We start from the raw sequence: 53,896 nt of genomic DNA, 5'->3' as shown, positions 1-53,896 counted from the left end.
TGTCTGCGGCCTTCGCCGTGGTTAAACTGCCCAACGGCCGCGCGGCATCGGTGAGCCTATACGGAGTTCCGAGGGACGAGATATCCGTCTTAGTGCCTCAAGCCGCGATATATGAGGGTAACAACGAAGTGGGCGGCGGCCTCGCCGTCGTGGGCTATTACGTCGCGTTCGACCAGAACACAGGAGCGCAACTGCTCGGCGTGGGCTACCCGTTGTCCTTGATATACGCGGGCCGCTCGTATACGTTGGTCGTCTCCGGCATAACGCTGCCGGAGCATCCCAGCGTTATAAGCACCTTGAACTCGGTGATAGTAGACGAGGCCCAGTTCAGGTACATCACCGACATCTCGGGCTACTCGTTAGTCGTGATAGCGTTAAAGGACACGGCGTATATCGACAAGGTCCAGCCGTTGATAAAGGCCGTATTCCCCGACGCACAAGTCGTCAGCTTGGCCTCTCTAGTGCAGACCGTAAACCAATTCTTCACCGGGCTTGAGCTCTTCCTGGGCCTAGTCTCGGGCGTGTCCACGGCCATCACGGCGCTTTGGCTCTACGACACCATGACCATATCGGTGATACAGAGGACCAAGGAGTTCGGCATATTGAGGGCGGTGGGCTTCAAGAGGAGGCAGATAACGGCCTTGGTCATAACTGAGGCAGCGATAATCTCGGCGTTGGGTATCGCCGTAGGAAGCGCCTTGATGATCCCCTTGAGCTTCGTGGAGATCAACTTCTTCCCCGGTATGTCTGTGCCCATACGTCCGCAACTCGGCATAGCCTTGGGCACAGCCGCGTTGGCGGCGGCCATCAACGTCCTGGGCGCCTTGGCCCCAGCTCTGAGGGCCGGCAAGATGAACTTAGTCGATGCCCTCCGCTACGAGTAAACGTTAAAACAACAGCCGACTCTAGGCCGTGTACGACGTCGTCATAGTGGGCGCGGGGCCCGCGGGAGGGGCCGCTGCCATCGTCGCGAGGAGGCTCGGCCTTAAAGTCCTAGTCGTCGATCGGTTCAAGCCGCCGAGGGAGAAGCCGTGCGGCGGCGGCCTAACGCCGAGAACTTGGAAGATGCTCGAGAGGATGGGCGTGGAGTACAACTGGTATGGGGAGTGTAGAGAGATCAAGGTGAAGGTCGCCGATATTAGATACACGCATAGGGGCGAGCCCATCAAGATCACGCGAAGGCCCGAGTTCGATAAGATGCTCTTGGAACAATCGGGCGCGGAATTCGTGGTGGACAAGGTGTTGAGGGTCGAAGGCAATAAAGCCGTGGGAGAGCGAGGGGTCTACGAGGGCCTCGTCATAATAGGGGCCGACGGCGCCAACAGCGCCGTGGCGAGGTCGCTCGGGGAGCCGCCGCCGAGCCCGAAAACGCACGCGATAGCCTTTATGTCTATCGCCGAGGGGTACCTAGACGACGTGTGCTTGATAGACTTCGACTTCGCGCACGAGGAGACAGGCGGCGTGGGCTACGCTTGGGCCTTCACGCTAGGCGATAGGGGAGTCGACGTCGGGATAGGAGTGGGCTGGGGGCCTTGGAGGGATCTTAGAGAGGCGTTGACCAAATGGGCCGAATCGCTGGGGCTTAAGGCTAAGGGCGTGATGGGCCATCCGCTCAGTTTGGGGAGCCTCAGGAGGTTGGGGCGCGGGAACGTCTTGTTGGCGGGGGAGGCCGCGGGCTTCGTGGACGCCTCGACGGGCGAGGGGATATACTACGCCATAGCCACAGGCGCCTTGGCCGCGCAAGCGGCCTACATAGCCCTGAAGATCAGGAACAGCCCCCGAGAGGCGGAGGCCGTGTACAGACACCTCGTGAGGCCGTACGTCGAGGAGATCAAGAGGAGTCGCTTGATCAGCAAGCTCTTAGGAACTCTCGGCTACAACAAACGCTTCGCGAGGATGGCGGGGCCCAGCTTAGTGAGGCTCTACAAGATGTTGGCCTCGGGGGAGGCCACCTACGGCCCCCTCTTGATAAAGCCTAAGGCGTTACGGTAGCGAGGCCTCTCATACGCGACAGCCGAGAAAACACAGCTCACCCGGCCTAACAGCTGGCGAGAGCCCGCAAAGGACTACGCCGCGCGATGTCGGTGCGTATCAAAGCTCCGCCGACTCAAGTTGACTCAAGACGTATTGCCTTATTTCGTCCTCGCTGGGCATCCTCTCAACTATCTTTCCGTTTTCTAGGTACTTCCTCATCAGAGGCCTAGCCTCGCTCCCGTCGGGGCATCTCGGCGGCGGGTCCCGCCACGGCTTTATTAAGCGCTTGCCGCCGCAGTCGTAGACTTGCTTGAAGCCGGGGAGCTTCCCCCTCTTCGTAATGGGAGTCCAGACCCCGTCGACTAGGACCTCGATTATATCCATGGAGATATCAACGCTGGGCGGGAAAGCTATAGACGTGCCGACGCCGAAAACGTCAACGACTTCGGCCAGCCTCGCCACTTCCTCCTCGTCTAGGCCTCCGCTCACTACGATCTTGACGTTCTTATAACCGGCCAAGTCGAGGGCCCATCTGACCTCCCTCGCTATCTTCAACATATTCCCTCTTCTGCTCCCCGGAGTGTCCAGCCTTACTCCCCAGAGCCTTTCGCCTAACAGCCTCGCCGCCATCAACGACTCCTCTCTCTCGTCGAGGAAGGTATCGGCCAATATGACCCTCGGCACCTCGGGCGGCGCCGTCTTGTCGAACCACAGCCACGCGAGGGTGTGGTCGCCCTTTAAGGCCCTAAAGATTATCATAAGGGCGTGCGGCATAGTGCCCGAGGGCTGTTTCCCGAGCATTTCAGCCCCCAGCACTCCGGATACGCCGTCGCACCCTCCGATGTATGCGGCTCTATCGGCCATGGGCTGCACGGCCGGGTGTAAGACGCGCGCTCCGAAGAATAGGCACGTCTTACCTCTCGCAGCCTTCTTAACTCTAGCCGCCTTAGATGCTATGCTCGTGTAATGACGTAGTATACCCAAGAGGGTGGTCTCGAAGACCGCGAAGTCGACGTATCTGCCCTCTATGACCATAAGCGGCTCGTTCTCGCCGAAAAGAGTCCCCTCCGGCAGAGAATACACAGTAACGGGCCTCCCCTCTAAGACGTAAAGCGCCTCCTTAAGGCCAGCGAAGACGGCCCACTTGTACCCTCGGGGCAACGACGCAACGTGGAACTCGGCGCGTACCACGGCGTTATCCAAACCGGCGGCCCTCAACGCCTCGATGGTCCTCACGAAATAGATGTCCGTGGCCTTACCGCTGATTATGTCCTCCAAGGACGCTATATGGAGCTTGGGCATGTTGCTAAGGCTTGATAACGAGTTTAGTGTTTTACCCGCAAGAAATGCGCCGGGTACGGACGGCGAATCGCCGACATCGGCCTATAACCGACACTAGCGCTGTATATAAACTTATATATGTACATTAGGCTGGTCGCCGCCCCCTATAGTGGCACATCTAAAGCCGATGTTTGTGATCCAATCTAACGCGCAATTTTGCGGAGGATGCCGGCATATTTCTGGGGGTCAATTTTATATACTGGCCAGCTACCCCCTCTTATGCGGGGGGACGCCGGGGCGGGGGCCGTGGTAATAGGCCGCCATGTTTACGGGAACTTATACAACTGCGATAGGGAGGTCTTACGAGATGAAACCAGATTAGTACAAATAGTAACCAACGCAGTTAAATTGGCCAACGCCACCCTGGTGTCCATCAACGTTTACAAATTCGGAGCTAACGGGGGGCTCACAGTCTTCGCCATAGTGGCCGAGAGCCACATCTCGGTGCACACTTGGCCCGAACATGGCTTCGCCACGGTTGACGTCTACACGTGCGGCAATACAGATCCCGAAGCTGCCTTCAATTACATCGCCAAAGAGCTAAACGCGCAGAGGGTCGAGATATTCCGTAGCGATAGGTCCCTTAAGAGGTAGTATTTTTAAATTGAAGATTTTTGTTTCATTGTGTCGGAGATATTTAAAGCCGCCTTTCTAGAAATAGCTACTTTCATCTTAAATTCTCTCGATAGGCTCGATCTAGAAAGTATAAAGAAATTCACAGATGTTCTAGTATCTGCTTATAAAGAGGAGAGGGCAGTGTTGGTTGTCGGCATGGGACGTAGCGGGCTCGTCGCTAGGGGCTTCGCCATGAGGTTGCGCCATCTCGGCATACACTCCTACGTGTTGGGTGAGACGATCACCCCGCCTGTTAGGAAAGACGACATAGTAGTCGCCATATCCGGCAGCGGGACCACCCAGATCGCCGTCGCCGCAGCCGAGGCGGCTAAGAAGATGGGGGCTCTGGTAGTGGCAGTCACCACCTATCCCGACTCGCCGCTGGGAAGGCTGGCCGATATAGTCGTCTTTGTGCCCGGCCGGACTAAAGTCGCCGCTATGACGGACTACTTCGCAAGGCAGATCCTAGGACTACACGAGCCTTTATCGCCTCTCGGCACTCTTTTCGAGGACACTGCCATGGTGGTGCTAGACGCTATAGTGGCAGACTTGATGAAAAGGCTCGGCAAGAACGAACAAGATCTCGCAAAGCGCCACGCTAATATTGAAGTGCCCTAAGCAGCCTAGTGATGAGAGCGGTGTGTGGCGAGGATGAGCGGTGGTGACAAAGCTGATTTATCTACCCCTCAGCGCGTCTATGTCCTCGTCCTCGATCCTCACGTCGTATTTGCGGAGCAATTCTTCGAGAGCGGCCTCGACTATTTCGGACCTGTTGTCGAATATGCCCATATCGACTAACGCGTCTAGGTACTCTATATATTCAGGGGGGAGGTATACGGAGACTATCGCATAATAATCGAGGGACTTCTTTCTGTGACCTCTCTCCCTCTTCTTACGCATAGAGGAATTTACTCAGTTTTTATAAAGCCATCTACGACTCGACTCTATGAGGGTTTTCGTGGGCATTACGGGAGCTTCGGGCGTCATATACGGCGTGAGGCTGCTCCAGCTCCTCAGAAGGCTGGGCGACGTCGAGGTGCACTTGTCGGTGTCCAAGACGGCGTGGCGCATTATCCGGCATGAGGTTGGGGGCGACAAAGAGGACGTCGTGAAGTTAGCCGACTATTATTGGGAGGAGGACGACATGGAGGCCCCGCCCGCTTCAGGTAGTTTTAAGATAGATGCGGTGGCGATAGTCCCCTGTTCCACCAAGACGCTGGCCGCAGTGGCTAACGGGATAACGACTAATCTAATAACTAGAGCGGCCGAGGTAGCGCTCAAGGAGAGAAGAAAGCTCGTTTTAGTGGTAAGGGAATCGCCCCTGAGCTTGGTGCATATAAGGAACATGGAGCTCGCTGCGTTGGCCGGCGCGATCGTCATGCCGGCGGCCCCTCCGTTTTACCATAGACCTAAGACTTTGGAGGAGCTCGTGGACTTCTTCGTGGGGAGGATATTGGACGCATTAGGCGTTGAGCACGACTTCATAAAGCGTTGGGGGAGCGATAGGCTAAGGAAATAGCTACTACAAAAGGCGCGGAGTCGTCGAGAGCGCCCAGTTCACCGCGGCCGGCGCGCCGTTCGCTCCCATACGCCGATCTGCAAAGAGGTATGTCGTCAACGCGTCGAGAGGGAAGACGCCTCGTGAGGCCGCGCGGCCTCATCCCCATCGTGGCCGTCGGGCTTAGCTCAAGCCAGAAGTACGTGAGGATATCCGCCGAGGAACTCAACGCAAGGGAGTTGGAAGAGCGGCCGTCTGCTAGGGCTTAAAGCCTCAGTCCCTTAAACCTCCGATATTTGTCTCGCCAACGATTCGCCGTGATCCGTTTCGGCCGACGTGACGAAGACTATATTAATGAGGGCCGCCGGAGGCCGGCCGACGCGACACTGTGATGTACTCGCTACATATGCCGCAACGAGCCCCGCACGTCAGTTGTTTTTATATCTTCCATTTTGGCATGAAGAGGGAGGGTAGATCGAAACTAATCTTCTTCCTATCGGCGGCGGGCGAAGTGGTGACGAACGCCGATAGGGCCGAAGTGGAAATTTTCGTGAAACTAAAAAAACCTAAGTGCAAATCATGCGGCGCCCTTATAGGGCCCGAAAACGTGGGATATCTCGGCATTTATAAGGGCAAGACCACTGCTTATTGCGCCAAATGCGTCGAGGAGATGTACGCAGAGATAGCTACGACGTTAGCATTATTAACGAAGGAGATATGCACTACGATGATGCGCAGGGCTGCCGCTACTGATCGATGACGATTAAGAACCCCAAATGACGTCACGCCAAGGCCTCCAGCACTTCTTTGAACACCTCCAGGAACCTCCCGCGTAGATCCGCCGAGCCCTCCCTCCCTACCACGTTGCTTATAACCAAGACGCACGCGGCCTCGAAGCCCCTAAGCCACCCGAGCATCATCGCGGTAGCGCACTCCATCTCGACGGCTAAGGCGCCCCAAGACCTCCAGAGGTCCGCTACGCCAGATTCGGCGTAGAACGCATCGCTGGACACGACGGGGCCCATGACCGCGCCCAACCTCCTCAACCTCTCGTAGAGCTTAACTGTGAGCCAGGGCGATGGGGCGAGAGGAGGACAAGCGTCGCCAAAATAGGAGGCATATATGCCTCCGCGTTTAGCGGCTATGGCAGCCGAAGCTACCACTACATCGCCTATTTTCAAATCGGCGAGAGCGCCCGCCGTCCCTATCCTCACGAACTTCCTCATGCCGAGCATCTTGAGCTCCTCAAGCGCTATGGCTATCGACGGCGCCCCTATCCCGTGGGCCACTATGGTGATGGCAACGTCCCTATAGCGGCCAGTGTAGACCGGATATCTATTAGCGTTGACCAGCTTGGCCCCCACGGCCTCGGCGAAGAGCTGGGCCCTGGCGGGATCCCCGACCCCGACGACGATATCGGCTACCTCAGACTTATCCGCCTTTATGTGATATGGCATAAAAAATCACTCGACCTTTATCTCGAACCCCCTCTTGCCCTTGTCCTTCTTCTCGAGCTCCACCACGAGGACTCCATTGCGGTATGAGGCCTTGGTCTTCTCGGGCACTACCTCGCCCGGCAGAGGTATCTCCTTGTAGTACTTCCTGTCCTTGCCCGACGCGCTTATTATCAACGTCTTGTTGTCCTCGCTCAGCCGCACCTTTATGTCCTCCTTTTCAACTCCGGGAATCTCGGCGACGACTTTTATCTTCCCGTCGTCCTCCACTACGTCCGTCAACGGCTCTATCTCGTCCACTACCTCTATGCCCGAGCCCTCCTTTCTGCTCCTCACGTTGCCGAACTCCCTCACCACGGGCCTCCCGTCAGGCCCTATTGTTATTTCAAATCCGTAGTAGTAGAACCTGGGCTTGCCTCTGCCTTGGTACTTATATTGGGAGAGCCTCTGGAACTCCTCGTCTATTTGGCTCTCTAACTCCTCGAAGAACTTCTGCCATCGCTTTATTATTCTATCGAACTCGTCGAAAATCGACATATTTGGCATTAGCCTTTTGGGGATTAAAAGCTTTTATAGATGGGCCCCGTGCGCAGATGATGGCCGACGAGGTCATTCTACGCGTCTTCGAGGCTAAGTCCCGAGACGTCGGGCGCTCTATCGTCAGGATACCGATAAGGGTGATGAAAAGGCTCGGAGTAGAGCCCGGCGATTACGTAGAGATCGTGGGGAGGAAATCGGCCTACGCGCAAGTGTGGCCGGCCTATCCTGAGGACGAAGACAAGGACGTGATTAGGATGGACGGGATGATAAGACAGAACGCCGGAGTGGGGATAGGCGATACCGTCAAGGTTAGGAAGATCTCGCTCAAGCCGGCGCAGAGGGTGGTGTTGGCGCCCACGGAGCCCGTGAGGGTCGATCCGGAGTACCTCAAGAAGCAGATCCTCCTCGGGAAGCCCGTTACTAGAGGACAAGCGATAGACGTGCCGTTTTACGGCGGCTCTATTAGGTTTATCGTAGTGCAAGTCCAGCCGGGCCCGGCCGCGTACGTCTCAGTCGATACCGAGGTCTTAGTTAGAGAGGAGCCCGTTAAGGAGACCGAGTTGGCCATACCGCGGGTCACTTGGGAGGACATAGGCGATTTGGAGGAGGCCAAGCAGAAGATAAGGGAGTTGGTCGAGCTGCCCCTCAGACACCCCGAGCTGTTCAAGCACTTGGGCATAGAGCCTCCCAAGGGGATCCTCCTATATGGCCCTCCGGGCACCGGCAAGACCTTGTTGGCCAAGGCCGTGGCCAACGAGGCCAACGCCTACTTCATAGCCATAAACGGGCCCGAGATAATGTCGAAGTACTACGGCGAGTCGGAGGCCAAGTTGAGGGAGATATTCGAGGAGGCCAAGAAGAACGCCCCCGCCATAATCTTCATAGACGAGATAGACGCCATAGCTCCCAAGAGGGAGGAGGTCACGGGCGAGGTGGAGAAGAGGGTGGTGGCCCAGCTCTTGACCCTAATGGACGGGCTACAGGAGAGGGGGCAGATAGTGGTCATAGGCGCCACCAATAGGCCAGACGCCGTGGATCCCGCCTTGAGGAGGCCGGGGAGGTTCGACAGGGAGATACAAATCCCGATGCCCGACAAGAGGGCGCGCAGAGAGATACTGCAAGTGCACACCCGCAACATGCCTTTGTGTACCAGCGAGGACGTGAAGACGGGGATCTGTCAGCCCGGCGATGAGGTCGATCTGGATAAAATAGCGGAGATGACCCACGGCTACACCGGCGCGGACATAGCCGCGTTGGCTAAGGAGGCCGCTATGTCCTCGTTGAGGAAGGCCGTAGCCAAGGGGCTGATAAACTTAGACCAAGACAGCATACCGCAAGAGGTCCTCAACAAGCTCAAGGTCGGCATGAGCGATTTCCTCGAAGCCATGAAGTACGTCCAGCCGACTGTGTTACGCGAGGTGATAATAGAAGTACCCGAGGTGCATTGGAGCGATATAGGCGGCTACGACGACATCAAGCAAGAGCTGAGGGAGATAGTAGAATGGCCTATGAAGTACAGAGCCTATTTCGACGAGCTGGGCGTGGAGCCGCCGAGGGGCATATTGCTCTACGGCCCGCCAGGAGTCGGCAAGACCATGTTCGCCAAGGCCGTGGCCACGGAATCCGGCGCCAACTTCATAGCCGTGAGGGGGCCCGAGATCTTGAGCAAATGGGTCGGCGAGTCGGAGAAGGCCGTGAGGGAGATATTTAAGAGGGCCAGAATGGCCGCGCCTTGTGTCGTATTCTTCGACGAGATAGACTCCATAGCGCCGGCAAGGGGGTCCAGACTCGGCGACAGCGGCGTGACCGATAGAATAGTCAACCAGCTCTTGGCGGAGATGGACGGCATAGCCACGTTGAAAAACGTCGTAGTGATGGCCGCGACCAATAGGCCCGATATACTGGACCCCGCATTATTAAGGCCCGGTAGATTCGACCGCATAATATACGTGCCTCCGCCCGACGAGAAGGCTAGGCTCGAGATATTCAAAGTGCACACGAGGCGGGTCAAGCTATGCGACGAGGCGGCCGCGAAAGACGGCAGGTGCAAGAAGGAGGACGTAGTCGACTTGGCCGAGCTTGCCAAGAGGACCGAGGGCTACACAGGCGCCGATATAGCCGCTTTGGTTAGAGAGGCCGCGATGTTGGCCTTAAGGGAGACCATCAGGGAGAGGGCTAGCTCGGCGCGGCCCGTTTCGAGACAACACTTCGAGGAGGCGCTCAAGCGCATACCGCCGTCGTTGACCAAGGAAGAGATGAGGATGTACGAGGAGATGTCGAGAAGGATCAAGAGGGCCGTTGCAGGGTTCTAGGAGGCGAGGACTCGTACGCCCTCCTCTTCTCGAGATATTCCTCGAGCCTCGATATCTCTCTTGCCGGTACTCCGGCCACGACAGCGCCGGGCGGCACGTCCCGCGTCACCACAGCGCCGGCGGCCACGACGGCGCCCTCGCCGATCTCCACACCAGCCACCAAGGTGGCGTTAGCCCCTATGACTGCGCCCCTCTTGATCACGACCGGGTCCAGCCTCTTGCTCGGCGGATACTTATCGTTAGTGATAACGGCGTTGGGCCCTATGAACACCTCGTCCTCTATCACGGTCCCGTTTGGGATATAGACCATGGATTGGATCCAAGCGTTTTTCCCTATCCTTACCCCCCTCTCTATTATGGAGCCCGTCCCTATCCTGACGCCGTCGCCTATAATTGTATCCTCGCGTACTAGCACGTTGTGGCCCAACTCGACGCCGGATCCCATCAAGACCCTCTCATAGATCACCGAACCCCTTCTGAGGACAGCGTTTTGGCCTATCTTGGCCCCCTCGCTTATCTCGTCGAGGTTCTCGAAATCGCCTAGTATCTTGGCCCTAGTCGGGTAGCCCACGACCACGGCGTCGACGAAAGAGCCCTCGCCTATAGTCGAGGGGCCCAATATCACGGCCTCGACGTCGACATATTTAGCCCTTATATTCGCCCTCGCCGATCGGAACCCCACAATATACGACAATTATTTAAGGATATACTACGCGCAAGACGTGGCGGATCTGCCCCCGGAGGAGGTGTTGCAAGACGTGTTGAGGGAGTTGCTCGAGATCAAGAAGGATATATCTATGCTCTCTAGGCAAATCGCAGAGCTCTCCAACAAGTCCCAGGCTGTGCAACAACAGCCGGCGGCCCCCGACGTCGAGGTAGCGGTTTCTAGGATTCAAGAAGCCGCCGATCGTATCGGCTCGATATTGCAGAAGGCGTTAGAGGAGCTTGCGTATCAAAGGGAGATCTTATTGGAGGAGCTCCGGAAGAGGGATTCCCTCTGCGAGTCGCTTCTCGAGAGGATAGCCGCGCTTCAGCTGGAGCTCGAGAAACAACGAGGAGCCGATCTCCGCTACTCCGCGAGTAAATGAATTTAAATTTATGTAATAAGAGCCGGCCGTGTTCAGAGACAAGCGCGTTGAGGAGGCGTTAACTAGGATAGACTCGGCTTTAAGCTCTATCAATTCTAGTTTAAATGAATTGAGAAATTTTATACAACCTGATTTGAGAAATAATATTAATGATATTAAAAAGTCTATTGATAGTTTATCAAGCGTAATATCGCGGAGCATTAAAGACCTAGTGGACAACGTCGCCAAGCTCAACGAGATAGTTCGCGGGATGTCGGAGCTCGCCTCGAGACAGGGGGAGTTGATCGCGGTAATGGACAAGCTCAACGTAGCGGCCGCGCAAGTGGTTAACGCCGCCGACTCTTTGAACAAATCTTTAAGCTCCGTGAACGACCTCTTGGGGAAGCTGGGAGAGGCCTCTTCTGCCCTAGAGGGCTTGAACAACATAGCTGGACAGATAAGGGCTGTGGCGGCCTCCATGTTGGAGATAGTCAAGGAGATGACCGCTAAGATGCAGGACTACGAGAACAAGATAAAGCAATTGGCCTATAGGGAGGCCGAGCTCAGAACACGCGAGGAGGCCCTCAAGAGGAGGGAGGGCGAGCTGGAGGCCATGGCGCAAGACCTCAAGAAATTGGCCGAGCTCTCGACGTCCGCCAAGCCTTTGTTGGACGAGCTGAGGGGCGTGTTGGGGAAATACACGGCGCTTCTCCAAGAGCTGGAGGAAAGGGAGCGGGCCTTGAGGACTCGCGAGGAGGAGCTGTTGAGGCGCGATCTAGACCTCAAGAAGATGCAACAAGAGCTAGAGGCCAAGAAGGTCGAGTTGGACCAACGCGAAGCGCGCGTGAGGGAGCTAGAGGCCAAGGGCAAAGACGCCGAGGCGAAACTGCAAGAGCTCGAGAGGAGGAGGGCCGAGCTGGAGCAACTGGAGAGGGACATAGAGGCCAAGAAGAAGGAGTTGGAGGACCTAGTGGCGAAGTACAAAAGAGTGGAGGAGGCTCTGAAGGCGAAGGAGGCCGAGTACTCGAAGATGGAGGACTACGTCAGGCGCAAGGAGATGGAGCTCATGGACGGCCTAGCGCCTTTCGCGCGGAGGCTCGTGGAGGAGCACACGCGCTTGGCCGAGTGGCAGAAGAAGCTCCTAGAGCAAGAGAGGGAGATCCTCTCGTTCTACAGATCGCTCTTGCTCCGCGAGGCTGCTGTGGCCGAGCTCAAGAACAGGCTGGAGGAGTGCAGGCGCAGGCTAGAGGAGCTGGAGACCAAGAGCAGATCAAACGGCTAGCGCCGACGGGGCCGTGTAGAGTATTATGAGGTAGCCTAATGCGGTTATCGACAAGATAAACAGAGCTATTAACAACCCCATCAACGCCTTGAGCTCGGCCGCCTCCCATTCCGCAGAAGCTATATCCAGAGCGGCGGCCGCGTCCCTTCTGCCTAAGACGAAGAGCACGACGTCCACCACAGTCAAGGAGACGTATAGGGGCAAGGCCAAGCCCGGGGGCAACCCCTTCAAAGCCCAAGCTACCACGAACGCCGCAAGCGAGAAGAGGACCGACGCCGTGGCGAACTTCACGTCGTTCGTCGAGCCTCCCCCTACTTAAATGTTGTCCTTATTTTCTCCCCGGCTCGTCGACTCCGATGTTGATAACCCTATATCTGTTGTTGAACTCGACCCTCGCCGCGGTGCAGATACCCTACGTCCCCTACGTTTACAGCGTATATTTAGGCGGTTGCGTCAACGTCACCGCTTACCTCGACCCACTCTCGGGATATGGGATAAGCGCTGTTTACGTCATAGACGCGTACGGGAACTCGCGCAGGGCGTTGTTGTCGCCCTACAGCACGCCGACGTATATCACGGGAAGGGCGTGCGGAGCCTTCTTGGCGGTAACTGTGGACAAATGGAGGGCCGTCGGGCCGTTAATCCCCTTGTCTTACGGCGATTCAGCTGTGTATAACTTAATAGGCTCGTTGCAGCTCAACATATCCGACGCAGCTCTAATAGCCATCAAGTCGTTGTACAAGCCCAACGTGACGGGATCTTTCTTGTACAAGATCTACGAAGAGAGCGTAGCCGGCGTATACATGGCCGAATACCTCGCCTATGCGCCCCAAGTGTCCATAACTGGCTACGGCCTAGTCAACGTCACGCCCATATCCCTCTCTTCTAAATCGCCCGACTATTACGTCTACGTGCCTGAGCCCGGCGTGGATCTCTCGGGGGGATACCAAGTGTCCGTGCCGGCTTTGCGCTTTGCGCCGAGCCAAGTAGTCCTATTGGGCAAGCCCTCCATCGTCGTCAAACAGATCCAGATACCCGTCTCGGGCGAATGCCAAGGCTATGCCTACATCTCCGACCCATTGACTAGGCCCGTGGTCGTGACGGTGCAACTCAACGACGGCGAGACGTACGTCCTCCAGATGCCATATTTCCCCAAGGCTATAAACACCACCTTGCTACAAGGGATAAACGCCACCGATGCGGCGGGCAATCCGCTCTCGCTCTACAACCTCACGGTGTACCCGACGACAGCCGGCGGCTCGCCCGTAGGGAGGTGTTTAGTATACGGCGTGAACTACTACGTGGCGGTCGTGCTCGGCAATTCTACTTTCTACTACCCAGCCTCTTTGTCGGGAGGCTACTTGACGGCCTACACCGATATAGTTAAGCCGCGGGTCCTCGTGCACGGATGGGGCTATGGCGTCGTCACGCCTGCTGTGACACGCGTGGGCGCCAACGTGACCGTGACGGTATACCTCAACGGCACCGCTATAGCTAGCTACGTCGTCAAGGCGAGTCCTATTATATCAATAAACGACACCAACTTGGCCAAACGCGTGCGCGTCGTGGACGTGTTGGGCCTCCCGTTGAACAACTTCGAGGTGTTGGAGGGAGGCTTGACCTTCAGAGGCTCAAACGGCGTCGTTGCGTTGATCCCCATAACCGATGTGATGGTGGTGAGGTACAGAGGGATTGAATACACGGTTCAGCTAAGCGATACGATAAGGCTTCCTGTCTTAACGGAGGACGGCCTCATTAGGGTGGTCGCCGCCTCGCTCGCCGCAGGGGCCTCGGCCGGCTTGGCTCTGGCGAGGAGGAACAGTAAGGGGAGGGATGTGGAGGTCGAGGGGATCGCTGAAGCGTGATGGGCATGTGCTAGACGAGGAGCAAGCCTGTCCTCGATCGCTAAAATCTTTATAATAACATAACAGCAGTAAGCCGATGATACTCCAAGCAATGACTACGGGGTCTAGCATCTGGTACTGGATCATAACCACTATAGTGTGGTTCATGGCTATCTATATATATCAGGAATTCTATTACATACAAAGGCCGCTCTGGCAGATAGGCGGTTTCTTGTCCTACTTGGGCCAAATGATAAGGACGGCCTCAAACGATATAGGCAATTACTTGGACAAGCTGAAAAGGCAAGGAGTCGGACGTAAGGAGGTGGACGAAGTGATAAGGAGGATGTTGGACTTCACCGTGATAACGCCCACGAGCTTGGACCCCTTCGGCATAGTTCCAAAGTACAAGAACATCCTCAACGCGTACGAGACCGCGTCAGAGTCGGAGGTCGCTAAGTTAATCGGCGATAACAATATAGCCGTCAAGAACGCCTCGACTGCGCTAGAGGCGTTGAGGGAAATAAACTTCTTGTACAAGATCGTGGATCATTATTATAGAATTGCGAAAAAATATAAACTTTATGTATATGCTATGCAATTATCTATGTTGTTACCCTTATTGAAAGAAGTCTCAGATGCCCTTAATGGAGCCGTCTCGGCCTTCATGAAGGGATTACCCGTGGGCGACAGCGCCGGGCCCCTCGTTGCTTATAACGTGTCCCGGCTGTGTTCGCAGCCAGTCTACCACGACGGCGTCAAGGACACGGCTATTGTGGAGTGCGACCTAGAGGGGCGGAAGCTGTACGTGATAAAGGCCAAGGGCCCGGGCAGCACTGTGGGTAGACCCGACGAGGGGGTCGAGTACGTTTTCGGGAAGCTGGGCGTTAGGCCCAAATACGTGATAACTGTGGACGCCGCGTTGAAGCTCGAGGGCGAGAGGACCGGCGATGTGGCCGAGGGGGTCGGCGTGGCCATGGGCGGCATAGGCGCTGAGAAGTTCAACATAGAGACCATAGCGACTAAATACGGCGTTCCGCTCTACGCCTTCCTAATCAAGATGAGGGAGGCAGAGGCCTTAACGGCTATGACCAAGGACGTTTATGACGCGGTGCAGGTCGTCAGCAAACGCGTCGTGGACTTCATAAAGGAGAAGGTGCAGCCGGGCGAATCGGTGATTCTAATCGGGGTCGGGAACACGGTCGGAGTCGCCCAGTGATTACATCTTGTAGACCAAGGCCGCGAAAACCGCAGTAGCTACAGCCATGAGTGCGAAGACCGCGAGCGGGTTATGTGAGAGGGGCAACCAAGATAAGTTCATCCCGTAGATGCTCGATATGAGTATAGCCGGAAGGGCCACTGTCCCCACCAAGGTCATCCTCTTCATGGAGACGTTTATCGAGCTCTGGATCTTGGTCAAATAGAGCAGGCGCAAGTCGAAAAGCGTCCTTCGCAAGAAGAGGGCCCTCCTGAGGGCGGCGCGGGTCATCTCGTACGTCCTCGGCCTCACGAGGCCTAGGCCTTTTAGTCGAGACGATAGGGATCTGAGGGAGGACGCATGAGCATATAGGGCGTGTACGAGATACGACATATCGTATATGTCGAGCGGCTCCACCCTCTCCTCGGCCTCTAAGCGGTATTCCAGTTTGTCCAACAGCGCCTCCACGCTATCCTCGACGTCGAGCAATCGCCTAGCGGCCGCCGTTATGGCTTGATCTAGCGTCATAAAGCGGCCCGCCTCGACCGCTCTGCCGGACTTATCGACCTTAATGACGACATCCTCCTCGACTAACTCGCCTTCTTTTAACGACACAAAGGAGAACTCGACGACGTACAAGCCCTCTTCCTCGATCACTACGTACATGCGATAAGCCGCGCCGGCATTTTAAGTAGTGTGTTTATAATACCCTTGGCGCACGCGCAATAAGGCGTCCAGGACGGAGCAAGGATCCCCGTCGACGCACTTTATCTCCACGGAGGCGTCCGGACTCGGCACCACGACGTCCGCATCGTCGGGCGGGTCAGGGCCTACGTGTATCTTATAGCCGATCTTCAGTTCCTTGAGGCCCTCTACGATTATATAATCGGCCGCCAGTTCTGCGCAGTTCACCGAGCGCGCATATAGGACGAAGACATCTCCGTTGTAGAACAACACCTTATCGGCGCCGGCTTTCCTGAGCCTATATGTGTCCTTCGTGGGAGGGTCGGGCTCGTGGTGGCTAATCTTTATAGCGACGACGGAACGCCCCTGTCCTTTCAACTTCGCTATCAGCTTCTCAGCTACGGCGGTCTTCCCCGCGTCCTTCACGCCGGTTATCTGAATCACGCAAGTCATGGCGCGGAGCCAGCTCCTCCTGCACCCAAGGCACAAGCGCCGTCTAGCCACTCGACGAGACGCTTCATATAGCCACCTCAGTCCCTTCAAAAAAGCCTATCGCGGCGTGTAGACGACATATCGGAGCATAAGATATAAAAGCTTCTCCGCGCAGTGTAGCGGACCCCCGGTTCCCCGCCCGCCGACGCCTCCGGCGTCTCGGAGGTGCGTGAGAGCGGAGCCGGATGCGCCAGTTTGTTCAGCCCATGCGATTTATATCATCCATCGTCCTATCGGGGTCTCATCATTATATGCGGATATCGTGTTGGTTATATGGAATTCGTCGAAAGGGCCGTGGCCAGATTTAAGGAGCTTTTCGGGGCCGAGGCCGAGGTGGAGGTATTGAGGGCAGACCGCGAGTCTGTAAGCGTCAAATTCGGAGGCAATATGTGTTATACTTGTGGGACTTACGACTACTTCGAGGACTTCGCCTTCATGCTCGGCGAGGAGGCGGGGGAGGAATGGGCCGTGGCCGGTTACGAGCAGCTAGAGACCGGTGAGTACCTAGTGGAGCTCAAGCCGAAGCGCCTAGTAGGCAAAGCAGTAAGGCACGTCAAGATAGTGCTCGACGAGAAGTCCTTCGATTTGTTGCTCTGACCGATTTAGCCACCTCCTCCAGAGCGCTCACCAACGCCTTTTCGGAAACCGCAGCCGCCTTGGCGACTTCTCTGGGCTCTATCTTGTACCCGTAGCTCCTCGCCGCCAGTAGCAAGGAGACGGACTGGGCTATCTTCCCCCTGCCTATAATCGGCGTTAATAAGTCCAACGCCTCCAGCGCCTTGGCCACTACCTCGCGCCTCGCCACGCCGAGCCCCTCCGCCAATTTATAGATGAACTGCTTGGGGGGCGGGGGCGGCATAGCGACGTCGGCCCTCCTCTGCACGACCAAGACCGCCCTGGCGAGGCGCTTTACGTCGTAGTTCTTGAAGGCGTCATCGGCGTATATCCTCGCTATTCTGCAAGCGACGAACAACGTAGCCGCAGCCGTGTACTCTACGTCGTGCGTTTTGCCCAACCGCGCCGCTAAGGCCTTCGCCGCGTCTGCGCACACCTTAGGGAGGCTCAAGAGCGCGGCGGCCCTCTCGATCTCCACGTCGAGTTTGCTTTTGGCGCGCCTCGATAGGGATTCGTAAAGTCTGAACTTAGGGGCCACCATGCCCCTCGCGTCCTTCCAGTAGTATTCCGTCCCCGACTCTAAGGTGAAGTAGTCGGCCCGTTTCGTGGCTAAATGGCCCGCGGCGATCGACGGCCCTAAGACCGTTCCGCAAGTCCTACAAACTATCAAGCCCTCCGGGTTGAGGGCTGTGTCGCGGCTCCCGCACGCCGGGCATACGCCCAGCTCGGCCAATAAGCTCACGACATATCCGTCGGATAAAAACAACTGAACGTTTTTAAGAAAGGGGGCCGGGCAGTATATGAAGGCGTTTATAGTCAAGGGGCCTCGCTCGGAGCTGGAGCTCCTAGAGGTGGAGAGGCCGAGGCCGGGGCCCGGCAAGGCCTTGGTGAGGGTGAAGGCCGCTGGAATTTGTTATAGAGACTACCTGGCCTGGACGGGGTGGCAGAGGGTGAAGTTCCCCACGGTGCCCGGGCACGAGTTCGCAGGCGTTGTGGAGGAGGTGGGCGAGGACGCGCACGTCTCGCCGGGGGATCGCGTCGCCGGCATGATGTACGAATACTGCGGCGAGTGCGAGTACTGCAGAGCGGGGCGGGAGAACTTATGCAAGAACAGGAGAGTATTCGGCGAGGATATCTGGGGTGCCTTCGCCGAATACATCGTCGCCGACTCTAAATCCTTGGTGAAGTTGCCCGACAACGTGGACTTCGCCGCGGCGTCTTTCGCAGCCTGCGTACTCTCGACGTTGGTCAGAGCCGCGAAGAGGACGGGCATAGGGCCTGGGCAACTAGTCGTGGTGACGGGCGCCTCGGGAGGGGTCGGCATCCACGCGTTGCAAGTGGCGAGGGCGTATGGCGCCAAGGCTGTGGGGATCACGAGGCCGGAGAAGGCGGAACACGTAGCCAAATACGCCGATTATGTGATAACGAGACCGGATTTCGCCGAGGAGGTCAAAAAGCTGGGCTACGCCGACGTGGTGATAGAAACCGTGGGCGGGCCCACGATCGGTCAATCGGCCAGGGCTCTGAAGCCGGGCGGTAAAATAGCCCTCATAGGAAACGTCGATCCCAACCCCCAGCCCTTGCAATTGGGCCTGTACATACTCAAGGAGATCGACGTACTGCCCATCCTTCAGGGCACTAGGAACGACTTAGTCGAGGCCTTGAGGCTCCTCTCCGAGGGCAAGGTGAGGCCTGTATATAGCCTATATAAATTCTCCGACCTGCCGCGGCTCCTCGCCGATATGCCCAAGGCCGAGCATATAGGGAGGCGGGTCGTGGAGATCTAACAAGCCCTCTTCCTGAACCTCAACACTGTGGCTAGGACCACCGCAACGTATATAGCCAATATCAAGACGGTGTCGAGGCCCATGGTCGGAATCAGATATATAAATTGGTTCTTTACCGGGGGCATGGACATTAGTCCCCCAGACTATCGGGATAATAGGCTTGGGCAAGTTGGGCACAGCGCTGGGGTCTAGGCTCAAGGAAAGGGGATATAAGGTCATAGGCTCTGTCAAAACCCGTAAGTCCTTGGAGAGAGGCCTCAAGATGGGCTTCGACGTATATCTCGATAACGGCCTAGTGGTCGAGAAAAGCGATTTGTTGTTACTATCGGTCAAGCCCTATAACGTGGCCGAGATATCGGTGAAGACGGATAAGCCCCTAGTCTCCTTCGCGGCCGGCGTCCCTCTAGCGAGGTTGGCCGAGATATCGAGTAAGCCCTATAGGGCCATGACCAACGTGGGGCTGACGGCCATAGCCGTCGCGGGGCAATACGACGAGGTCGTGGACAAGCTCTTGAGAGCCATATCGCCTTTGGTGTTCTGGGTCGAGGAGAGACTCATGGACCCGCTCACGGTCGTGTTGGGCAGCGGGCCCGCCATAGTCGCCAAACTCCTCAGAGCTTACGTCGAGGCGGCGGTAAACGTCGGCGTGCCTTGGGATTTGGCCAAGGAGATAGCGGCCGGCCTATTCTCGACGGCTCCTCAGCTCGTGGGCGGCCTCGGCTATGACGGAGTCGTCGAGGCGGTGGCCACGCCGGGAGGCACCACCATAAAGGCGTTGACCAAGATGTCGGGCATCGAGGGGCTCTTGGCCGTCGCCTTTGAGGAGGCCGTGGGGAGGCTAGTATCCAAGCGTTGAGAGAGCCGTGTAGAAGAGCCGGTAGGCCTCCTCGGGATCCACGGGGGGTTGCGGCAAGTCTTTCTCCCTCAGCGCTTTTAAGAATTCCTCCAGCGCCTCCCCGGCCTCATCAGCGTAGAGAGGGGCGCTCCTATCGCCCAATAGAGACGTTGCGTAGACCGAGAGGTAGCGGAAAGACGTGCCGCCGTATTTCTCGAGGAGAGGCCAATACTTGGCGTAGACTCTGGCCAACGCAAGGCCCACGGCGTAGCTCAGCCCAATGGTGTACTTGACGAAGCGCTCGTGCTCCTCCACGGAGCCCCGCACGACCGAGGCCCCTAAGCCCTCGAAGAAGGCCGCGGCCTCGTCGACTCCGCGCCTCCCCGGCACTTCCATCACGACGACTTTTCTGCCCGTTATGGAGCCGGCGCCTGGGCCGAACATGGGGTGAACCGTCGCCGCGAGGACGCATTCGGGCAGCGAGGAGTAGGCGGATATCACGTATTTCTTGAACGTCGCGATGTCCATGACCAGCTTCCCGCACACGTCCAGCCCCGCGAGCGACTTGAGGACTGCCCCCGCTTCCTTGAAGCCTACTGCTATTATCACGACGTCGCTCCAGCCGACTAGCTCCTCCAGGGAGCTCAAATCGCTTTTGGAGCGGTCCACGTCGAATACTGCGACTTCGTGGAGCCTTGCCGCCTCTTTCTTGAGCCAAAGCCCCATCCTACCGCCGCCCACTATGCCGACTTTCATGGCTCTCAATCTGTCAAGAGCGCTAGCGTCGAGTAGAGGGACAGCTCCTCCTGCGCTCTGAGGGCTGCCGAGAGCGTTGCGAGAGACGCTGGGCCTAACTTAAGCGCCTTGGGCAGAGCTGGTCTCCCGAGCCCTACGTACGTCGCGTCCGCCCAGCTACAATCGCCATCGTCGAGCTTAGCGGCGATCAGCGTCAGCCCCGGCTCGGCCTCCCTCGCCCTCTTGGCCACCGCCTCGCCCAAAGCGCCGGTGAAGCAAGGGACGGCTATGGAGTCCACCCCCGGGGCGAGGGCCAAGACCTCGCCCGCTACGGTGTTGTAATACGCCTCGACGATAAGGCCCCTATCGACGACCACTGCGCTCTTGGCGTCCTCGGCCACGCAAGCGGGACAAAGCGCCTCGGCAACCTCCTTGAACCTCGCGTCCTTGAAGTAGGCCCTTCCAAAACGTCCCAGGAGATAAGACGTCGGGAGCGCCTTGACAGAGCCCAATAGGTTCAAGTGGAGCGGTAAGCCCACCACCTTACGCGGCCCCTCCCTCAACACCAGCCTCGAGAGCTCGATCGAGACTTCCATAATGAGCAATTAATTCAAATTTAATTGTGTGTTTAATTGCGTGGAGCGCTTGGAGAAAGTAAGGATCCAACTGGATGGAGTAAGCGTCTTGAGATCCATCAAGAGATTATTGGGGCTTACGTACAAGGAACTTTCGTCGTTGCTAGGGCTGCCCGAGAGCGTGTTGTCCCGGTACTACACCGGAGATATGTTGCCCTCCGTCGAGACCGCCAACGAGATAGTGGAGAAGCTCTTCGCCGAATATCCGTTGGATAAGATACTCTCCAAGATCTTGAGGATCTACGAGACCTATGTGGACCTCACCGCCACTTACGACCCCGACCTCTGGGCTCTATACTCGATATATATATCGAGGAAGTTCGGAGGGTTGGAGATCGACAAGGTGTTGACTGCCGCTGTGGACGGGATACCGTTGGCCGTAGCCGTCGCCCAGAGGTTCGGCGTGCCGTTGGTGATCGCCAAGCAGTACAAGGAACCGGGGACTAGGAGCCTCGAGGTCTCCTATATAAAGGGCAACCGGGTTGTGTCCTTATATGTGCCTTATGGACAATTGGCCAAAGGCAACTCGGTCTTAATAATCGACGACGTGGTCAGGACCGGGAAGACCATAAGGGCGTTGGCGGATTTGGTCGGGATTGCCGGCGGGAAGGTCGCGGCGGCGGCCGCGCTCTTGGCATTCAAGGGGTTCTCGGAAAGGTTTGAGTTCCCTCTGGACATCGCCTTGTTCATATGATGACGGCTTTTCGGGACGGCCGAGCGATGACGAGCACCTGGAGGACTGAATTTATTTGACGAGCAAATCCGTCTTGTGATGTGCCGATGGCTGGCCGAGAGGTGAGGTCCTCGTAGCGGGTGCTGATATATATCTGCGCATATTAGACGTGTTCCGCGTCGAGCTACCCTCGGGCTCCTCCGCGTTGGTGAGAGGCCCGGCGCGCGTGGAATGCGACGAGGGCTGTAGCGTGTTCGGAGGGATGTTCAAGGGCTTCTTCGTGCCTAGACACAAGCAATACCCGGTCGAGGGGCCTGCGCGTTTTAAAATAGACGGCGGCTCCGTCGTGTTCCTCAACGGCTCTCCGATACCCGACGATTGGAAGATGTCGCTCGAGGGGGTCGTGATGTTGGTGGGTTCGACCGATTCGGGTAAAAGCGGCCTTTCGACGTATTTGCTCAACACCCACGTGGATAGGGGAAAGGTCTGCGTCGTGGATGCCGACGTGGGGCAATCCGACGTGGGGCCGCCCGGCTTTGTGTCCTGCGCTTGTGCGTCTGAGTCAGTCCCGCATATATCCGAGCTCGAGCCGCTCAACGGCTATTACGTGGGCTCCGTCAACCTCCAAGGCGTGGAGGAGCTCCTAGTGGCGGGCGTTGCGCGATGTCTGAGGCGCGTCGCAGCGCCCTTGGTGCTAGTGAACACGCCGGGGTGGACCTCCGGCAGGGGCGTTCAACTTCTCGAGGCCGTGGCCGACGCCGCCGAGGCCCGCGTGGTGAACTTGGGGGAGAAGGTGCTCCCCGGCGTAGTCGTCTCGAGGCCGCCGCACGTCTATCCTAGAGGGCCGCAAGAGAGGCGGGAGTTGAGGAACCTATCCTACAAGAGGCATATATCGCTCAAGGCGAGGGTCGTGGCGCCGCTCAGCGCGTTGTCCCCTTGTCGATGGGAGGGCGCGTTGGTCTGCCCTTGGGGGAGATACGCTCCAGGCGACGTGGAGAAGCCCGAGGGGAGGGGGCGGGACTACGTAGTGCCGCGCGGTTATCTACGCCACATCTTAGCGGGCTTGTTCAAGGAGGGCAGACTCGTCGGGTATGGGGTGGTCGAGAGGATCTCGGAGGAGGGCGTAGAGCTACACGCCACAGCGGAGGACTTCGACGAGGTGAGGGTAGGCAAAATACGCCTGCACCCCGAGAAGCTTGAGGAGCTGGACGCTTTACCTTAGCCCTTGACAACTCCTATGGGCCTCTGCCTCACGACCTTCCGAGCAAAGCCGACTTGGTGGGCCGCCTCCACTACTAGGTCCACGTTCTTGTAGGCCTCGGGCGCCTCCTCGCTTATGACCTCGGTCTCGGCAGATCTGACTATTATCCCCCTCTTCTCCAGCTCCGCCCTAACCCTCTGGGGCGGGAAAGACCTAATCGCGGCCTCTCTGCTGAGCATACGGCCGGCGCCGTGAGGCGCTGTGCCGAAGGTTATCTTCATGGCCTCGCGAGTGCCCACCAGTATCCAAGACGCCGAGCCCATGGAGCCCGGTATCAACACAGGCTGGCCTATTTCCCTATACTTGACCGGTATCTCGGGATGGCCCGGCGGGAAAGCGCGCGTGGCGCCCTTGCGGTGCACCCAGACCTTCTTCGTGGTGCCCTTGTCGTCCACCTCGTGAGTCTCGAGCTTGGCTATGTTGTGGGCCACGTCGTAGATTATCTCGAGGCCTATCTTCTCGATGGAGCCGAACACCTTCTTGAACGCCTCTCTGACCCAGTGCATTATGATCTGTCTGTTGGTCCAAGCGAAGTTGGCGGCCGCGGCCATGGCCTTTAGGTAGTCCTCGGCGACTTTATCCCTAAGCGGCGCGGCGGCGAGTTCGCGGTCGGGGAGTTTTAGGCCCCAGTCCTTCATCTTCCTCTCCATTATCATGAGGTAGTCCGTGGCGACTTGGTGGCCGAACCCCCTACTGCCCGTGTGTATCATGACGAGCACTTGGCCCTCCCGCTCTATGCCCATGGCCTTAGCGGCCCTCTCGTCGAATATCTTGTCGACGACTTGTATCTCGAGGAAGTGGTTGCCGGAGCCGAGGGTGCCCAACTGGTCCTTGCCTCTGTTCTTGGCCTTCTCGGACACCTTGCTGGGATCGGCTAGATCCCAAGAGCCCTTCTGTTCGATGAACTCCTTGTCCTCGGGCCAGCCGAAGCCCTTCGAGATCGCCCACTCTACCCCCTCGGCGATTGCCCTATCGAACTCCGATATGGACAACTTGAGGTGGCCGGTCTCGCCGACTCCCGGCGGCACGAGTCGGAAGATAGTGTCCACCAGCTCCTTGAGCTTGGGCCTCACTTCCTGCTCGGTCAAATTCGTCCTAAGCACCCTCACGCCGCAGTTGATGTCGTATCCTATCCCGCCCGGGCTTATGACGCCCTCTTCGGCATCTACCGCGGCGACGCCTCCGATGGGGAAGCCGTAGCCTTGGTGTGCGTCGGGCAGTACTATGGACCATCGGTATATCCCAGGGAGGCAGCCGACGTTTATGCCCTGCTCCAAGGTCATATCGGTCTTCATTTTGTCCAACAAGACCGCGTCGGCGTATATCCTTACGGGCACTTTCTGGCAAGGCTTAACGCCCGGCGGTATTTCCCATATATAGTCCGAGATTTTCGTGATAGGAATATTACGCATGGGCTCTTTTCGTCTACTGGTTTAAATCTTTAAACGCCCAAGGCGTGCGCCAGCCAGATCTTGACGATAGGCGTCTGCCATCTCGATGTGCGTTCTCGAGTGATAGAGGGCATAAACCTCGGGGTCGGGAGAGGATAGGACAAAAGCGACGCGGACTAGCCAGCGCACTCTCGCTTGCGTCGATGAGGCCATCTGTGAGCTCTGGTAGAGAAGCAAAATTGGTGCGGGGGGTGGGATTTGAACCCACGCAGGCCTACGCCACAGGGACCTATGGGCTGGCCACACCATGAACCCTGCCCCTTTGACCTGGCTCGGGCACCCCCGCCAGTACGAGAGAACTTCTCTGCTTAAAGCTTTTTCGCCGTTGAGGCGCGATACTCGTCGTAGTGTGCCTAGTGGGCCCTCGCTTGGTAGCCGAACTCGACCATTCGATCATCACGTCGATCCCTGGGGCGTAGCCCGCTCTTCCGCTTAGCCTAGTCGGCGCCATGGCCCAGTAATCGGCGATCTCCTTTATTTATACGCTCAAATTTCTTCGTGGTTCTCGAGGAGCTCCAGAAGCGGGGGGCAAAATACTACGCCTACAAGGTCGGCGATTTGACTATAGTATACGTGATGGAAGGGGACGTAGACGCAAGTCCTGAAAAAATCGTGAGGGCCGGAGGACACGTGTTTATGTACTTCGGGAAAGTGGTCCTGGTTAAGCCCGAAGCAACTTCTCGAGCTCCATCAAGTCCTTCAGCTCGAGCTTAATCGTCTTCCCGTCGGGCAATTGTCTGATTATTGAGAAGTTCAACTTCCCTTGTCTGAACTCCTCGAGCGCTATGAGGACGGGGTCCTTGTTGTCCAACGCGGATACGTCTATTAGGGGCCGAGCGCCCATGGCTAGCTGCAACGCGCGCGCCGCCACAACCCTCGCAACCTCGTATCTCGTCAGCCTCGGGGGGTAGAACGTCCTGTCCACTAAGGCGTTTTTGAGGAGCTGGATAATCTTCTCGACCCTCTCGACCAGCTCCGGAGGAGAAAGCTTGCTCTCCACGCCCGCCCGGATAGAGGGGTTCTAAAATTTTGTCCCTAAAAAGAAGAAGTTTAATCGCTCTTGCTCTCGCCCTCCTCCTCTTTCTTCTCGCCCTTCTTCTCCTCCTTCTTCGGAGCGCCGGCGGCTATTATGTCGTCTATGCGGAGCACCATTATGGCGGCCTCGGTGGCGGACCTCAGGACGTTCTGCTTCACCAGCAACGGGTCCCAAACGTTGAGAGCGGCCATGTCGGCTATCTTGGCATTCAACACGTCCACGCCGGCCGACACCTCGCCGTTGTCGTGCCTGCGCCTCAGCTCGGCTATTGCGTCCACAGGGTCGAGGCCTGCGGTCAACGCGAGTATCGTGGGTATCCCCTCGAGGGCGTCTGCGAACTTAAGCGCCGCGAGCTGCTCCTTGCCGGGGAGCTTCCTGGCGAACTCCCTGACTCTTCTGGCGAGCTCTATCTCGAAGGCGCCGCCTCCGGGCACTATCTTCGGCATGCGGAAGAGGTCCCTAGCCACGTGGAGCGCGTCTTGCATGGACCTCTCGACCTCGTCGAGCACGCGATCGCTGCCGCCCCTCACCAATATAGTGACGGCCTTCGGGTTCTGCACCTTCTCCACGAAGACCATCTTCTCCTCGCCGACTTTCCTCTCCTCGACCAGCCCGGCCGAGCCGAGGTCCTCGGCTTTGGCGTCCTTTATGCTAGTTATTATGCGGGCGCCGGTCGCCCTAGCCAGCTTCTCTATGTCCGAGCGCTTAACGCGCCTAACCGCCATTATGCCGCGCTTCGCGAGGAAGTGCTGGGCGATCTCGTCGATGCCCTTCTGCGTTATCACCACGTTGGCCCCTATGGACGCCAAGCGGTCCACGTACTGCTTCAGTATATCCGCTTCTTGGTCCAAGAAGGCCTTTATCTGGTCGGGGGAGCTGACGCTTATTTTCGTCGTCCACTCGGGCTTCTCTATCTCGAGCGGCGCGTCCAACACGGCTATCTTGGCGTTCTCCACGCGTTTCGGCATGCCGGGGTGCACCACCTCCTTGTCGAGCACTATGCCTTGGACCAACTGGGTCTCGTAGAGGGATTTGCCCTTCTTCTTCTCTATCTTGATCCAGTCCAAGTCGAGATACGGCGAGCCGTTCCTGTACTCGACGGCTTGGAACGCGGCGTCGACCGCTATACCGGCTAGGTAGTCCTTGGCCTCCGAGACTATCTTGCTGCTGAGCGAGTTTATCACGACCTTGGCCATCTCCTCTTTGGTGAGCTGTATCGGCCTCGCGATCTCCTCGGCGACCTTGGCCGCGTAGTCCGAGGCCTTCTTGAAGCCGTCGATGATTATGGTCGGATGTATGCCCTCCTCGAGGAGCTCCTCAGCCGCGGTGAGTAGCCTGCCCGCTAAAACAACGACCGTCGTAGTGCCGTCGCCGACCTCTGCGTCTTGCGCCTTGGCCACCTCGATCAACAACTTGGCGGCCGGGTGTTGTATCTCCATCTCCTTCAATATAGCGGCTCCATCCCCTGTAATGGTCACATCGCCAAACGCGTCTATTAACATCTTGTCCATGCCCCTCGGGCCGAGGCTTGTGCTGAGTATCTCGGCGATCACCTTGGCGGCTTGTATGTTAGAGCGCCTGGCCTCCACGCCCGTAGTACGTTGCGAGCCCTCTTTCAGGATCATTACGGGAACTCCGGCTCTCGGTGCTTGCGCCATGGCTTGACATAATTAGCGCATATAAAAACTTTTCCTCCACAAACTTAATTAGGGGGGCGCTCTTGTGGCCATGGCCGAGAGGTGGGTCCTCGACGTCTTCTCGTTCGCGGTTATACTCTTCGCCGTGTTCTTCGTTGCCAAGTACGTCCTCCACGTGTCCTGGCCCTTCGCGGTGGTCTCCTCGTGGTCCATGATGCCGGATCTCCGCGTCGGCGATTTCGTCGTCTTGTCCAACTCACAAAGCTGTCCTAGAGTAGGCGCTGTGGTCGTCTACGTCGCCTCCCCGCCGTTTCCGCCTGGGGAGTGGGTGATACATAGAGTTATAGCTGTAGGCCCCGACTGCTCGCTCACCACTAAGGGCGATAACGCGATCACGAACCCGATCTCAGATCAGCAATACGGCGAGTCGCCCGTGACCCCGCGTAATATAATCGGCGAGGCAGTCTTGATAGTGCCCTATGTCGGCGTCTTTCCGCTCATAGTCAGGCCGCAGAGCATCGCGGGCGTCGGCCTTTGGCTTTTTAGATTTTTCGTGTTCATAGCAGTCGTAGCAGCGTATTACGTCGCGTTCAAGAGGATATGAGCTCGACGCTACGCTCTAAACGCGCGGCGGCCCATCCCGCGTCCAGCTTTCTGTCCAAGAGCTCGATGATTAGCTTTCTCAACTCGACGTATTTCACGTAATATACGCGGGAATATAAACTACTGACGCGCGAGCACCTCCTGGAGGAACTCGGAGAACAGCTCGTCCAACACCGCTACGTAGCTCCTCCTGCCGTTCTCCACGTCGTCCATGTACTTCTCTATTAGGCGGGTTCTCTCCTCGCTGACAAGTTTGCCGTAGTTCTCCTTGAGGTATTTATACACCTCTATGCCCCTCTTAGTCGGTATCATGAACTTCGCCTTGCCCTTGACCACCACGTAGCCTCTCCTGGACAAGACCTCCAGTATCCTCGCATAGGTGCTAGGCCTCCCGATTCCCCTCTCCCTCATCAACCTCAACACGTCCGCTTGGGATAACAACGCAACGAGCCTCTTGGCGTAGGCTATCTCGACCTCCACATCCCCTGTCGGCAACCTCGGCTCCGGCTCTACGGATTTGTACACGGCCAAGAACCCTTGGTCTTTGACCTCCACCACGCGCCTCACCTCTGCCGTGTAGCCGTCCACGGAGAGCGAATACCGCTCGACCGCCAAGGTCGCCTCGCGCATTTGGCTAGCCATGAACCTACGGAATATCAAGTCGTAAGCGGCGTAGTGGCTCCTCGTGAGCCTTATAGCGGGCTGCAACACGCCGGCGGCGACGAGGCCCCTCAACTCCTCGGCATCTATTGGCCTAGTGGGCCTTATGGCCTCGTGGGCTCCCTCCTCCCCCGTAGCCCAAGTCCGCGGCCTAAAGGCCTCGGCCCCGTAGCGCCTCGTCACGTACTCCTTAGCGATGCCTATGCCGGTCGTCGAGACCCTTGTGCTGTCGGTGCGGTGGTACGTGATGAACCCGCTCTCGAAGAGGTCTTGCGCCAACCCCATGGCCTCCTCGGCGCTTATGCCCAGCTTGCTGACGGCATCTCTCAAGTACTCGTCGGTGGTGTAGGGCGGAGGCGGCGGCACGACCTCCGTCTTGCTTTCCAACAACTCGACCCTCGCCCTCCGCCGCTCCCTAAGGGCCTTGTAGACCTCCTCCGGAACGGCCAGCCTCACTCTGCCCTCGCCTATCTTCAACACCACGTCGTATTTGCGCTCGGCCTTGGAGCTCTCGTAACGTTCTACTATCCAGCCGAGGACGGGCGTCTGCACCCTTCCCGCCGAGAGGAACGAGAGGCCGTGGACTTCTTGGACCCTTCTGCTGAGGCCGAAGCCGAGCCATCTGTCCTCGATCCTCCTCACTATCTGCGCCGCTACCATGGACAAGTTGACGTCCCTGGGCGACGCGAGGGCGTTTATTATCGCGCGTCTGGTCACCTCGTGGAACTCCACCCTTTTTATCGCCTCGGCGTAAGGCCTCAGCGCGAGGTACACGTCGTACGCTATTTTCTCGCCCTCTGAATCGGGGTCTGTGCCCAAGTAGACCACGTCGGCCTCGAAGGCGAGCTCTCTAAGCGTTGATATTATGTCGAGAGGCTTGCAGCCCTCGGGGACGTCCAGATCGTCTACGTAGGACTCGCCGGGACATTTGTATATCTTGTTGTATATAGGCACGTACCCCTCCTCTGTCTTCACCACGGCGTAGTCTATGGGGTTGTAGGGGCCTGCGGCCATGGGCTTGGCGAACTTCTGGACCCTATCCGCCTCCTCCTTGTCGATGCGCGATAAACTCGTCGGCAGCTCGTAAATATGGCCCATGGTGGCTATCACCGTCAACATGGCGTCGCCGGTGGAGACCTCGTACGCCGGCATGCCCCCTATTATTAACATATTGGGCTTCCCGAAAAACGATGCTATGGTCCTGGCCTTAGTCGGGGACTCCACCACCAGCAGTATGCTCCTCATGAGGTCCTTCGAGGCCAACTCCTCTGGCTTGAGCTTGCCCGACATAATGCGCCTTATAGTCTCTCTGTCCTCGTCGATGCCCTTCAAGATGTCGTCGAGATTGGCCTTGGAGAGCTCCTCGAAGCGCACTTCGTCGAATCTGAGCTCCATCTCCCTCTTGAGGGCGTTGAGCACCTTCTCGTCGTCTACTAGTATTACGCTGAGCCCTCTCGAGAGGCCGCCGGCGTAGAGGCGCGAGGTCCTCCCGCTGCCTTGTATATAAGTAGTGACGTCAGGCAAGAGGACGTACAGTTGTCCATCTATATATGTCAACTTTATCTCGGTGGACGTCTCTATCGATTTCCTCACATCTTCTCTGCCCAACACATCGGCGACGAACTCCACCGCCGACTTCGCCACGTTGGCCATGTACTCCTCGAAGGAGTTGGCCGGCCCCTCCTTCAACACCTTGTCCAGCCTCGCCGCGTAGGGCGCTATACGCCTCAGCTGCGCTATGAGCCTATCCGCTCTGAACCTCAGCTCTTGGGGCAACACGGCGCGCACGCCGTAGAGGAAGCCGAGGTAGGCCGGCACCGAGAACTCGTCCAGCTTAACTCTGAACTTGAACTTGGGTATTCCGACGAAGATCACGTACCTTATCACGTGGGGGAGGTCTATGCCCCTCACCAACGCCGACCTCGACGAGGCCAAGCCCACCAAGACGTCCAATTCGCCTCGCTCAAAGGCCTCGAGCACCTTCTTCCTGGGCCTTAGGAAGTGCTCGGCCCTTATGCCCGACGACTTGAGGTACTCGGCCAACTCCTTGCCGAAGTCCTTGTCCAAGACGTACACTATCCCGCCGCCCCCCAGCCTCTTCACCAAATCGGCGACTTGGCGTTTGGGGTCCTCCGAGAGCTTCTCGTATAAGTCGTAGACGTTCCTGAGCCCCTCGGCCCTCCCCCCTACGTCGAAGCCGAGGATTTCTCTGAATAAGAGAAGCCTGGCCGTGCGCCTGGCCTTGGCGAGGGCGCCCGACGCTATGAATACGCCGAGCTTGAGCGCGTCCTTCATCCTCCTCAACTCCTCCCTGGCCTTCGCCATCTCGGCCTCAGTCCTCTCGGCCTCCTCCTCATCGCCGGCCAACACGGCCTTGCCCCTCCTCTTGCCCAGCTCTACGAGCTCGAGCGCCTTGTTTAAGACCTCGTCGGTGGCTCCTAGAAGCTTGAGGAGTCTGTCTATGTTCTTGCTGGTGGCCCTCAAGACGCTGTCCACGTCATCTGTCGCCACGAAGGCGAACTTGTGCCTCGACAAGACGTCGAAATACTTGGGCAGAAAGGCCGACGTTATGACCAATATATCGAAATCGCCGCTTTCTATTCGCTTCAACGCTTCGCTCTTTTCTTGTTGCCCCAACATGGAGTTGTAGGTCACGATCGACGCGGGGAGGCCTGCGCGCGTCGAGTAGTCCAACAACTTCTTGTACGCTTGATAGGCGAGCGCGGAGGTGGGGAACACCAAGAGCACTTTCCCCTCCCTCGCCATGTATAACGCCGCCACTAAGAGGAAGGTCGTCTTGCCCGAGCCCGTCGGGGCGACCACGGCGAAGCTCTTACGCGCGGCGAGCCTCCTGGCCCAGAGCCTCTGAGCCCCCCACATGCGGAAGCCCACGACTTTCTCGAAGAGAGCAGATATCTCGTCGTAGCGTCTCAACACGTCGTCGACGCGGGCCAAGCCGGCCAAGGCCTTACGCCTCCTCAACGCCTCCACGACGCGCCTTATGTCCGCCCTCTTCGGCTCCTCTGGCAGACATAGAGAACACGGAAGCCCCTTGGCGAGCCTATGGGATTCTATCGCCTTGCCGCAGTTGGGGCACGAGTGGAGATATATCGCCGGCAAGTCCCGGAAGTCCACTGTGATAATCTCGAGTATAAAAAACTCCTATTTGTCGGCGATGTGTTATTTCTTAAGCTCGGCCACTTTCCTTATCAGTATGGGCACTATCTTGTACAAGTCCTCGACGACTCCGTAATCGGCGTATTGGAATATCGGCGCGTTGGGATCGTTGTTTATAGCCGCTATGATGCGGGAGTCCAATATGCCGGCTATGTGCTGAGGTTGTCCCGATATGCCTATGGCCAAGTACAACTTAGGCCTCACCTTGTGGCCCGACAAGCCCACCCAGTGATCCTCCGATAGCCACTTCAAGTCGGCCGCTATCGGCCTAGAACAGCCCACCTGGCCGCCGAGCGCCTTGGCGAGGTCGAAAGCCATGGCCAAGTCCTCCCTCTTCTTGAAGCCTCTGCCCACCGATACGATGATCTCCGCCTCCTCTATCTTGACGCCGCCGGAGGCCTTGGGCTCGAGCCCAGCTATCTTGAAGAGGCCGGCCGGCTGCGGCGACAGCTCGACAACCTTGGACGAGGCCTTGGGCGGCTCGCCGAGGAACTTCCCAGGCGCAATAGTCACAACGGCGGGGGCGCTCGCCCTCAACGACACGACCGCCTTATTGCCGAAGACGAACCTCTCGACCAACAGCTTGTCCCCCTCGACCTTCAGCGAGACGACGTCGGCCAAGAACGACGCGTTCAACTTCTGGGAGATATAGCCTCCTAGAGTTCGGGACTCCTTAAGCGACGGCATCACCACTACGTCGTATTGGCCGGCCAGTTGCAGAACGGCCGAGGCCCTCAGCCCCAGATCTCTGGGATCTCCCTTGACGTTGTATATGAGGGGGGCCCCCTCGGCCGCCTTGAGCTCGGCATCGCCCACGGCCAACGCCGCGTACTCGCCCAAGGCAGACGCTGCGTAGAGCGCCTCCTTGTTCGGGTACACGACGAGGGCCCTCATATCACACCCTCTTGTCTTAGGTATTGGAGCAACTTATCCGCTTTCTCCTCCGGAGTTCCGTCCTTTATGATCACCCTCTTGCGCTGTATCACCACAGGCCTATACTCGACCACCTCGGTCCTCGTATCCGGCTTTACGCCCAAGTCCGTCAAGCTCAGCTTGTTGATCGGCTTCTTCATGGCCGCTCTGATCGCCAACAACGTGGGTATACGCGGCTGGTTTATCTCGCGCGTCACCGAGACTACCGCGGGCAGTTGGGCCTCGACGGTCTCCACGGAGTCCTCCAAGTCGCGCTTGGCGATCACCTTGCCGCCCTCGACTTTAAGCTCTCTGGCGTACGTTATCAAGGGCCAGCCCAGCTCGGCGGCCACGCGCGGCGGCACTTGGCCCGTGTAGTTGTCTATTGAGGCCTCCGCCGCCAGCACCAGATCGGCGCCAACCTTTTTGATGACGGCGGCTATGGCCTTGGCCGTGGCGGACTGATCGGAGTTTATAAGGCCCTCGTCGATTACTAGGTACGCCTCGTCGAGGCCCATGGCCAACGCCTCGCGCAGTAGATTCTCGGCCTCTTGCGCCCTTTTCTGTAAAGGAGGCCATTTCAACACGGAGACCGCGTAGGCCTTGTCGTTCCCCTTGAGCTTGAGGGCCTCCTCTATGGCGTTCCTGTCTATGTCGTTTATCTTGAGCGGCGTCTCCTCTATCACCACGCGGCCCTCTCTGACCCTCAACTGGCTTGTGTCCAAGGCCGGCTTGACCAATACTGCTATTTTCATCGTCTGCTTGTTTTCGGCAATTTTTAATTATAGCTTTCGACTTTAAGGCATAACGATTAAGCCGAACGCCAGTTCAATTTGCCGTTCAAGTAGTCGTCTATGAAGGGCACTGCGCGCATCCCGGAGCCCAGGGCCTTGCCTATGAGCGATGGGCCGTGGACCACGTCGCCAACCGCGAACACGCCCCTCCTCGTGGTCCTGAAAGCCTCGTCCACGTTGATCGTGCCGTCCTGGTTCAGCCTTATCCCGGCGCATCCGTCGGGGAAAGGCGGCGTGGGCTCCTCGCCGAGGGCCAAGAGCGCAGTGTCGAACTCCTCGGCGAACTCGCTGCCAGGTATCGGCTCAGGCCTAGGCCTGCCGGACTTATCCGGCGCCCCTAGCCTCATCTTGATGAAGACGACTCTCTCCAGCCTGCCCGAGCCCTCGAATCGAACGGGGTTGATCAACTCCCTGAACTCTATGCCTCTATCTATTAGCTCCTTCTTTATGTTCGCCTCGCCGGCCGGGGCCTCTTTGATGGTGCGTCTGTAGGAGACGACGACTTTCTTCGCCCCGTGCATCAAGGCCTCCACGGCCGCGTCTATGGCCGTCAGCCCTCCGCCGACCACCAACACCCTCGAGCCCAACGGGTGCACCCTCTCCTTGGGCAGATAGCCCAGCTCGTGCGAGTATAGGCGGAAGAGGAAGTCCAACGCTTGGTATACGCCGGGGAGGTCCTCGCCGGGGACTCCCATACGGCGGCTCCGCCAAGTGCCCGTGGCTATCACGACCGCGTCATAGGCGTTTATTATTTCGTTGAGATCGACGAATTGTCTCGCCAACAACAACGCGTCGTGTTCCTTCGGCTTATCCCCGCCGCAGTACACGAACGTCGACGTGTAGAACTTAACGCCCACTTGCCTCAACTCCTCCACCCCCTCTCTGACGCCCTCCTTGGACACCCTAAAGCCCGGTATGCCGAAGATGAGGAGGCCGCCGGGCTCCGGGAGGGCGTCGTAGACGTGGACCTCGTGCCCGAGACATCTCAACTGGCCGGCTGCGCCGAGGCCGGCGGGCCCCGCCCCGATGATGGCGACTTTTTTGCCCGTGGGCGGCTTTATGGTGTTGGGTCTACAACGCAACAGGAACTTCATATTTAAAACGGAATCGGGCCGTTAATATCTATTGCTCCAACTGCTGTTAATACCTATTACTCCAACTAGCGCACATGTTCTTGGAGAACTTGGCGGATAACGCGGTGCAGACGAAATCGAGAGTTATCCTCACCACATCGGCTTGGGAGAGATAGGTCGTGTCCACGACTAAATCGAAAGGGGCTAAATCCGATATGTCTATGTTATAGATCTGCTTATATCGCCTCTTGTTGAGCTCCTCCCGCTCCAGTATTTCCTTTAACGCATCCTCGTAGCGGCGCCCGTCCCTGAGAGCGACCCTCTTGGCTCTGACCTCAGGTGCTCCCTTGAGGTAGATGCATATATCAGCGTAGGGGCGCACGACCCAGGCGGTGAGGTGCCCCTCGAGCACGGCGTCCCCCCTCTTGGCCTCCTCTATGGCCATCTCGTCCACCTCTCTGTCTATCTCAGGGTGTTGTTCGGCGTATTTATGGAACTCTATGAGGTCCATCCCCAACTTCCTCGCGAGCTCTCTGAAGAGAGCGCCCGAGGACCTAAGCCTCAGACCCAGGACCCTCGCGATCTCCTTGGCGACCGTCGTCTTGCCCGAGCCAGGCTGTCCTGATATCGCTATTACGACCATCAAGATCTAACGGCGAGCCGTAGCGCTCGCTCGAGGACTTTATGGGATACGTAGCCGCCGTATGGCCTCGACGGCGCTCTGAAGCCCCCTCTCTCCCCCTTGATCCGCTTGCCGACGCCTTGTATCGGCTCGCCGGTTATGGCGCTCTTGGGCGGCGACGCGAACCTCTTGTAGTAGTGGACCACGGTGCGGCCGCCCGGCGTCCTCCTCTGGACTCTCCTCAAAGACCGAGAGCGCAGAGCCGGCCTAACCATGGGGAGGCCGAGTTGGGGCGATTAAAAACATTAACCCCTGTGCGTTGGGCGAGCCCCCTCCGAGGTACAGATCGGCTTTAAGGCTTCGCCGCCGACGGCGTCGGGCCTGCCCGGCGAGCGCTCCGTCGACCTCCGCTCGCTTTCCGGCAATAAGGACCTCGGCGATTTGTAGCTCATGCCTCCGGCGCGGCCATTTGCTCGCGGCGGAGCTGAGCGCATATACCGCCGTGTCGGCCTGGCGTAAAGGTTAAAAAAGAATGGGTACATAGCCGACAAGCGGCGGTAGTCTAGCCTGGTTTAGGATGGCGGCCTTCCAAGCCGTTGATCCCGGGTTCGAATCCCGGCCGCCGCATTTGGCCCCGCAAGCCGTATCTTAAGCCCCACTCAGACCGCCAAGTGCCTCGGCTCGGAACAAAAAGTCGAGGCGCATTGGTTTCTACTGGTGTACTCTTCGTTAATCCGCGGCCCTCGTCTTGTCGGCGCTTGAATTATCGTCGGCGACGACGCCGAGAGGCGCACGGCGTTGGATCTCACGGCCGTTATATCTCGAAATTGGAGGCGAGACGGCGAAGCCGGCGGCGGTTAGCGTCGAGGCGATCGAGTCGCTTATGGAATGCGCCGGACCCAATCTGCGTATTATTCGCTGTCGATGACTGCGGAACCCCACGTACGGATACCACGATGCTGGCCTCCGCGTACTCACAGCCCTAATCAACGTTGCTCTCCGCTAGCTAGAACTTCTCTAGCGGACTCTCTGGGCTTGGAAACATGTTTGAAGCGAAGGGAAAAGCTTAAAAGCAACGAGTAGGCTGGTTGCAGCCCCGGTAGTATAGCCCGGACTAGTATGCGGGCCTGTCGAGCCCGTGACCCGGGCGGGGTTGGTCGAAGGCCCCTGGGAATTCAAATCCCGGCCGGGGCGCCAGTGTTTTCCTTCTTCTCTAACGCCGCATCTCCATAGGGATTTCGCGCCGAGCACACGCCTCCGGGCCTAGCCCTCTTGGGACAGTGGACGCCCCTCGGGAAACGCCTCAAGCTAACTCGGCGAGCTCGAACGGCCGAAGAGATCCTAAAATGCGTGGACGCCGGCGCGACGTATAGTCGCAGTTATTTACCCCTATATAGTCTCAACACCTTCTCGAGGACTTCTGACGGGTTCTTGCCTAGCACCGATATCATGGGCTCCTTCCCCCAATCGCCCAAGTCGACTATGATGTCGGGCACGCCGCCCGTCTGCTTGACGGCCTCCTCTAATATCCACTGCATAGAGCCCCCCTCTCTTTCCTTCACCTCCTTCGGCTCGTTGCGCCTGTCCACGACGGCTATCCTGTAGCCCGCCTCCTTGGCCCTCCTCAGGAGGTCCTCGTCGAGCTTGAAATTCGCGGCGGCCCTTACGCGGGGGTCGTGGCCTAGCGCGGCCAATATCTTCCTCGCCACGTGGTCGCTGGCGCCGAACGTGGGAGGCCCCGAGGGCTTCGCCTTGCCCATGTACTTCACGATCCTGCCCGGGATAGCCACGACGTCGTCCCTCCCCCGGGCGTAGCGGGGGTCTATGGAGTAGCCCAAGTTGCTCTGGACCTCGGGTATCAAGGCGCCGAACAGCTCCGCGTTCTCCTCGAGCACTCCCAACGCCTTGGTCATCTCCTCGTACGCCCTCCACTTCTCGGCCGGTATTTCCACCCAAGCCGTCGGGTTCACGGGCCAATGGCCCTTGCCCTTGGGCACTCCGTACTTTATAGCGACGTATATCAACTCCTTAGCTATCTTTATGGCTTGAAGGGGCTCCTCGCCCTTGGCCAACCCCGCCGCGATCGCCGCTGAGAAGGAGCAGCCTGTTCCGTGCGTGGCGCGGGGGTCTAAACGCGGCGTCCTCAGCTCGTGGAAGGTGCCGTTTATATATACCACATCCACGGCGTCTTGCGCCTCGAGGTGGCCGCCCTTCACTATCACTATCTCGCTTCCCATCTCTCTGTGGATCCTCTCGGCGGCTTTCTTGGCGTCCTCCACGCTCGATATCCTCATGCCCGTCAGCCTCTCGGCCTCGTATCTGTTGGGGGTAACGACCTTGGCCACGGGCAGAAGCCTCTTGACTAAGGCCTCCATGGCGTCCTCCGATATTAGGGGGGCGCCCGACTTGGCCACCATGACTGGATCGACGACTAGGGGGAAGCCCAGCTTGCTCACGACGGAGGCCACCTCCTTTATTATGTCGCGAGTCCCCAACATCCCCGTCTTGCCCGCGTCGATCCCCATGTCGTCCCAGACGGCCAAGATCTGGTCCCTCACGAGAGACGGCTCTAGGCACTGGGCCCTCCTCACCTCGTAGGTGTTCTGGGCTGTGACGCAAGTCAAGGCGGTGGTCCCGTGGACTCCGAGCGCCGCGAACGTCTTTATGTCGGCGTGTATGCCGGCGCCGCCGCCCGAGTCGAGCCCGGCGATAGTTATCGCCGTCCTCCAAGACATAAACGACTTTTCTAAAATATCCATAAAAAGTTATAGCCGAAGCTCAGCCAGTCGAGGGCTCGCCCCCTTCAGCCCCCGATCCGGCCGAGCGACGTGCGCGACGGATAAGAACCGCCGCGAAGCGCGCGACCCCGTCAAGCCCGTCGAGGCTCAAGCTTAAAATAACTTTAAATCATAGAGCCATGCCGGGGATTCCGTGATGAACTACAACGCGTTGGCTGTCGAGGACTACGTGCGCAAGTTCTGGGCCGAGAAAAACATAGAGGAGAAATGGAGGGCGTTCGACCCCAACAACAAGAAGTTCACGTTCTTGGAAGGCCCTCCCACCACTAACGGCTTCCCTCACGTGGGCCACATAAGGGGCAGGACCTACAAAGACGTCGTTTTGCGCTTCTGGAGATCCAGGGGCTATTCGGTGTGGGCGCAAGGCGGCTGGGACATGCAAGGGCTCCCCGTGGAGCTCGAGGTGGAGCAAAGGCAAGGCCTCAAGAGCAAGAAGGACATAGAGAAGTTCGGCGTGGCGAAGTTCTCCGAGGAGTGCAACAAGCTGGTGGACTACTACCTCTCCTTCTGGGAGGAGTGGGGCACGAGGAGGCTGGGCCTCTGGCTAGATCTCGAGAGGGCCTATCAGACTAGGAGGCCGCGCTATATAGAATATGCCTGGAGGCTCATTAAGAGGGCCCACGAGAAGGGGCTCCTCGCCGAGGACTACAAGGTCCTCTGGTTCTGTCCCCGTTGCGAGACGTCGTTGAGCGACCACGAAGTGGACTTGGGATACGCCGAGAGGGAAGACCCGTCGATATACGTCAAGTTCAAGGTGGAGGGCAGAGACGACGAGTACTTAGTGATCTGGACCACGACCCCCTGGACTATAGTGGACAACGAGGCCGTCGCGGTGCACCCAGAGTACAGCTACGCCAAGGTGGAGGTGCTAGTGGACGGCAAGAGGGAGTACTGGTGGCTGGCCGAGAGGCTAGCCCAACAACTCATGCAGCTGTTCGGGGTTAAGGAATGGCGCATCGTCGAGACCAAGAAGGGGGCCGAGCTCGTCGGCATGCGCTACGTGCACCCCTTAGCCGATCTGGTCCCCGAGAGGGCTAATAGGCCCCACCAAGTCTACCCGGCAGAGTTCGTGACCCTCGAACAAGGCACCGGGCTAGTCCACATAGCGCCGGGCCACGGCCCCGAGGACTTCGAGTTGGCCCAGAAGTTCGGCATCAAGATAACCAACAGCGTCGAGATCAACGGCGTGTACAACGAGCTGGGCGGCAGATACGCCGGGATGTACGTATTCGACGTGGATAAGAAAGTCGTGGAGGACCTCAAGGAGAGGGGGCTCTTGATCTACAGCACTAAGATAAGGCACGAGTACCCGCACTGTTGGCGTTGCGGCACTAAGCTGATACTGAGGGCGGACCGCCAGTGGTTCATCAAGATGTCCAAGCTGAGGGACCAGATGTACGAGGAGTTGAAAAAGGTCAAGATATATCCCGAAAAGCTGAGGTATAGGTTCGACGACTTCGTCAAGAACGCCAGAGATTGGAACATCAGCAGGAGCAGGTTCTGGGGCACGCCGTTGCCCATATGGCGTTGCCAGAAGGACGGCAGGATATTAGTGATAGGTAGCATAGACGAGCTCAAGGCGATGGCCAAGAGCCTCCCGCCCGTGGACGACTTCTGGCTAGTGCACAGGCCTTGGATAGACCAAGTGGAGATCTCGACGCCCGACTGCGACAAATGGGTGAGGGAGCCCTACGTGGCCGACGTCTGGATGGACTCGGGCATAGCTTGGATAGCGGCCGTGGACGGCGAGCGTAATAGAGAGCTGTGGGAGTCGCTTTATCCCTTCGACTGGGTCACCGAGGCGATCGACCAGACGCGAGGTTGGTTCTATTCCCTGTTGGCCACGTCGATGGTGTACACCGGGAGGGCGCCCTACAAGTCCATCTTGATAACCGGGCATATATTGGACAAACAAGGCCAGAAGATGTCCAAGAGCAAGGGCAACGTGATCTGGGCCAAGGACCTCTTGAGCAAATACGGAGCCGACCCCGTCAGGCTCTACTTGCTCACCAAGGCGGCCCCTTGGGAGTCGCTCAACTTCGACCCGGACGAGGTTAAGTTCGAGGTCAGCTACCTCAACATACTCTGGAATGTCGTCAAATTCGCCGACACGTACATGGGCCTCGACGGCTTCGACCCCAAGAAGCACGCCTTAGAGGCCTACTTGGACAAGGCCTTGGACGAGGACAAATGGCTCCTCTCGGCCGCCAACAAGCTAGCCGAGGAGGTGGCGCGGCGCATGGAGGCGTTTGAGATACACGAGGCGGCCAGGGCCTGGGTCGATTTCGTCGTCGAGACCCTAAGCCATAGGTACATAAGGCTCTTGAGGAGGAGGGTCTGGAGCGAGGAGCCCACCGAGGACAAATTCGCCGCCTACGCCGTGTTGTTCAAGGTGCTCAAGGACGTGTTGGTAATAGGCGGCATCTTCGTGCCACATATCGCCGAATATTTGTGGCAGAACTTCGTCAAGAAGTACGAGCCCGACGTAGCAGAGTCGGTCCACTTGGCCCGCTACCCTGAGCCGGGGCCCGTCGACGAGGAGCTGCTGAGGACTTTCGACGAGTTGTTCAAGGCCTTCTCGATAATCGCCGAGGCGAGGAACAAGGCCGGCATAAAGCTCAGATGGCCTATATCCAAGGTGGTGATAAGAGGGGCTCCGAGGGCGGCTAAATACGCCGCTTTGTTGGCCTACTTGGCCAACGCCAAAACGGTGGAGGAGGGCGAATGCCCCGAGGGGTGGGTCTCGCACGAGGAGGGCGGCATAGCCGTCTGCGTTCCGGCTAAGCTAGAGCCCGAGCTTTACTACGAGGCGTTGGCGAGGGAGCTGGTGAGGAGGATCCAAGTGATGAGGAAAGAGGCGGATCTATCCGTCAACGACTACGTGGAGGTGTACGTGGACACTCCTAACGAGGAGCTCAAGAAGGCCGTGGAGCACATGAGGAAGTACATAGCCAACGAGGTGAGGGCCGTCAAGCTCGAGCTGGGCAAGGGCCCGGAGGGCTCCTACGCGAAACAATGGGATGTGGAGGGCATAGGCGTTGATATATACATCAAGAGGGCTGTTTATAAAGCTTAAGGCGTCCTGTCACGGCGTCCACGAGCTCGTCCGGCGCGGGCCCCACGCAAAGCGCGGTGATAGTGCCAGGCGGCACCTCTGTGAGGCCCGCATCTCTTATTATCTCGGCCGGCAGCCCGAGGGATTTAGCCTTGGCCTCGAGCTCTAGGATCTCCTCTTGGCTGTTGGCCGCCAATACTATCTTCTTCTGCCCCTCCTCTAGCCATTGCTCGGCCCACTTCCTCCATTTGGCCGAGTCGAGGGCCTTGATAGTGCATTCGACCGCGGCGTGGCCGGCTTGAGCCGCCGCCTTCCCGCAAGAGATGGGGAGATCTGCCCTCAACACGATGCTCAACTTCATACTGCTTTGATGGCTGTCTTGATGAAGTTATTGGCCTTTATGAGCACGCGCCTCATCTCGTCGCGGGACAGCTTGTTCAAGGCGCTCTCGTAGTCGAGCCACGCATAATCGTCGTGTTCTCTGGACAGCTGGACGTCCTCGGAATACGCCCTAGCGAGGTACATCACGATCTCCTTGTATATGGTCCTCCCCCCTCTGGAGAACCTTATCATCACGCGCTCCATGAACCCCGGTATTAGGTCAACTTTCAAGCGGGTCTCCTCGTAGATCTCCCTTAGAGCAGCAGCCGTCTCGGTCTCTTTTTCCCTTATCAGCCCATGGGGGAAATCCCAGCCGAATCTGCTGTGTAACACTAGATAAAGGGGCTTCTCCCGCATTATGTACACCACGGCGCCGGCGGCTCTCTCGTTAAAGCGCACAAGAACAAGTTGTCTGTACTTTAAAAATCAAGTACTAGATCTTCAATATGGCGTAAATCACGAGCGGCACTATCACGATTATTAGAATTACTGTCAGCCAATTAACAGCCTTGGCCCCCCTCTCGGTCTTCACCGAATCCAACAAGAACCTCCTGAATCCCAGAGTTCCGTGAGTGCTCCAAGCCGCCGCTATAGACGCCTCGAGCACCTTGAGCGTCGGATTCACCTTAGCTACCCCCTCGGGGTAGACGGTTATGGGGTTAGAGCTGAGGACTTCCGAGAGCGGCACGTACATGGGGAGCAACACCAAGAACACAACGCCTATCATGACCACTACATAGAGCGCCAATAAGAGGAAGGCCAAGCGTATGGTCCCCTCGCTCATGGCCTAAACACAGCGCCGAACACTACCAAGTACGGCAGATATATCAACGCCGCTATGGCCACTATTATCATCAACACGTTGTACGCCAAGTGGCTCCGGGATCTACGAAGTCCAGGGATGTTCTTTATGGGATCTCTGAGAGGCCAGCCTTTTATTATGCCGAACTCGATAAACATTATCCTGAGGCCGTTGAGGCCGTGGAAGGCTAAGAAGACTAAGAAGAGGGCCGCCAACGCCTTGCCTGCCGCAGTCTCGTCGAAGCTGGAGACGAGGGCCGGGCTCACGAACGCATCGAAAATAACTCTATAAAATATCAAATAGAAGAACATATATAATCCACTAATTCTCTGTATAGTGAAATATAGACGTTCATAGTTTATAACTCTGAACCACTCGCCAAAGCCCCTTCCCGACCTCATATCGTTATGGTTGTTGCCTACATTTATGTATGGATTTCGTTGATCGCTCATAACCTCTTGGCCCTTCTCATCAATGCTGCTTTAACCAACTGTATCGCGAAGCCGGGGTCCACGCCTCTGGGACACACGGCGGAGCAAGTATAGGCTAAGTGGCACGACCACACGCCTTCCTCTGCGTCGACTATCTTAGCGCGTATCGGCCAGCCTTGGTCTCTGCTATCGGCGGACCAGCGGTACGCGGCGGCGAGCGCCATGGGGCCTAGGAACCTAGGGTTGGTCGCCACGACGGGGCACGCCGCCATGCAGAGGCCGCACTCTATACAGTAGGCGAAGTTGTAGTATTTCTCCAACTCCTCAGGCTTCTGGCCGAACTCCTTGTCGGACTCGAACAACTCCTTGATATTGCGTATTATATAGGGCTTTACCTTCCTCAACTTCTCGAAGTTGGGCTCGGTGTCCACTACAAGGTCTTTTATGACTCTGTGGTTCCACATGGGCTCCACCGTGATGACATCGCCCTTGATCTCGGTCAAGAGAGTTTGGCACGCGAGGCGCGGGACTCCGTTTATGACCATGCCGCACGATCCGCAGATGGCCATGCGGCAGCTGTACCGCACGGCCAACGTGGGGTCTTTCTCCTCCTTGATCTGCAACAACACGTCGAGGACGGAGATCCTCCTGGACTTGACGTCCACTTTATATTCCTGCCACCAGCTCTTCTTGCCGTCGAATCTCTTGACCCTTATTGTCAACGTCGGCATGGCCTAGTACTTCCTCTCCTCGAACTTCGTCCACTTAGTTATCCTCACGGGTATATACGACAACTGCATCCGGCCTCCTTCAAAGAAGGCTAGTGTGTGCTTCAGCCAATTGACGTCGTCGCGGTTGGGGTAATCAGTCCTGTAGTGGGCACCCCTCGACTCCCGCCTCGCCAAGGCCCCGTATGCGATCGCCAACGCCACGTCGATCATGCCGTCGAGCTCCAAAGCGTCCTTTAAGTTTTGGTTGTATATGCGGCTTCCGTCCTCCACCCTCACCCTCGAGAAGTCCTCCCTTATCTTTAGCAACTTGGGGACGCCCTCCTTCATCGTAGACTCGTGCCTGAAGGGGCCGAAGTGCTCCTCCATGGTGTTCTGGAGGCGGGCCTTCAGCTCGTAGACGGAGACGCCGTTGGTCTCCTTGTGCAGAAGCTTGTCGAATATCCTGGATTCCTCCTCTTGTGCGATCTTTACGTACTTCTCGTCGGTCGTGGGCGTCGGCGCCTCCATGGCGTATTTGGCCGCCGCCTCGCCCGTCAGCCTCCCCCACACCGCGCACTCGCTGAGCGAGTTGGAGCCCAGCCTGTTGGCCCCGTGGACGCTGACTGAGGCGGCCTCGCCGGCGGCCCAAAGCCCCTTGATCCACGACCCGTCTGGGGCGAGGACGCGGCCGTAGGTATCCGTGTGTATGCCGCCCATTGTGTAGTGCACAGCCGGCCTCACAGGTATGGGCTCGCTGAGCGCGTCTATGCCGGCGTATTTGTGCGCCAACTCCCTTATAAACGGTATTTTCTTGTTGAGGACCTCCTCGCCGAGGTGTCTGAGGTCGAGCCCCACGTAGCCCATGCCGCTCTCCTCGTGAACGAAACCTCTGCCCTCTGCTATCTCGGTGAGTATGGCCCTCGACACTATATCGCGCGGAGCCAGCTCCATCTTCTGGGGGGCATAGCGCTTCATGAAGCGCTCGCCCGACTTGTTTATCAAGTAGCCGCCCTCCCCTCTAGCGGCCTCGCTGACTAATATGCCGCTCGGCACCAAGGCCGTGGGGTGCCATTGAACGAACTCCATGTCCTTGAGCGCGAGCCCTGCCCTTAGCGCGTACCCCAACATCTCGCCCGTGGTCGAGTGGGCCGTCGTCGTGAACTTGTAGAGGCGGCCGGCCCCTCCGGTGGCTATTATAGCGGCCTTGGCTAAGAAGAGCTTAAGCTCGCCGGTCTTCAAATCGATTGCCGTCACTCCCTTAAATTCTCCATTTTCAATTATTAATTTTGTTACAAAATATTCATGATATTGTTTAATATTATCGAATCTAAGAATATTTTGATATAATGTAGACATTATAAAGAAACCAGTCTTGTCGGCAGCGAAGGTGGTCCTGGGCTTCGACATGCCGCCGAAGGGCCTTTGGTACATCCTGCCGTCGGGCAACCTGCTCCAAGGAACGCCTATTCTCTCTAGGAATTTGACCTCGACAGGGGCTAGGTTGACCAAGAGCTCCACGGCGTCTTGATCCGCCAGATAGTCGGACCCCTTGACTGTGTCGTAGGCGTGTAGCTCCAAGCTGTCCTCGTTCTTGTCTGGGTACAACACGGCCGACATGCCGCCCTCTGCCGAGACCGAGTGCGACCTCATCACTTGGACCTTGCTCAAAATAGCGATGTCGATCTTGGCGGTATAGGCGGCTTGTAGGGCGGCCCTCAGACCCGCTATGCCGGAGCCTATTATGAGCAGATCGTGTTTCAAAATCTCCATGAACTATCCTCGTCAATAATATATATAAGTGATTTAAGGCAAAGGGCGTTGTCCACTGAGCCGATAGCTGAAGTCCTCGCGACGATCCTATACGGCCGAGCTTTTCGACATAATTTTTTAAAGAAATATCAAAATCACCTAGTGAACGCGGGCGCTCTAGTGGTGTCGGTGAGCGACAGGGGCGGCGCGGACACCTGCGAAGGCCAGAGGATCGCGCGATGTTGTATAGGCAATATATGCGTAGACGCCCCGGTAGAGCCCGACGTCAAGTCGGGCGTCTACGAGCTGGCAAAAGCCGTCGAGAATCCGTCGTTGCGGTTCTGTGTCGAGGCCATAAGGGCGAGGGCGCTCACGGCGGCGAAGTCCGCCCTTGCGTGCCACCCGCGCGAGAGCAGTAGATGTATCAACAAATTCGTCGAATACATCGCGCTCCTATACGGAGGGCCCGTCTTGCTAGTGGGCTACAGCGAGAGAGTCGCCGAGGCCTTGAGCGTCATGACGCCGGAGATCTACGTCTACGATCCGGCAAGGGTCTCGCTAAAGCCCTTAGGCCTAGTCGACGATAGCTCCTTGCCCGAAGTACTGCGCAAGATAGGCGTGGTCGTCATAGCCCCGGGCGCCGCCAGCTCCGTGGATGTAAAGACCTTGGTGGAGTTGGCCAGACAGGCCGGGAAGCCCGTCGTGGCCTACGGCGTCAGCTTCGCGGGGCTGGCTAAACAGCTCGGCGTTTTGCACTTCTGCCCGTACGGCAGGAAGTAACGCATCAGCTCTGGTAGTCCTCGTCAGAGGTCGGCAATACCAGCCCACATCACCGCGTTAAAAACAACCAGTATAAAATCAAGATACCGAGGCGACGAACGGTATCGGGTAGCCGTTCGCCACCAAAATACCTTGAGCCGAGGGCGCTTGTACAGGAGGACATGTGGCGTACACCTCAGACACGGCGCCTGGTCCTATGTAGGCGGTGCGCGTCAAGTTGCACCGTATTCCGTTCAGGTAAACGGCGTTTATGTTGACGGGATTGGGGCCCGGGTTCACCATCACGATCCTCAACGTTTTGTTCTCGTAGTAGAGCACGGCGGCCCTCACCGTCACTATGGTGTCCGAAGTTGATTTAAACGTAGTGTAGGCGTACCAGAAAAACGCCAAAGCGACGGCTATTGTGAACGAGAACAAGACGAAGAGGGCTAGGGAGTTCATTAGTCGACTCTGGGCGCCAACACCATGACGAACCTCCCGGTGGCGAATTCGTAGGTGAGCCTCAAGGGCTTCGCGTCGCCCAGCTCGACCTTGACCCTTTTGCTTATTCCTTTCAACTTCCCAGACACATTCCGTATCAGCTCCACGGTGTATTTGGCCTTAACAGCTCCCTGCGCGCTGATATCCAACAAGGCCTCGTTGTCGCGGCCGAACTCGCTCTCGGTCGCCCTGCCCCCCTCCCCCTCGGCCTTGAACACGACCGAGTCAGGCGAGACTTGTATCAACACCGAGTCGGATACTTGCTCCGCTAGGGCCATCATGTCGTCGAACGTAGAGGAGTCCATTTCAAACGATGCATCGTACTCAACGTTTATCTCGGGTATCTCCTCCTCGGCTAGTTGGACTATCGGGAACGAGAACCTCCTGTATATACCGACCTCCCTCCCCTTTTTGGGGTAGACCGTCATGACGAACCGTTGTTTCTCCTCGTCCACGCCAACCTCCAGCTTCTCGGCAGCGCCTACTCTCTTGAAGGCGTCCTTCACCGTCGAGAGGATTAAGCCTATCTTGACGTCGCGATCCACGGAGTACTCCTCGAGGCCGCCTGCGGCGAACTCGAGTTGCAACAAAGCGACCTTGCTCGGGTCTAGTGCCTTCATGGAGATCCCGTCGACGCCGAAGTTCAGCACCACCTCGGGCAACATGGATATGAGAGCCTCGAAGGCATAACGGGGCTCCTTGCCCTTTGGGAACATGGCCCTGGCGACTAGGCTCATGGGAGTTAACGTCTCTTAAAAATTAAAGAATTGTTCGTATCGTGATGAACACCCTGATCGCCGAAAGATGACGTGTGGTATTACTTCTGAATTACGTAATGCCCTTCGCCCTCTTTATTTCCTCGATTAGCAGAGGCACTATCTGTTTGTAGTCGCCGATAATGGCGTAATCGGAGTTCTGCACTATGGGGGCGTTCGGGTCGGAGTTTATCGCCACTATGTACTTGGCCTCTTGTATGCCCATCATGTGCTGGACGGCCCCGGAGATCCCCACGGCTATGTAGAGCTTAGGCCTAATCGTTTTGCCCGTCTGGCCCACTTGCCTCGTGTGGGGCGCCCAGCCGGCCCTGACGGCCATCAACGAGGCTCCGACTGTGCCGTTGAGCAACTTAGCCAGCTCCGCCAACAGCTTGAAGCCGTCGGCTGAGCCAAGCCCCCTTCCGCCGGCCACGACGACGTCCGAGGACTCGATAGGCGGAAGATCTGCTATGTCGTGCTCTATCCTCTTCTCGGCTCCCAAGAACGCAGTCCTTCTGTTGTTCAGCTCCACGACCTCGTGGATTATTTCGCCTTTCCTGTTGGGATCGCGGGGCGGCCTGGGGAACACGCCGGGCCTAACAGACGCCATCTGGGGCCTTCTGTGAGGCGTCTTGATGGTGGCCATCTGGGTCCCGCCGAAAGTCGGGCGGATCTGCAAGAGGTCGCCCGTCTTAGGGTCTATCTCCAACGCGGTGCAGTCGGCGGTGATGCCCGTTGTCAATGTGTTCGCTATGAACGCGGCCAGCTCGCGCCCCCTCTTCGTGGCGCCGATCAAGAAGATCTCGGGCTTGTACTTGGCCACTACCTTGGCGATCGCGTTGGCGTACTCGTATGGCGTATAGACCTTCAGCTCGGGGTTTACCACCACGACGACTTTGTCGGCGCCGTGGTAGATGGCCTCTTGTGCCATCTCGTCTGTGCCTGCGACCAACACGCCCCCCACGGGCGCGTTGCCCCTCTTAGCGGCTAAGTCCCTCGCCTTGCCCAGCAACTCCAACGCGACGTCCTTGAGCTTAGTCCCGTCGTGTTCTAGGTATACCCAAACGCCCTTGTACTCCTCCTTGTTTATCTGAGGCCAAAGACTGCAGGGCATGGTCACAACAAGCCCTCTTTTTTCAACTCCTCGACGAAGGCCCTCACCGATTCGCGGGGATCGCCGGCGAATATCTTCCGCTTCCTGGGCGGGAACGTCGCGCCTGTCTGGGAGGCCACGAAAGTCGGCGAGCCCTTCAGCCCCACGCACTCGGGGTCTAAGCCCAACTCCTTATTGCTCGCCAGCACGATCTTCTCTCTGGCGTTCATCTTCCTCGACAAGCTTATCTCCCTAGGCATCTGCGTGCCCTTGGCCACCGATATGAGGGCCGGCAGATCCATCTCATAGAACTCGTCCACCCCTTCGTCCTCGAGGAACCTCTTCACTCTGATCTTATTGCCTTGTATCTCGGCGTCGTACACGTAGTAGATATACGGTATGTTCAAATGGGAGGCCACTTGGGCCCCTACGTGCGCCGTCGTGCTGTCTATCGTCTCCTCACCCGCTATCACCAAGGTGTAGTCGGGGACGTACTTCTCTATGGTCTTGGCCAAAACGAAGGAGGTGGCCCAAGTGTCGGCCCCAGCGAAGACGCGGTCCGTGGCCAGTATGGCCTTGTCGACGCCCATCCCTATTAAGCTCTCCAACGCCGGTATTCCGGAAGGCGGAGCCATGGATATAGCTATAACCTCTCCTCCGTATCTGTCGCGGAGCTTCAACGCGAACTCGACGGCATCGCGATCCCATTGGTTGACGGAGAGGGGCACCCCCTCTCTGATCAACGTGCCCGTCTTGGGGTCTATCCTTATCGCTGACGAGAGGGGCACAGCCGCCTTAGTCAACACCACGAACTTCATCGAGCTCTTCGATAAGGTGTTCTTATAAATATAATTACATACTGCGCAGAAGCCCTATTCGACTAAGGCCAAAAAGGCAGAACGCCGACGCCTAGGAGAACCTGTACCAAACGCCCATCCCGGAACGCGGGTAATTCCAGTCTATGTTCTCGTAGGGGCACACTACGCGGCAAGTGCCGCATTCGAGGCACGCCTCGGTGCTCAGCACCACTATGTCGCCTTGTTGGACGTAGCACTTGGCGGGGCACATGTAGGTACAAGGCTTCTTCTCGCATCGTCTACACATGTCCGGATCCTTTATCTTTATATGGGGCCTGTATATATCGACATCCCACGCGTTGACGTTGAGGCGCTCCTCTATGGTCATGAACTTGATAACGGGCTGTTGTGCGCTCATAGATAAGCCAGAGCGTACATCATATTTATCAATACCTTTGCCAGAGAAGCGTTGGTCTCGCCCAAAGTGGTCTTGAGCGCGGAGGCGACCGTCGGCGGTCTGTCCTCTATGGCGAAATAGTTCCTCAAGAACGCGTTGACCAGCTTAGGCATATCGTCGAAGGCGAATTGCCCCGACAGCACCTTATCGGCGTTTTTGAACGCTACAAGGTCCCTTATGATGAAGCTGCTCCTCAACTTGTCGTCATAACGGGAGAGCGCGTCGGGGCGCCCCGCCTCCTTTATGGCCTCGGCCGCGAGAACGCCGGAGGCCACCGCGAAGTCCACGCCTCTTATCAAAACGCCGGCGTGCATCAAGAAGCCGGCGGCATCGCCAACTATCAACAAGCCGTCGTAGGAAAACCTCGGCGGGGCCATGGATATCCCAGCCACAGGCGTGAGGTGCGCCGAATATTCTTGGAGGCTGGCGCCTGCCACCAGCCTCGCTATATAGGGATGGGTCCTGAAACGCTCGGCTAAGTTGTAAACAGGCGTCGTGAGCTGGCGCCATGCGGTTAAGTAGACCACTACGCCGAGCGCCACGGAGTCCCTATAGGTGTAGAGGAAGCCGCCGCCGGGGAGATACTCGGTGGGCCATCCGGCGAAGGCCCACGCGAGCCCCTCATCCTCGGAGAGGCCTAGCCTGTCCTCCATCAATTTCCTACTCTCGAACTTGAGGACCTCCTTGACCCCCACTGCCACGAGCTCCGGCCTCAGCCTAGGCACTACGCCGGCCCTCTCCAGCAAGAGCCTGTTCACGCCCTCGGCGTCTATGACATATTCTGCGTACACCTTGTCTTGGCCCGACCTCACGCCGACGAACCTCCCCTTCTCGTCTCTGAGCAGCTCGTCCACGACGACCTCCGTCACGATCTTGGCGCCCGCGGACGTCGCCAGTTTGCCTAGCCACGAGGTGAACGAGTACAACGACGTGACGAAGCTGGTCCTCTCGGGCTTAACGACTTCGAACTCGAGAGTGGTGACGGATTCGTCCGCCATTAACGACACGCGCTCTTTGCGGACCCAGCGATCCGTCGGTGCGTCTTTGCGGAACTCAGGGAGATATTTATCAAGCCAATACGCGTATATCCTCCCGCCGTAGACTTGCTTCGAGCCCGGCTCCCTTCCCCTTTCGAGCACTAAGACCTTAAAACCGGCCGATGCTAGTTTATACGCGGCGGCGAGCCCAGCGGGGCCGGCTCCCACAACTATAACATCGAATTTAGACGACATCAGTAAAGGGTAATTGGGCATCATTAAAATATTGGTGACGGCCAGCCGCGAAACGAGGACTGCGAAACGACGATATGGCCTTCGCGACGTTAAGGCTTAAAACGCCAGAACCGCTAGTTGCCGTGAAGGTCAGAGTGAAGTACTTTTCGGCGTTGCGCGACGTCACCGGCAAGACGTACGAGGAGCTCGAGGTGCCCGACGACTACACCTTAGGCAAATTGATGGATTGGTTCTTCAAGGCGTATCCCAAAGCCCTAGCCTACAAGGACGACATCATATTCTTAATAAACGGCAGAAACGCCACCGAGAGCTACCCGCTCAGAGAGGGCGACGAGGTGGCCGTCATGCCTCCGGTATCGGGAGGGGGCGGCTTGATATCGGGCGAGATAGACCTCAACAAAGAGGTTGAGGACGTGATCTCCAAGACGGCGCCTCGGGGGGCTGGCGGCGTGGTGATCTTCGTCGGCTTCGTGAAGGGCCAAGTGGACGGGGCGGAGGTGGGCGAGCTCGACTACGAGGCCTACGAGCCCTACGCGAGCCAGAAGATAGCCGAGATAGAGCAGTGGGCTAAATCCCTCGACGGGGTCCTCGACGCGAGGATCTACCACAGAGTCGGATCCCTTAGGCCGGGCGATCACACCATATACGTCCTCGTCGCCGGCGTGAATAGGGAGATCTCCTTCGCGGTTGCTAGACAAGCCTTGGAGCGCGTGAAGCACGAGGTGCCCATATTTAAGCTGGAGAGGAGGAGCGACGGCGACTATTGGGTCATCGGCGATGGGAGGCGCGTGAAGAGGGGCTAGCCCTCGTCGATCTCAAAGGGGGCCCTATCCACAGAGATGGTCCCCTCCACCTCGCTGACATAGCCGTTGTTCTTGACGTCGACGTGTACCGTTATGACGAGGCCCTTCCTGGTCACTATGACGACCTCGTCGCGGTCCACCTCGAAGTCCAGCACGGAGTCGCCCTCGGCGTTTACCATCTCGGCTATTCTCGAGGCCAAGCTCCACCTAAAGGTCAAGGCTATGCTCAGCCCCTCCGCGTCCACGTCGACGGGGCCTTTCAGGGCCTTGGCCAAGAACTCCGCGGCTCCTTTATTCAACTGCGGGTCGCTCGATTCTATAGTCACGAGGACCCTCAACGGTTTGAGGCGCACGACGCCCTCTGTCAACACGCTTGAGCCTCCGCCGCGTTTTAAAAGGTATCTCGAGCGTGGAGGATGGAAATATATACCGGAAGCAATATGGCCATTATGGCGTCTTCCGACGTGGCGTATAACAGATATTCGGACAGCTTGTTCTACGAGACGGCGCCCACGGGAATAGAGGGGCTGGACCAACTGATCGGAGGGGGCTTCATACGCGGGCGCACGTATCTGGTATCCGGGGAGACCGGGACCGGCAAGACCTTGATCTCGCTCACCTTCCTCCTACAAGGAGCTCTCAAATTCGGGGAGCCCGGGATCTACGTCTCGGTCGACGAGACCTACGAGCAGCTCGTCATGGGCGCCAAGCGCTTCGGCTGGGACCTAGAGGAGCTGAGGGCCAAGGGCCTCATAGAAGTGTTGGTGCCCGAGATGGACCTAATAGAGCGTCTGAGGGAGAAGGACCCCACCGCCATCGCCAAGTCGCTCATAGCCTCCTTGAGGGACTACGTGGCGGCCCTCAACGCCCAGAGGCTTGTCATAGACCCCATAGCCCCCCTCGTGACGCTCGACAAAGACGTGCAAGTGCTCCGCGAGTACATACGCGTGTTGGTCATGGGCATAGAGAGGGAGATCGGCACCACGAACATAGTGACCACCGAAATACCGAGCGGGTCGACGGCCATAAGCCGTTATGGCGTCGAGGAGTTCCTCGCGACGGGCGTTTTGGTGACAGGCATAGCGAGGACGCGCGACGGCAACTTCAAGCGCGTGCTCTTCATAAGGAAGATGAGGTGGTCCCCGGTGCCGCCCGGCCTCTACGAGTTCGAGATAGTGCCCAAGGAGGGCGTTGTCGTCAAGTCGCAGATCAAGGAGCCTTTGATGCCGGTGACCTTCTTGCCCTTCGCGCCTTGACGGCGCCCGCCGCTCTTTAAAACCGCCTCGCCTCGAAGTAGCGTGGGCTTTCTAGTAGCCATCGAGGGGATCGACGGGAGCGGGAAGAGCACGGTCATAGCCAAGTTGCGCGAGATAATGCCTATCTACGCCACCAAGGAGCCCAGCGATGGCCCCATAGGCCGTTTGATCAAGGAGTGGGCGCTGAGGGGCGGTACGTCCGATCCGTACGTGGACGCGCTCTTGTTCGCGGCGGATAGGCTAGATCATTACCAAAAAGAAATCGCGCCGGCTCTGCGCAAAGGGCTCGTTGTGGTGACCGAGCGCTACGTGGAGTCGAGCATAGCCTATCAAGGAGCGGCCGGGGTGGATATTGGATTCATAGAGGCTATAAACTCCAAGGTCCCGCCCCCCGATTTAACTATCTTGTTGGATCTAGACCCCGAGGACGCCGTAAGGCGCATAAACGCGAGGAGCAGCCCAGCGGAGAAATACGAGCGCCTAGAGTTCCTCAAGGCCGTGCGCGCCGTGTACCTCAAAAGGGCGGCCGAGAAGGGCTACGTGGTGTTGGACGCGAGGGAGAAGCCGGAGGCCCTCGCCGAGAGGATAGCCGAGCTGATAAGGGCCAAGCTAGGCCTTGGCGAACGATAAGAACTTCTTGAGGACGTCTAGGCCCTTCCTGCCGCTCCGCTCAGGATGGAATTGAACTCCGTAAATCCCCTTGTCCTTATCGCACACGGCCGCTACGTATTTCCTCCTCAGTTCTATATACGCTGCCTCGTAGGGCGCGCCCTTGGCCTCAACTCCGTAGCTGTGTAGGTAGTAGAAATAGCCGGTCTCGAGCAGATCGCAAGAGCCAGCGGCCTTGGTCAACTCCCAGCCTATGTGGGGCACCCTCTCCGCCTCTATCTTCACGACGCGGCCGGGGAACAACGCCAGGCCTGGGCCCTCACCCTCCTCGCTCGACTCGAAGAACAACTGCATGCCGAGACATATCCCCAAAATGGGCTTGGATCCAACGTACCGTCTCGCGACCGCCGCTAGTTTGCTCGCGACTTGGAAGGTCCCCACGCCGGGCAACACGACAGCGTCGGCCTCCTCCAAGCCCTCGCCCTTGGACAAATAGGCCTCGGCGCCCAGCCTCCTCAGCGCAGACACGAGGCTGCCTATGTTGCCCACGGTGTAGTCGAGTATGGCGACCTTCATTTTATCAACTTGTCCAGAGGGACTACGACCACGTCCTTAGCCCCCGCGGCCTTGAGCCGCATGATAAGGTCGGGCAGATCCCCTTCGTCGACCACGGAGAACACCTCGTACATGTCGCCCCTTGCGAGGCGCGCAACGCTCGGCGACTCCAGGGCAGGCAACACGGAGATCACCTCCGCGATTTTGTCCGAGGGCACGTTCAAGAACACCATGCGCTTGTTCTGGGCGTCCAGATGGCCTTTTATATACGCGGCCAGCTTCCTCACCACGTAGTGGTCCGCCCACTCGCGGCCGGCCACCAAGCGGGCCGAAGTGTCCATTATCT

Annotated in this window: 60 protein-coding genes and 3 tRNA genes (2 of these 63 only partly in view); 25 read left to right on the top strand and 38 right to left on the bottom strand. The window is 57.8% G+C overall.

Annotation, left to right across the window (positions count from 1 at the left end):
• Positions 1 to 884: the 3' portion of an ABC transporter permease gene (locus tag ACZ5PA_RS09805; protein ID WP_464930150.1), read on the top strand. Its footprint begins 262 nt before the window's first position; 884 of the gene's 1,146 nt are visible here — the last part of the coding sequence; its start codon lies beyond the left edge, outside the window; it ends in the stop codon at positions 882 to 884.
• 28 nt (positions 885 to 912) lie between these two features.
• On the top strand, positions 913 to 1,992 hold the full coding sequence (locus ACZ5PA_RS09800; protein ID WP_464930149.1) for a geranylgeranyl reductase family protein: 1,080 nt from the start codon (positions 913 to 915) through the stop codon (positions 1,990 to 1,992).
• Positions 1,993 to 2,091: 99 nt separating this feature from the next.
• On the opposite strand, the gene ACZ5PA_RS09795 is transcribed toward ACZ5PA_RS09800, so the two are convergent.
• A complete protein-coding gene (locus tag ACZ5PA_RS09795; RefSeq protein ID WP_464930148.1) occupies positions 2,092 to 3,276 on the bottom strand; it encodes a nicotinate phosphoribosyltransferase in 1,185 nt (394 codons plus the stop codon).
• Between the two features lie 258 nt (positions 3,277 to 3,534).
• Between ACZ5PA_RS09795 and speD the strand changes: the two genes are divergently transcribed.
• On the top strand, positions 3,535 to 3,909 hold the full coding sequence (gene speD, locus ACZ5PA_RS09790) for an adenosylmethionine decarboxylase (protein ID WP_464930147.1): 375 nt from the start codon (positions 3,535 to 3,537) through the stop codon (positions 3,907 to 3,909).
• A gap of 30 nt (positions 3,910 to 3,939) precedes the next feature.
• Complete coding sequence (hxlB, locus tag ACZ5PA_RS09785) at positions 3,940 to 4,548, top strand: 6-phospho-3-hexuloisomerase (RefSeq protein ID WP_464930146.1); 609 nt, start codon at positions 3,940 to 3,942, stop codon at positions 4,546 to 4,548.
• A gap of 57 nt (positions 4,549 to 4,605) precedes the next feature.
• Here hxlB and ACZ5PA_RS09780 read toward each other — a convergent pair whose 3' ends face one another.
• Entirely contained in the window at positions 4,606 to 4,830 is a 225-nt protein-coding gene (locus ACZ5PA_RS09780) for a ribbon-helix-helix domain-containing protein (RefSeq protein WP_464930145.1), read from the bottom strand.
• A gap of 46 nt (positions 4,831 to 4,876) precedes the next feature.
• Here ACZ5PA_RS09780 and ACZ5PA_RS09775 point away from each other — a divergent pair, with 46 nt between their 5' ends.
• The 3 genes from ACZ5PA_RS09775 to ACZ5PA_RS09765 all read left to right on the top strand — a co-directional run bounded on the left by ACZ5PA_RS09775 (position 4,877) and on the right by ACZ5PA_RS09765 (position 6,188).
• On the top strand, positions 4,877 to 5,449 hold the full coding sequence (locus tag ACZ5PA_RS09775) for a UbiX family flavin prenyltransferase (RefSeq protein WP_464930144.1): 573 nt from the start codon (positions 4,877 to 4,879) through the stop codon (positions 5,447 to 5,449).
• Positions 5,450 to 5,571: 122 nt separating this feature from the next.
• The gene (locus ACZ5PA_RS09770; RefSeq protein ID WP_464930143.1) at positions 5,572 to 5,697 is read left to right on the top strand and encodes a hypothetical protein; all 126 of its coding nucleotides are present in this window, start codon (positions 5,572 to 5,574) and stop codon (positions 5,695 to 5,697) included.
• A gap of 188 nt (positions 5,698 to 5,885) precedes the next feature.
• Positions 5,886 to 6,188: a hypothetical protein gene (locus ACZ5PA_RS09765; protein WP_464930142.1), complete on the top strand. Its 303-nt coding sequence runs from the start codon at positions 5,886 to 5,888 to the stop codon at positions 6,186 to 6,188.
• 22 nt (positions 6,189 to 6,210) lie between these two features.
• Here ACZ5PA_RS09765 and ACZ5PA_RS09760 read toward each other — a convergent pair whose 3' ends face one another.
• Together ACZ5PA_RS09760 and hsp20 are read right to left on the bottom strand one after the other, a co-directional pair.
• The gene (locus tag ACZ5PA_RS09760) at positions 6,211 to 6,885 is read right to left on the bottom strand and encodes a phosphorylase family protein (RefSeq protein ID WP_464930141.1); all 675 of its coding nucleotides are present in this window, start codon (positions 6,883 to 6,885) and stop codon (positions 6,211 to 6,213) included.
• Positions 6,886 to 6,891: 6 nt separating this feature from the next.
• A complete protein-coding gene (hsp20, locus tag ACZ5PA_RS09755) occupies positions 6,892 to 7,419 on the bottom strand; it encodes an archaeal heat shock protein Hsp20 (protein ID WP_464930140.1) in 528 nt (175 codons plus the stop codon).
• Between the two features lie 59 nt (positions 7,420 to 7,478).
• On the opposite strand from hsp20, the gene ACZ5PA_RS09750 reads away from it, so the two are divergent.
• Positions 7,479 to 9,734, top strand: a complete 2,256-nt coding sequence (locus tag ACZ5PA_RS09750) for a CDC48 family AAA ATPase (RefSeq protein WP_464930139.1) — start codon at positions 7,479 to 7,481, stop codon at positions 9,732 to 9,734.
• Here ACZ5PA_RS09750 and ACZ5PA_RS09745 read toward each other — a convergent pair.
• Positions 9,709 to 10,416: an acyltransferase gene (locus ACZ5PA_RS09745; RefSeq protein WP_464930138.1), complete on the bottom strand. Its 708-nt coding sequence runs from the start codon at positions 10,414 to 10,416 to the stop codon at positions 9,709 to 9,711. The two genes, ACZ5PA_RS09750 and ACZ5PA_RS09745, sit on opposite strands and share 26 nt — an antisense overlap.
• 40 nt (positions 10,417 to 10,456) lie before the next feature.
• Here ACZ5PA_RS09745 and ACZ5PA_RS09740 point away from each other — a divergent pair, with 40 nt between their 5' ends.
• Together ACZ5PA_RS09740 and ACZ5PA_RS09735 are read left to right on the top strand one after the other, a co-directional pair.
• The gene (locus ACZ5PA_RS09740; RefSeq protein ID WP_464930137.1) at positions 10,457 to 10,822 is read left to right on the top strand and encodes a hypothetical protein; all 366 of its coding nucleotides are present in this window, start codon (positions 10,457 to 10,459) and stop codon (positions 10,820 to 10,822) included.
• A 211-nt stretch (positions 10,823 to 11,033) separates the two neighbouring features.
• A complete protein-coding gene (locus tag ACZ5PA_RS09735; protein WP_464930136.1) occupies positions 11,034 to 12,083 on the top strand; it encodes a hypothetical protein in 1,050 nt (349 codons plus the stop codon).
• Here ACZ5PA_RS09735 and ACZ5PA_RS09730 read toward each other — a convergent pair.
• The gene (locus ACZ5PA_RS09730) at positions 12,072 to 12,374 is read right to left on the bottom strand and encodes a hypothetical protein (protein WP_464930135.1); all 303 of its coding nucleotides are present in this window, start codon (positions 12,372 to 12,374) and stop codon (positions 12,072 to 12,074) included. The genes ACZ5PA_RS09735 and ACZ5PA_RS09730 overlap by 12 nt on opposite strands.
• Before the next feature lie 65 nt (positions 12,375 to 12,439).
• Here ACZ5PA_RS09730 and ACZ5PA_RS09725 point away from each other — a divergent pair, with 65 nt between their 5' ends.
• Together ACZ5PA_RS09725 and ACZ5PA_RS09720 are read left to right on the top strand one after the other, a co-directional pair.
• The gene (locus ACZ5PA_RS09725) at positions 12,440 to 13,948 is read left to right on the top strand and encodes a hypothetical protein (protein ID WP_464930134.1); all 1,509 of its coding nucleotides are present in this window, start codon (positions 12,440 to 12,442) and stop codon (positions 13,946 to 13,948) included.
• Positions 13,949 to 14,024: 76 nt separating this feature from the next.
• The gene (locus ACZ5PA_RS09720; RefSeq protein WP_464930133.1) at positions 14,025 to 15,146 is read left to right on the top strand and encodes a DUF1512 domain-containing protein; all 1,122 of its coding nucleotides are present in this window, start codon (positions 14,025 to 14,027) and stop codon (positions 15,144 to 15,146) included.
• On the opposite strand, the gene ACZ5PA_RS09715 is transcribed toward ACZ5PA_RS09720, so the two are convergent.
• Both ACZ5PA_RS09715 and ACZ5PA_RS09710 read right to left on the bottom strand, forming a co-directional pair.
• On the bottom strand, positions 15,147 to 15,791 hold the full coding sequence (locus ACZ5PA_RS09715) for a CorA family divalent cation transporter (RefSeq protein WP_464930132.1): 645 nt from the start codon (positions 15,789 to 15,791) through the stop codon (positions 15,147 to 15,149).
• A 21-nt stretch (positions 15,792 to 15,812) separates the two neighbouring features.
• Positions 15,813 to 16,262 carry a molybdopterin-guanine dinucleotide biosynthesis protein B gene (locus ACZ5PA_RS09710; RefSeq protein WP_464930131.1) on the bottom strand — a complete coding sequence of 150 codons (450 nt, stop codon included), beginning with the start codon at positions 16,260 to 16,262 and terminating at the stop codon, positions 15,813 to 15,815.
• Between the two features lie 312 nt (positions 16,263 to 16,574).
• Here ACZ5PA_RS09710 and ACZ5PA_RS09705 point away from each other — a divergent pair, with 312 nt between their 5' ends.
• Positions 16,575 to 16,898: a hypothetical protein gene (locus tag ACZ5PA_RS09705; RefSeq protein ID WP_464930130.1), complete on the top strand. Its 324-nt coding sequence runs from the start codon at positions 16,575 to 16,577 to the stop codon at positions 16,896 to 16,898.
• On the opposite strand, the gene ACZ5PA_RS09700 is transcribed toward ACZ5PA_RS09705, so the two are convergent.
• A complete protein-coding gene (locus ACZ5PA_RS09700) occupies positions 16,855 to 17,658 on the bottom strand; it encodes a transcription initiation factor IIB family protein (RefSeq protein ID WP_464930129.1) in 804 nt (267 codons plus the stop codon). The genes ACZ5PA_RS09705 and ACZ5PA_RS09700 overlap by 44 nt on opposite strands.
• A gap of 58 nt (positions 17,659 to 17,716) precedes the next feature.
• On the opposite strand from ACZ5PA_RS09700, the gene ACZ5PA_RS09695 reads away from it, so the two are divergent.
• Positions 17,717 to 18,703 (top strand): alcohol dehydrogenase catalytic domain-containing protein, encoded by a 987-nt coding sequence (locus ACZ5PA_RS09695; RefSeq protein WP_464930128.1) that lies wholly within the window; start codon positions 17,717 to 17,719, stop codon positions 18,701 to 18,703.
• Here ACZ5PA_RS09695 and ACZ5PA_RS09690 read toward each other — a convergent pair.
• Positions 18,700 to 18,828 carry a hypothetical protein gene (locus ACZ5PA_RS09690; RefSeq protein ID WP_464930127.1) on the bottom strand — a complete coding sequence of 43 codons (129 nt, stop codon included), beginning with the start codon at positions 18,826 to 18,828 and terminating at the stop codon, positions 18,700 to 18,702. The genes ACZ5PA_RS09695 and ACZ5PA_RS09690 overlap by 4 nt on opposite strands.
• Before the next feature lie 35 nt (positions 18,829 to 18,863).
• Between ACZ5PA_RS09690 and ACZ5PA_RS09685 the strand changes: the two genes are divergently transcribed.
• The gene (locus tag ACZ5PA_RS09685; RefSeq protein WP_464930126.1) at positions 18,864 to 19,559 is read left to right on the top strand and encodes a pyrroline-5-carboxylate reductase family protein; all 696 of its coding nucleotides are present in this window, start codon (positions 18,864 to 18,866) and stop codon (positions 19,557 to 19,559) included.
• Here ACZ5PA_RS09685 and ACZ5PA_RS09680 read toward each other — a convergent pair.
• The gene (locus tag ACZ5PA_RS09680) at positions 19,542 to 20,294 is read right to left on the bottom strand and encodes a prephenate dehydrogenase (protein WP_464930125.1); all 753 of its coding nucleotides are present in this window, start codon (positions 20,292 to 20,294) and stop codon (positions 19,542 to 19,544) included. The two genes, ACZ5PA_RS09685 and ACZ5PA_RS09680, sit on opposite strands and share 18 nt — an antisense overlap.
• A 5-nt stretch (positions 20,295 to 20,299) precedes the next feature.
• A complete protein-coding gene (locus tag ACZ5PA_RS09675; RefSeq protein ID WP_464930124.1) occupies positions 20,300 to 20,869 on the bottom strand; it encodes a hypothetical protein in 570 nt (189 codons plus the stop codon).
• 40 nt (positions 20,870 to 20,909) lie between these two features.
• Here ACZ5PA_RS09675 and ACZ5PA_RS09670 point away from each other — a divergent pair, with 40 nt between their 5' ends.
• Both ACZ5PA_RS09670 and ACZ5PA_RS09665 read left to right on the top strand, forming a co-directional pair.
• Positions 20,910 to 21,602: a phosphoribosyltransferase family protein gene (locus ACZ5PA_RS09670; protein ID WP_464930123.1), complete on the top strand. Its 693-nt coding sequence runs from the start codon at positions 20,910 to 20,912 to the stop codon at positions 21,600 to 21,602.
• 148 nt (positions 21,603 to 21,750) lie between these two features.
• Positions 21,751 to 22,803 carry a Clp1/GlmU family protein gene (locus tag ACZ5PA_RS09665; RefSeq protein ID WP_464930122.1) on the top strand — a complete coding sequence of 351 codons (1,053 nt, stop codon included), beginning with the start codon at positions 21,751 to 21,753 and terminating at the stop codon, positions 22,801 to 22,803.
• Here the strand turns inward: ACZ5PA_RS09665 and ACZ5PA_RS09660 are convergent.
• From ACZ5PA_RS09660 to thsA, 4 genes are all read right to left on the bottom strand, one after another.
• Positions 22,800 to 24,254 (bottom strand): RtcB family protein, encoded by a 1,455-nt coding sequence (locus ACZ5PA_RS09660; protein ID WP_464930121.1) that lies wholly within the window; start codon positions 24,252 to 24,254, stop codon positions 22,800 to 22,802. The two genes, ACZ5PA_RS09665 and ACZ5PA_RS09660, sit on opposite strands and share 4 nt — an antisense overlap.
• A 219-nt stretch (positions 24,255 to 24,473) precedes the next feature.
• A tRNA-Leu gene (locus ACZ5PA_RS09655) sits at positions 24,474 to 24,579 on the bottom strand.
• Between the two features lie 375 nt (positions 24,580 to 24,954).
• Positions 24,955 to 25,293, bottom strand: coding sequence for a DNA-directed RNA polymerase subunit K (locus ACZ5PA_RS09650; protein ID WP_464930120.1), 339 nt, complete (start codon positions 25,291 to 25,293; stop codon positions 24,955 to 24,957).
• 50 nt (positions 25,294 to 25,343) lie between these two features.
• Positions 25,344 to 26,987, bottom strand: coding sequence for a thermosome subunit alpha (thsA, locus tag ACZ5PA_RS09645; protein WP_464930119.1), 1,644 nt, complete (start codon positions 26,985 to 26,987; stop codon positions 25,344 to 25,346).
• Between the two features lie 70 nt (positions 26,988 to 27,057).
• On the opposite strand from thsA, the gene ACZ5PA_RS09640 reads away from it, so the two are divergent.
• Positions 27,058 to 27,570, top strand: a complete 513-nt coding sequence (locus tag ACZ5PA_RS09640; RefSeq protein WP_464930118.1) for a signal peptidase I — start codon at positions 27,058 to 27,060, stop codon at positions 27,568 to 27,570.
• A 119-nt stretch (positions 27,571 to 27,689) separates the two neighbouring features.
• On the opposite strand, the gene rgy is transcribed toward ACZ5PA_RS09640, so the two are convergent.
• Genes rgy through ACZ5PA_RS09610 form a run of 6 tightly spaced genes read right to left on the bottom strand, consistent with a single transcriptional unit; the run spans position 27,690 to position 35,082 of the window.
• The gene (gene rgy, locus ACZ5PA_RS09635) at positions 27,690 to 31,364 is read right to left on the bottom strand and encodes a reverse gyrase (protein ID WP_464930117.1); all 3,675 of its coding nucleotides are present in this window, start codon (positions 31,362 to 31,364) and stop codon (positions 27,690 to 27,692) included.
• A gap of 45 nt (positions 31,365 to 31,409) precedes the next feature.
• Entirely contained in the window at positions 31,410 to 32,300 is an 891-nt protein-coding gene (locus ACZ5PA_RS09630; protein ID WP_464930116.1) for an electron transfer flavoprotein subunit alpha/FixB family protein, read from the bottom strand.
• Complete coding sequence (locus tag ACZ5PA_RS09625) at positions 32,297 to 33,073, bottom strand: electron transfer flavoprotein subunit beta/FixA family protein (protein WP_464930115.1); 777 nt, start codon at positions 33,071 to 33,073, stop codon at positions 32,297 to 32,299. The genes ACZ5PA_RS09630 and ACZ5PA_RS09625 overlap by 4 nt, the downstream gene beginning before the upstream one ends.
• A gap of 56 nt (positions 33,074 to 33,129) precedes the next feature.
• Positions 33,130 to 34,206: an FAD-dependent oxidoreductase gene (locus ACZ5PA_RS09620; protein ID WP_464930114.1), complete on the bottom strand. Its 1,077-nt coding sequence runs from the start codon at positions 34,204 to 34,206 to the stop codon at positions 33,130 to 33,132.
• Positions 34,207 to 34,252: 46 nt separating this feature from the next.
• Entirely contained in the window at positions 34,253 to 34,828 is a 576-nt protein-coding gene (gene cmk / locus ACZ5PA_RS09615; RefSeq protein WP_464930113.1) for a (d)CMP kinase, read from the bottom strand.
• On the bottom strand, positions 34,828 to 35,082 hold the full coding sequence (locus ACZ5PA_RS09610; RefSeq protein WP_464930112.1) for an eL34 family ribosomal protein: 255 nt from the start codon (positions 35,080 to 35,082) through the stop codon (positions 34,828 to 34,830). The genes cmk and ACZ5PA_RS09610 overlap by 1 nt, the downstream gene beginning before the upstream one ends.
• 276 nt (positions 35,083 to 35,358) lie before the next feature.
• Here ACZ5PA_RS09610 and ACZ5PA_RS09605 point away from each other — a divergent pair.
• A tRNA-Gly gene (locus ACZ5PA_RS09605) sits at positions 35,359 to 35,434 on the top strand.
• Positions 35,435 to 35,900: 466 nt separating this feature from the next.
• Positions 35,901 to 36,004 (top strand) — tRNA-Asp (locus ACZ5PA_RS09600).
• 182 nt (positions 36,005 to 36,186) lie between these two features.
• On the opposite strand, the gene ACZ5PA_RS09595 is transcribed toward ACZ5PA_RS09600, so the two are convergent.
• Complete coding sequence (locus ACZ5PA_RS09595) at positions 36,187 to 37,542, bottom strand: bifunctional hydroxymethylpyrimidine kinase/phosphomethylpyrimidine kinase (protein ID WP_464930111.1); 1,356 nt, start codon at positions 37,540 to 37,542, stop codon at positions 36,187 to 36,189.
• Positions 37,543 to 37,741: 199 nt separating this feature from the next.
• Between ACZ5PA_RS09595 and ileS the strand changes: the two genes are divergently transcribed.
• Positions 37,742 to 40,681: an isoleucine--tRNA ligase gene (gene ileS, locus ACZ5PA_RS09590; RefSeq protein WP_464931250.1), complete on the top strand. Its 2,940-nt coding sequence runs from the start codon at positions 37,742 to 37,744 to the stop codon at positions 40,679 to 40,681.
• Here the strand turns inward: ileS and pth2 are convergent.
• The 6 genes from pth2 to ACZ5PA_RS09560 all read right to left on the bottom strand — a co-directional run bounded on the left by pth2 (position 40,656) and on the right by ACZ5PA_RS09560 (position 44,754).
• Positions 40,656 to 41,021 (bottom strand): peptidyl-tRNA hydrolase Pth2, encoded by a 366-nt coding sequence (pth2, locus tag ACZ5PA_RS09585; protein WP_464930110.1) that lies wholly within the window; start codon positions 41,019 to 41,021, stop codon positions 40,656 to 40,658. The genes ileS and pth2 overlap by 26 nt on opposite strands.
• Complete coding sequence (locus ACZ5PA_RS09580; RefSeq protein ID WP_464930109.1) at positions 41,018 to 41,440, bottom strand: bis(5'-nucleosyl)-tetraphosphatase; 423 nt, start codon at positions 41,438 to 41,440, stop codon at positions 41,018 to 41,020. The genes pth2 and ACZ5PA_RS09580 overlap by 4 nt, the downstream gene beginning before the upstream one ends.
• A gap of 34 nt (positions 41,441 to 41,474) precedes the next feature.
• The gene (locus tag ACZ5PA_RS09575; protein WP_464930108.1) at positions 41,475 to 41,825 is read right to left on the bottom strand and encodes a succinate dehydrogenase; all 351 of its coding nucleotides are present in this window, start codon (positions 41,823 to 41,825) and stop codon (positions 41,475 to 41,477) included.
• A complete protein-coding gene (locus tag ACZ5PA_RS09570; RefSeq protein WP_464930107.1) occupies positions 41,822 to 42,109 on the bottom strand; it encodes a hypothetical protein in 288 nt (95 codons plus the stop codon). Before ACZ5PA_RS09570 ends, ACZ5PA_RS09575 begins: the two co-directional genes overlap by 4 nt.
• A 182-nt stretch (positions 42,110 to 42,291) precedes the next feature.
• A complete protein-coding gene (locus ACZ5PA_RS09565) occupies positions 42,292 to 43,005 on the bottom strand; it encodes a succinate dehydrogenase iron-sulfur subunit (RefSeq protein ID WP_464930106.1) in 714 nt (237 codons plus the stop codon).
• A 3-nt stretch (positions 43,006 to 43,008) separates the two neighbouring features.
• Positions 43,009 to 44,754, bottom strand: a complete 1,746-nt coding sequence (locus ACZ5PA_RS09560) for a succinate dehydrogenase/fumarate reductase flavoprotein subunit (protein ID WP_464930105.1) — start codon at positions 44,752 to 44,754, stop codon at positions 43,009 to 43,011.
• Positions 44,755 to 44,895: 141 nt separating this feature from the next.
• On the opposite strand from ACZ5PA_RS09560, the gene ACZ5PA_RS09555 reads away from it, so the two are divergent.
• Positions 44,896 to 45,513, top strand: a complete 618-nt coding sequence (locus ACZ5PA_RS09555) for a hypothetical protein (RefSeq protein ID WP_464930104.1) — start codon at positions 44,896 to 44,898, stop codon at positions 45,511 to 45,513.
• A 78-nt stretch (positions 45,514 to 45,591) separates the two neighbouring features.
• On the opposite strand, the gene ACZ5PA_RS09550 is transcribed toward ACZ5PA_RS09555, so the two are convergent.
• The 6 genes from ACZ5PA_RS09550 to ACZ5PA_RS09525 all read right to left on the bottom strand — a co-directional run bounded on the left by ACZ5PA_RS09550 (position 45,592) and on the right by ACZ5PA_RS09525 (position 50,327).
• Positions 45,592 to 45,954 carry a hypothetical protein gene (locus ACZ5PA_RS09550; RefSeq protein ID WP_464930103.1) on the bottom strand — a complete coding sequence of 121 codons (363 nt, stop codon included), beginning with the start codon at positions 45,952 to 45,954 and terminating at the stop codon, positions 45,592 to 45,594.
• Positions 45,954 to 46,730, bottom strand: coding sequence for a DNA polymerase sliding clamp (locus ACZ5PA_RS09545; protein WP_464930102.1), 777 nt, complete (start codon positions 46,728 to 46,730; stop codon positions 45,954 to 45,956). The genes ACZ5PA_RS09550 and ACZ5PA_RS09545 overlap by 1 nt, the downstream gene beginning before the upstream one ends.
• Before the next feature lie 91 nt (positions 46,731 to 46,821).
• Positions 46,822 to 47,862 carry an electron transfer flavoprotein subunit alpha/FixB family protein gene (locus ACZ5PA_RS09540; RefSeq protein ID WP_464930101.1) on the bottom strand — a complete coding sequence of 347 codons (1,041 nt, stop codon included), beginning with the start codon at positions 47,860 to 47,862 and terminating at the stop codon, positions 46,822 to 46,824.
• A gap of 2 nt (positions 47,863 to 47,864) precedes the next feature.
• Positions 47,865 to 48,659: an electron transfer flavoprotein subunit beta/FixA family protein gene (locus ACZ5PA_RS09535; protein WP_464930100.1), complete on the bottom strand. Its 795-nt coding sequence runs from the start codon at positions 48,657 to 48,659 to the stop codon at positions 47,865 to 47,867.
• Between the two features lie 91 nt (positions 48,660 to 48,750).
• A complete protein-coding gene (locus ACZ5PA_RS09530; RefSeq protein ID WP_464930099.1) occupies positions 48,751 to 49,056 on the bottom strand; it encodes a ferredoxin family protein in 306 nt (101 codons plus the stop codon).
• Positions 49,053 to 50,327, bottom strand: coding sequence for an FAD-dependent oxidoreductase (locus ACZ5PA_RS09525; protein WP_464930098.1), 1,275 nt, complete (start codon positions 50,325 to 50,327; stop codon positions 49,053 to 49,055). Before ACZ5PA_RS09525 ends, ACZ5PA_RS09530 begins: the two co-directional genes overlap by 4 nt.
• A 122-nt stretch (positions 50,328 to 50,449) precedes the next feature.
• Between ACZ5PA_RS09525 and ACZ5PA_RS09520 the strand changes: the two genes are divergently transcribed.
• A complete protein-coding gene (locus tag ACZ5PA_RS09520) occupies positions 50,450 to 51,130 on the top strand; it encodes a molybdenum cofactor biosynthesis protein (RefSeq protein ID WP_464930097.1) in 681 nt (226 codons plus the stop codon).
• Here ACZ5PA_RS09520 and ACZ5PA_RS09515 read toward each other — a convergent pair.
• Entirely contained in the window at positions 51,127 to 51,501 is a 375-nt protein-coding gene (locus ACZ5PA_RS09515) for a hypothetical protein (RefSeq protein ID WP_464930096.1), read from the bottom strand. The two genes, ACZ5PA_RS09520 and ACZ5PA_RS09515, sit on opposite strands and share 4 nt — an antisense overlap.
• A 78-nt stretch (positions 51,502 to 51,579) precedes the next feature.
• Between ACZ5PA_RS09515 and ACZ5PA_RS09510 the strand changes: the two genes are divergently transcribed.
• A complete protein-coding gene (locus ACZ5PA_RS09510) occupies positions 51,580 to 52,386 on the top strand; it encodes an ATPase domain-containing protein (RefSeq protein ID WP_464931249.1) in 807 nt (268 codons plus the stop codon).
• 42 nt (positions 52,387 to 52,428) lie between these two features.
• The gene (tmk, locus tag ACZ5PA_RS09505; protein ID WP_464930095.1) at positions 52,429 to 53,016 is read left to right on the top strand and encodes a dTMP kinase; all 588 of its coding nucleotides are present in this window, start codon (positions 52,429 to 52,431) and stop codon (positions 53,014 to 53,016) included.
• Here the strand turns inward: tmk and hisH are convergent.
• On the bottom strand, positions 52,996 to 53,571 hold the full coding sequence (hisH, locus tag ACZ5PA_RS09500) for an imidazole glycerol phosphate synthase subunit HisH (RefSeq protein WP_464930094.1): 576 nt from the start codon (positions 53,569 to 53,571) through the stop codon (positions 52,996 to 52,998). The genes tmk and hisH overlap by 21 nt on opposite strands.
• Positions 53,568 to 53,896: the final stretch of an ATP phosphoribosyltransferase gene (hisG, locus tag ACZ5PA_RS09495; protein ID WP_464930093.1), read on the bottom strand. It continues 484 nt past the right edge of the window; the window shows 329 of its 813 coding nt (coding positions 485-813); the start codon falls outside the window, past its right edge — the gene reads right to left on this strand; the stop codon is at positions 53,568 to 53,570. Before hisG ends, hisH begins: the two co-directional genes overlap by 4 nt.

Source organism: Thermoproteus thermophilus, assembly GCF_055392855.1.
This window is presented reverse-complemented; position numbering and strand designations above follow the sequence as displayed.

What these genes read in the sequence shown, in the direction of transcription:
- ACZ5PA_RS09795 (WP_464930148.1), bottom strand. Translation starts at nt 3,276, where the DNA reads ATGCCCAAGCTCCATATAGCGTCCTTGGAGGACATAATCAGCGGTAAG.
- speD (WP_464930147.1), top strand. Translation starts at nt 3,535, where the DNA reads ATGCGGGGGGACGCCGGGGCGGGGGCCGTGGTAATAGGCCGCCATGTT.
- ACZ5PA_RS09780 (WP_464930145.1), bottom strand. Translation starts at nt 4,830, where the DNA reads ATGCGTAAGAAGAGGGAGAGAGGTCACAGAAAGAAGTCCCTCGATTAT.
- ACZ5PA_RS09775 (WP_464930144.1), top strand. Translation starts at nt 4,877, where the DNA reads ATGAGGGTTTTCGTGGGCATTACGGGAGCTTCGGGCGTCATATACGGC.
- ACZ5PA_RS09765 (WP_464930142.1), top strand. Translation starts at nt 5,886, where the DNA reads ATGAAGAGGGAGGGTAGATCGAAACTAATCTTCTTCCTATCGGCGGCG.
- ACZ5PA_RS09760 (WP_464930141.1), bottom strand. Translation starts at nt 6,885, where the DNA reads ATGCCATATCACATAAAGGCGGATAAGTCTGAGGTAGCCGATATCGTC.
- hsp20 (WP_464930140.1), bottom strand. Translation starts at nt 7,419, where the DNA reads ATGTCGATTTTCGACGAGTTCGATAGAATAATAAAGCGATGGCAGAAG.
- ACZ5PA_RS09750 (WP_464930139.1), top strand. Translation starts at nt 7,479, where the DNA reads ATGGCCGACGAGGTCATTCTACGCGTCTTCGAGGCTAAGTCCCGAGAC.
- ACZ5PA_RS09725 (WP_464930134.1), top strand. Translation starts at nt 12,440, where the DNA reads ATGTTGATAACCCTATATCTGTTGTTGAACTCGACCCTCGCCGCGGTG.
- ACZ5PA_RS09720 (WP_464930133.1), top strand. Translation starts at nt 14,025, where the DNA reads ATGATACTCCAAGCAATGACTACGGGGTCTAGCATCTGGTACTGGATC.
- ACZ5PA_RS09715 (WP_464930132.1), bottom strand. Translation starts at nt 15,791, where the DNA reads ATGTACGTAGTGATCGAGGAAGAGGGCTTGTACGTCGTCGAGTTCTCC.
- ACZ5PA_RS09710 (WP_464930131.1), bottom strand. Translation starts at nt 16,262, where the DNA reads ATGACTTGCGTGATTCAGATAACCGGCGTGAAGGACGCGGGGAAGACC.
- ACZ5PA_RS09705 (WP_464930130.1), top strand. Translation starts at nt 16,575, where the DNA reads ATGGAATTCGTCGAAAGGGCCGTGGCCAGATTTAAGGAGCTTTTCGGG.
- ACZ5PA_RS09695 (WP_464930128.1), top strand. Translation starts at nt 17,717, where the DNA reads ATGAAGGCGTTTATAGTCAAGGGGCCTCGCTCGGAGCTGGAGCTCCTA.
- ACZ5PA_RS09690 (WP_464930127.1), bottom strand. Translation starts at nt 18,828, where the DNA reads ATGCCCCCGGTAAAGAACCAATTTATATATCTGATTCCGACCATGGGC.
- ACZ5PA_RS09680 (WP_464930125.1), bottom strand. Translation starts at nt 20,294, where the DNA reads ATGAAAGTCGGCATAGTGGGCGGCGGTAGGATGGGGCTTTGGCTCAAG.
- ACZ5PA_RS09675 (WP_464930124.1), bottom strand. Translation starts at nt 20,869, where the DNA reads ATGGAAGTCTCGATCGAGCTCTCGAGGCTGGTGTTGAGGGAGGGGCCG.
- ACZ5PA_RS09660 (WP_464930121.1), bottom strand. Translation starts at nt 24,254, where the DNA reads ATGCGTAATATTCCTATCACGAAAATCTCGGACTATATATGGGAAATA.
- thsA (WP_464930119.1), bottom strand. Translation starts at nt 26,987, where the DNA reads ATGGCGCAAGCACCGAGAGCCGGAGTTCCCGTAATGATCCTGAAAGAG.
- ACZ5PA_RS09640 (WP_464930118.1), top strand. Translation starts at nt 27,058, where the DNA reads ATGGCCGAGAGGTGGGTCCTCGACGTCTTCTCGTTCGCGGTTATACTC.
- ACZ5PA_RS09630 (WP_464930116.1), bottom strand. Translation starts at nt 32,300, where the DNA reads ATGAGGGCCCTCGTCGTGTACCCGAACAAGGAGGCGCTCTACGCAGCG.
- ACZ5PA_RS09625 (WP_464930115.1), bottom strand. Translation starts at nt 33,073, where the DNA reads ATGAAAATAGCAGTATTGGTCAAGCCGGCCTTGGACACAAGCCAGTTG.
- ACZ5PA_RS09620 (WP_464930114.1), bottom strand. Translation starts at nt 34,206, where the DNA reads ATGAAGTTCCTGTTGCGTTGTAGACCCAACACCATAAAGCCGCCCACG.
- cmk (WP_464930113.1), bottom strand. Translation starts at nt 34,828, where the DNA reads ATGGTCGTAATAGCGATATCAGGACAGCCTGGCTCGGGCAAGACGACG.
- ACZ5PA_RS09610 (WP_464930112.1), bottom strand. Translation starts at nt 35,082, where the DNA reads ATGGTTAGGCCGGCTCTGCGCTCTCGGTCTTTGAGGAGAGTCCAGAGG.
- ACZ5PA_RS09595 (WP_464930111.1), bottom strand. Translation starts at nt 37,542, where the DNA reads ATGTCTTGGAGGACGGCGATAACTATCGCCGGGCTCGACTCGGGCGGC.
- ileS (WP_464931250.1), top strand. Translation starts at nt 37,742, where the DNA reads ATGAACTACAACGCGTTGGCTGTCGAGGACTACGTGCGCAAGTTCTGG.
- pth2 (WP_464930110.1), bottom strand. Translation starts at nt 41,021, where the DNA reads ATGAAGTTGAGCATCGTGTTGAGGGCAGATCTCCCCATCTCTTGCGGG.
- ACZ5PA_RS09575 (WP_464930108.1), bottom strand. Translation starts at nt 41,825, where the DNA reads ATGAGCGAGGGGACCATACGCTTGGCCTTCCTCTTATTGGCGCTCTAT.
- ACZ5PA_RS09565 (WP_464930106.1), bottom strand. Translation starts at nt 43,005, where the DNA reads ATGCCGACGTTGACAATAAGGGTCAAGAGATTCGACGGCAAGAAGAGC.
- ACZ5PA_RS09560 (WP_464930105.1), bottom strand. Translation starts at nt 44,754, where the DNA reads ATGGAGATTTTGAAACACGATCTGCTCATAATAGGCTCCGGCATAGCG.
- ACZ5PA_RS09550 (WP_464930103.1), bottom strand. Translation starts at nt 45,954, where the DNA reads ATGAACTCCCTAGCCCTCTTCGTCTTGTTCTCGTTCACAATAGCCGTC.
- ACZ5PA_RS09545 (WP_464930102.1), bottom strand. Translation starts at nt 46,730, where the DNA reads ATGAGCCTAGTCGCCAGGGCCATGTTCCCAAAGGGCAAGGAGCCCCGT.
- ACZ5PA_RS09540 (WP_464930101.1), bottom strand. Translation starts at nt 47,862, where the DNA reads ATGCCCTGCAGTCTTTGGCCTCAGATAAACAAGGAGGAGTACAAGGGC.
- ACZ5PA_RS09535 (WP_464930100.1), bottom strand. Translation starts at nt 48,659, where the DNA reads ATGAAGTTCGTGGTGTTGACTAAGGCGGCTGTGCCCCTCTCGTCAGCG.
- ACZ5PA_RS09530 (WP_464930099.1), bottom strand. Translation starts at nt 49,056, where the DNA reads ATGAGCGCACAACAGCCCGTTATCAAGTTCATGACCATAGAGGAGCGC.
- ACZ5PA_RS09525 (WP_464930098.1), bottom strand. Translation starts at nt 50,327, where the DNA reads ATGTCGTCTAAATTCGATGTTATAGTTGTGGGAGCCGGCCCCGCTGGG.
- ACZ5PA_RS09510 (WP_464931249.1), top strand. Translation starts at nt 51,580, where the DNA reads ATGGCGTCTTCCGACGTGGCGTATAACAGATATTCGGACAGCTTGTTC.
- hisH (WP_464930094.1), bottom strand. Translation starts at nt 53,571, where the DNA reads ATGAAGGTCGCCATACTCGACTACACCGTGGGCAACATAGGCAGCCTC.